Origin of the sequence: Pseudoalteromonas sp. S4492, from assembly GCF_005886115.1 — a bacterium.
Classification (GTDB): Bacteria; Pseudomonadota; Gammaproteobacteria; order Enterobacterales; family Alteromonadaceae; genus Pseudoalteromonas; species Pseudoalteromonas gelatinilytica.
The window spans coordinates 57672-109705 of record NZ_PNCP01000019.1 but is presented as its reverse complement, the minus strand read 5'-3'; the positions used below and the strand labels follow the sequence as shown (position 1 = coordinate 109705).

The window sequence follows — 52034 nt, the reverse complement described above, 5'->3', positions numbered from 1 at the left end:
CTATCAGCTATCAGCTATCAAAAACTTAAAAATCGAAAAATGAATGTAAAGCTACTTCAGTTCATTAACACAAATAACTAAACCACTATCTCGATCAGCTAAAAACTGACGGCTGAAGGCTGACAGCTCTACTACGCTAGATGCTCTTTTGCTAAATACTCTAGCGATTGCATTTCTTGTAGACGGCTAATACAACGCTTAAATTCAAAATTTAAGTTACCTTCGCTGTATAGCTCGGTTATTGGCTTTTCTGCAGAGATAATTAGCGTTACATGGCGCTCGTAGAATTCATCCACTAATGCGATAAAACGACGTGCCGCATCATCATTGGCTTGACCAAGTGCTTTTACATTCGACAAAATCACCGTGTTATAGAGTCGGCTTATTTCCATGTAATCAACTTGGCTGCGAGCTGTTTCGCACAATTCGCTAAAATCAAACATAGCAATACAGTCTGACACTTTACGGGTTTTGATCATACGCCCTTCAATTTCGATAGCCTTATCGAGCACACCTGGCTCTGGCGACAGCTTATCGAAATAATCAAATAAGTTATCATCAGCTTGCTTATCAAGCGGGCTATGGAAAATTTCTGCTTGCTCAAGGGTACGTAAGCGATAATCAACACCCGAATCCACATTAACAATCTCAGTGTTGGCTTTTACCAATTCAATCGCAGGTAAAAAGCGCGCCCGTTGTAAACCGTTTCGATACAGCTCATCAGGCACAATGTTTGATGTCGCAACCAGCACGATACCGCGCTCAAATAAGGCTTCCATCAAACCACCTAGCAGCATTGCATCTGTGATATCTTGCACAAAAAATTCATCAAAACAGATAATGTCTGTTTCAGATTTAAAGATATCTGCAACCACATTTAATGGGTTACTAGTATTTTTTAACTTTTTAAGCTCATCGTGCACGCGATGCATAAAACGGTGAAAGTGCACACGCATTTTACGGTCAGTGGGTAAAGCTTCGTAGAAAGTATCAACTAAATAGGTCTTACCTCTGCCTACTCCGCCCCAAAAATACAGCCCTTTTATACTCGGCGTGCTATCTTTAGAGAATAGTTTGGCAAACCATCCCTTCGCGGCGGGTTTGTCTGCCGTTAGGTCATCATAGAGTCTTTGCAAATGGCGCACTGCATTTTCTTGCGCTGCATCATGTACGAAGTCTTCACGTTGTAAATCTTGTTGGTATTTCTGCCAAGGAGTCATAGGTCGTTACAATAAAACACAGTTAAATTTGCACAGTATATTAACACGCATCGTATCTCAGGGTATATTAACCCGCAGTATGATTTCACAATCAAATTAAGCATATTTTAATAATGATTGGACTATAAAGTATTTGTTTTTGTTATTTTTCCCAAAGGGGTAGGTTTATGGGCACAATTACCTGGGTAGGTATTCTAATTATCGTTGCAATTTCAGCATTCTTCATTGGTGCTTTTGTAACCAAAAAACAATTTAAGCAAGACGAACTAGAACAACAAGTCGAGCAAGCAAACAATGCACTTGAGCAATACCGCCAAGATGTAGCTGATCACCTAGCAAGCACAGGTAAACTAGTATCTAAAATGAAAGATAACTACGACCAGCTGCTAAACCATGTAGAAGAAACAAACAAACTATTACTTGCTGATAAAAAACAGCACCCAAATGAGCCGTTCTTTTCTAAAGAAACGACTGAGCAACTACAAAACTCACTGCAAGACCGCAGAGGCGATCGTTCAAGCGCAGAAGCTCAACCTGCTGACTATGTTGTCGGTGAAACAGGCTTATTTACCGGTTCACAGAAAGTTTCAGAACATTCTAAAGCCTCTTGATGAACTTTTTTTTGACCCCATAGTCTTTAGATATAACAGCTTTATATCTAAACCAAGAAAAGGGCTGCTTATGCAGCCCTTTTTAGTTTTTGCTTTATCTCTGAAGTGGAGTAAACCCAGACTATGAAAATGAAATTATCTGTTATCAGTGCTGCTATTTTATCTTCAAGCTTATTATTAAGCCCTGCAATTTCAATGGCAAAACTTCCTGTTGCTGTTAATGGTCAACAATTGCCAACCCTCGCGCCTATGCTTGAGCAAATCACACCAGGTGTGGTGAGTATTCAAGTATCAGGTTCAAAAGAAGTCCGCCGCCGTGCGACACCATTTGATGATTTTTTTGGTGTTCCTCGTGGGGGCAGTCAAAAGCGTGAATTTAGTGGCCTAGGCTCAGGTGTGATCATTGATGCTAAAGAAGGTTACGTGGTAACTAATAACCATGTTATCGAAGATGCCGAAAAAATGGTGGTAACCTTAGAGGATGGCCGAGAATACGAAGCGACCAAAATTGGTAGCGATAAAGAATCAGACATTGCTTTACTACAAATTGACGCTGAAGATTTAACGGCCCTTAAAATTGCCGATTCAGATCAATTACGTGTAGGTGATTTTGCTGTGGCCATTGGTAACCCATTTGGTTTAAGTCACACAGTTACATCAGGTATCGTTAGTGCGCTTGGCCGCAGCGGTTTAAATATAGAAGGTTATGAAGACTTTATTCAAACCGATGCCGCTATCAACCAAGGTAACTCAGGCGGTGCGTTAGTAAATCTAAATGGTGAGCTTATCGGTATTAACACTGCTATTTTAGGCGCATCTGGCGGTAACGTGGGGATCGGCTTCGCTATTCCTTCTACCATGATGAAAAACCTAGTTGACCAAATTATCGAACACGGCGAGGTGCGTCGTGGCTCGTTAGGTATTTCGGGTCGCCCACTTGACGCTGGCCTTGCTAAAGCACAGCAGCTTGACGTAAAACAAGGCGCTTACGTTATGCAAGTAATGGATGATACTGCAGCAAGCAAAGCGGGTATCAAAGCCGGTGATGTAATTATTAGCGTCGATGGCACTGAAATTAGTGGCTTCCATGAACTGCGCAGCAAAATTGCCACCCTTGGTGAAGGCAAAAAAGTGAAACTTGGCCTTTATCGAGATGGTAAAGTGAAAACCGTTAGTGTCACGCTAGATGGTGCATCAGCAACCACTGCTGCTGGCGAAGAGACACACCCAGCATTCCAAGGTGCAACCCTTGAAAATACACAAAAGAGTGATGGTAAAGGTGTTGAAGTAACCGGTGTTGAAGCACGCTCTCCTGCTGCTCGTGTTGGCCTTGAAGAAGGTGACGTGATCATGCAAGTGAACCGTCAACGTGTTGAAACAATTCGCGACATGAACAAGATCATCGAAAATACCAAAGGTAACATAGTACTAGGTGTTAAACGTGGTAGAGAGCTTGTTTTCGTACTTATTCAGTAAACCTAGTTGATAAATCATGAAAAAATAACAGCGGTGCTTGCCGCTGTTATTTTTTTTGTGCCATCATTAAGGGATTGCTCATTGATAATAAGAATACCGTGCTAAAACTTTTTAAATTTATTCTTCCCCCGCTTTTCACTGGTTTAGGCATTGCCTTTTTAGTGGTGTTATTTAACCCAAGTCTTCGTAGCACGCTATTACCGAGTATGAATCTACCCGCAGCGATGTCTTCTGAGCATATGAGCTTTGCTGATGCGGTACAAAAAGCAGCGCCGTCAGTCGTTACTATTTTTTCAGAAAGCATTTCGAATCAACCTCGCTATAAACGTCAAAATACCGTTCAAGCCCTTGGTTCGGGCGTTATCATGACTCAAGACGGTTATATTCTGACTAACTACCATGTGATCAAAAATGCCGATCTCATTATTGTCACGCTGGCTGATGGTCGTCGTTTTTATGATGTACAAGTGATTGGCTTTGATACCCAAACAGATTTAGCACTTTTAAAAATCAGCGCAGAACATTTACCTAAAATTCCTGTTAACGATAGCTTCAAGCCCCGTGTTGGCGATGTTGTATTAGCGATTGGTAACCCACTTAATTTAGGTCAAACCATCACTCAAGGTATTATCAGTGCAACAGGGAAGCAAAACTTAATCGACAGCCCTTACAGTAGCCTTTTACAAATGGATGCTGCGATTAACGTAGGTAACTCAGGGGGGGCGCTTGTCAATTCACGAGGTGACTTAGTAGGTATCACTTCGGCACAATTTAAAACCCATGAGAACCTTGATATTCAAGGTATCTTCTTTGCAGTGCCTTACTCGATTGCCAAAGATGTGATGGATAAACTAATAAAGCATGGCCGTGTAGTCCGTGGCTATTTAGGCTTTAGTGGCACAGGCATTGATAGCACAGGTAAAGATGTTAGCGATAACTTTACGCCTGTCGCAGGTATGCGTATCTCGCAGCTTGATCCATTTGGCCCAGCTTGGAAAGCCGGTATTAGAGAAACCGACATTGTGATTAAAATTGGCGGTATTGCTGTTGCAAACCCACAACAAGTACTCGAAAAATTAGCGAATACTGAACCAGGTAAAGAACTCGAATTTGAGATTTACCGCGATGGCAAAATCTTAAAAGTAATGGTGACTGTTGCAGAACTCGAAGACGAGCAGTAGTTACTTAGGTAATACAGATACAAAAAAGGCCTAACAAATGTTAGGCCTTTTTTATAAGTCTTAGCGATTAGCTTGAACGGCGCTTGATATTAGCACCTAGCGCACTCAGCTTATCTTCAATACGTTGATAACCACGGTCTACGTGATAGATGCGGTCAACAATAGTCTCACCTTGAGCAACTATGCCAGTAAGAATTAGACTTGCAGACGCACGTAGATCTGTTGCCATTACTTGTGCGCCCGATAAGCGTTCTGTATCACCACAAATTGCCGTATTCCCTTCTAAGCGAATGTTAGCACCCATACGCTGTAATTCAGGCACGTGCATAAAACGGTTTTCGAAAATCGTTTCTGTGATGGTTGCACTGCCCTTCGCTACCACATTCAAAGCTGTAAATTGCGCTTGCATATCGGTAGGGAAACCTGGGTGTGGCATCGTTTTGATATTCACTGCCTTTAACTCACGGCCTCGCATATCAAGGTAAATGCTGTTATCTGTGACTTCAACCAAGGCATTGGTAGCGCGTAGCTTTTCAATCACAGGGTCAAGACTATGGTGGTCTGTATTTTTACAAAGCACTTCACCGCCTGCCATTGCCGCAGCAACCAAGAAAGTACCTGTCTCAATGCGATCTGGAAGAATGCTGTACTCACAACCCGATAGTGACTCAACCCCTTCGATTTCGATACGGCTAGTGCCAGCACCGTTGATCTTCGCACCCATCGCAATTAAGCAATTAGCAAGATCCGTAATTTCAGGTTCGCGAGCTGCATTTTCAAGAACCGTTTTACCGTCAGCTAGCGTTGCAGCCATAAGTAGATTTTCTGTTGCGCCAACACTGACCATCTCCATAAAGATTTCAGCGCCTTTTAAGCGACCATCAACCTTGGCATTGATATAACCATTTTCAACTTTGATGATAGCGCCCATGCGCTCAAGACCTTGAATATGGATATCAACCGGACGAGCACCAATCGCACAACCACCAGGCAGTGATACTTGTGCTTCACCAAAACGAGCAACCAAAGGACCTAAAGCAAGCACAGAGGCACGCATTTGCTTTACTAGCTCGTAAGGAGCAAGTGTTTTATCTACCGTCGCTCCATCAATAACGAGCTTGTCTTGCTGCCACTCGACATTCGCGCCCAGCGTTTTTAACAAGGCTTCGGTGGTACCGATATCACGCAAGCGAGGAACATTACTAAAAGTGCTTTTACCTTGCCCTAAAAGCGCAGCAAAAAGAATTGGAAGAGCGGCGTTTTTAGCGCCAGAAATAGTGACTTCACCTGCCAGCGAGGTGCCACCTTGAATAACAAATTGATCCATGAGGAGGCCCTGCGACTATTGAGGTAAAATGAATTTTTGTTCGCGTTTCCATTCAGTCGGTGTGAACGCTTTAATAGATACTGCGTGAATAGTACCGTCTGAGATTGTTGACATTAACGGACCATAAACCAACTGTTGCTTCTTCACGCGAGATAAACCATCAAAACACTCACCAACAGCAATCACTTCGTAGTGGCTACCATTTGCTTTAACAATCACTTCATCTAGTTTTAATTCGTCGCGCAATAACGTTTCGACTTGGCTTGTTTCCATAAATCTCACTCAAATAGGTTTGTGACCTGACCCAACTGCATTAAATTTTGCAATTGTTCAGGGCTATTTTGCAGTTCAAGGTGAATACCTTGCTGCTTTAATTCTGCGAAAGAGTGAATTAACCAAGCTAAGCCCGCTGTGTCAACCCTAGATAGCCCAGAAAGGTCAAAATACCATGTTTTATGTTTAGAATCTGGCTTGACGTTCAGAAGGCGTTCACGGCCAATTGAATTTCGAGTCAGTTCACCACTAACCCGAAACTGGTTATCTTCAAGTTGAGTAATGTCGATTTTACTCATCGCCACCATCGCCTCTAAATTGCACCGGAAGTTGACTCTTTTGCTCTAGTAAGTCACTTACATAATCTAGACCATGCTGACGTAAAATGCCCTGCAATTCACTTTGTTTAGCGTCAAGTAAGCTAATACCTTCTGCAATCATATCGTACGCACCCCAGTCACCACTGCGGTCTTCTCGTACTTTAAAGTCGATTCTAATATCAGGTTTACCTGCTTCAACTATCTTCGTTTTAACCACCACCACATCTTGACCTTTGAAAGGCTGCGCTGGAGCGAACTCAACGCTTTGGTTAGTGTATTGAGTAAATACACCTGCGTAAGTAGCAATTAAATACTTTTGGAAAACGTCAATGAAACGCTGAAGCTCTTTAATCGCTTTCGCTTTTTCGTCTTTGTCTTCGATTGCACGCACCTTTGATACATGATTACCAAGTACGCGCAGTGCTGCATATTTGTAATCAATGTACGGCATCAACTCTTCTTCTACGATAACACGTAAATGTTCTTTATCTTTTGCGATAAGAGGTTGGTCTTTAGTAATGCGCGCAAAGGTGTTATCAGACACTGTACGGACCATTTTGTACGGGTCTTTTAAGTCAACCTTAGGTTCTGCGGCATGTGCGTTTAGGCTAAACAGCACAGCAATACACAATATAAATTTCTTAAACATAATTATTCACCTCCCTGGTTGAATAAGAACTGACCGATTAACTCTTCAAGAACAAGTGCTGATTTGGTATCTGTGATGTAGTCACCATCTGCAAGTGCTTTACTCTCAACACCAAATAAATCATCAAGTCCCGCATCATCGGCACTGGCTGTAACATCTTCACCCATACAACGTTTTTCTGCAGAGTCTGGAGCGATTACTGGGTTAATACCTAAATACTGCTCACCTAAAATACCTGATGTTAAAATTGAGATTGATGTGGTGTCTGAAAATTTACACAGGTAGTTTGCATCTATCGCCATATTGACCACTGGCACAAACTCTTTCGGGTGAATAAAAATAGATTCAACTCGACCAACAACCACACCACCTACTTTAATCGGCGCTCGCGCTTTTAAAGAGCCAATGTTTTCAAACTTTGCGTTTAGCTGGTAGGTTTCGCCGCTACCACTGATGCCGGCATTCGCAACTTTAAATGCTAATAATGCAAATGCAGCAATACCAAGTGCTACAAAAAAGCCAACTAAAATTTCTAATTTCCGTGAATTCATCTTTATACCCTAATTAGCTGGTAAACATTACCGCTGTTAAAATAAAGTCAAAACCTAATACTGCCAATGACGAGTGCACAACGGTCTCTGTTGTCGCTTTACTGATCCCTTCTGAAGTTGGAACACAGTCGTAGCCTTTGTAAAGTGCAATCCACGTCACGATCATGGCAAATACAAAACTCTTAATCATGCCGTTCACAATATCTTGTTGAAACGACACTTGCGCTTGCATGATTGACCAGAAGCTTCCTGAATCAACACCAAGCCAATCAACCCCCACTAAATGAGCGCCGATAATAGCAACCGCAGAAAATATTAATGCAAGTAATGGCATACTGATAAAACCAGCCCAAAAACGCGGTGCAATAATGCGTTTAAGTGGATCAATCGCCATCATTTCTAAACTTGATAATTGCTCGGTTGCTTTCATTAAGCCGATTTCAGCGGTAAGCGCACTGCCTGCGCGGCCTGCAAACAGTAATGCGGTTACTACAGGGCCTAACTCACGTAACAAGCTCAATGCCACTAAGGGACCTAAGCTGTCTTCTGCACCATAACCGACCAGCACGGTATAACCTTGCAAGGCAAGCACCATCCCTATAAACAAGCCTGATACCATGATGATTAAAAGAGATTGTGAGCCCACCATATATAATTGGCGAATTAGTAAAGGTGTGCCTTTTTTGAAGTTTGGCATATTCACTAATGCACCAAACAACATTTGAGTAGACCGACCAAGCGCTGCAAAGCGCCCTAGTGTCTTGTGACCTAACTTCTGAAATAGATCAAGCATTGTGCACTCCTAGTAATTCATCATCGTACGCAGGAGCTGGGAAATGGAATGGTACAGGACCATCCGATAAACCATTTAAGAATTGTTGAACAAGTTCAGATTCATGGTTTTGCATTTGCTCTGGTGAACCTTCGCCAATCACCCCTTGATCAGCAATGATGATAACGTGATCAGCAATGCTCATCACCTCAGTAACATCATGGGTCACGATAAGTGATGATAAACCTAACACTTCATTCAGTGATTTAATCAGCTTAACCAGCACACCCATTGAGATAGGATCTTGGCCCGCAAAAGGTTCATCATACATGATAAGTTCTGGATCGAGGGCAATTGAACGTGCCAATGCTGCACGGCGAGCCATACCACCTGAAAGCTCAGATGGCATCAAATCTTGTGCGCCACGTAAACCGACGGCCTGTAATTTCATTAAAACGACAAGACGAATTAAATCTTCGCTAAGTTGAGTATGTTCGCGCAAAGGAAAAGCGATATTGTCAAACACTGACATATCGGTAAATAACGCGCCACTTTGAAACAGCATACTCATTTTCGTGCGGGCAGCATAAAGTTCCTTGCGAGTCATGCCAGGAATGCTGTTGCCTTCAAATAAAATGTCACCAGAATCAGGCTTAAGCTGACCGCCAATTAAGCGTAACATGGTGGTTTTACCAATGCCGCTCGGTCCCATGATAGCGGTAATCTTGCCTTTCGGAATGTTAAAACTCATATTTTTATATATGATTCTATCGCCCCGTGAAAAGGTTACATCCTTGATTTCTACTATTGATTGCGACAAGTCGCTCTCCATAACGTTTTTCACTAGTTTTGCCATTTTAAGGGTTTTTTAGTCAAGATGGAAAAAACAAATCGTAAAATTTTGTAATATTTCCTTTCAATAAATTCTAAAGCTAGCTGCAAAGAACTTAACCACCGCTGAAATTTAGTTTCCTCACGACACTGGCTTTATGCTCGCCAGCTCATTCTTTTACTTATACTTTCATGCTCGCTTTTGTTACTATTTGCAGTCATCTGTATAAGTAATGTTGGCGTATCACAATGGTGACTTCTTTTGTCATTTTAATTATTGGTTTTGCAGCGCTCGTTTGGAGTGCTGATCGGTTTGTATATGGGGCGGCTGCACTCGCAAAAAATATGGGGATCCCCACCCTAATCATTGGTTTAACCGTTGTTGCTATGGGTTCATCAGCCCCTGAAATGATGGTGTCTGCATCTGCGGCACTTGCCAATAAAACAGATACCGCTGTTGGTAATGCGGTTGGTTCTAACATTACTAATATCTTACTTGTGCTTGGCGTCACAGCCTTACTGCGTCCCCTTTCCGTGTCATCAATGACATTAAAACGCGAAATGCCATTAGTGCTGTTAATCTCAGTAGCCGCTTGGTATGTATTCTCAGACAACTACTTCTCATTCGCTGAGGGCGTCGCTTTAATGCTTGCGTTTGTGGTGTTTATAGCAGGCCTAGTTATTATCTCTCTGCGTGCCAAAAATCAAGATGACCCCTTTGTTAGCGAAGCATGTGAAGATGTGCCAGACAACGTGAGTACTAAATCTGCCGTGTTTTGGTTAGTCATCGGGATGATTTTATTGCCAATCAGTTCACATTTTTTAGTTGAATCAGCCGTTGATATCGCAAAATACTTTGGCTTATCAGACCTAGTCATTGGTTTAACCATTATTGCTATTGGTACCAGCTTACCAGAGCTGGCAGCCTGTATTGCAGGGGTATTAAAGAACGAAGACGATTTAGCGCTTGGCAACATCGTTGGCTCAAACATATTTAACTTACTCGCCGTATTACCTCTTGCGGGTATTATCAACCCATCAATTATTGACCCTTCTGCGGCAAACCGCGATGCACTTATCATGATTGCAGCAACGGTTGTATTGATTGCCATGTCATTGAACTTTAAAGGTGCTCGTCGTATCAATAGAGTAGAAGGTGGCTTATTGTTAGTCGCATTTATTGCATATCAGGGCTATATTTTTAGCCAAATAGGATAATCAATGACACAACAAAGCTTTATCGCGCAAGGCAAGCGCGTACTTGAAATTGAAGCACAAGCCTTACAAGAAATTGAGCAATACATTAACCAAGATTTCGATAACGCTTGCCAGCTAATGTACCAATGCACTGGTCGTACTATCGTTATAGGTATGGGTAAATCTGGCCATGTTGGTAATAAAATTGCTGCGACCCTTGCTAGCACCGGCACACCGGCGTTTTTTGTTCACCCAGGTGAAGCAAGCCACGGTGATTTAGGTATGATCACTCGCGATGATGTGGTGATGTGTATTTCAAACTCAGGTGAGACCAGCGAAGTACTTAGCATTATTCCTGTTATTAAGCGCATTGGCGCAAAGATGATTTCATTAACAGGCAACCCTGATTCAACTATGGCCAAACTGTCTGATGTACATGTATGCATCAAAGTTAGCCAAGAAGCGTGTCCATTAGGTCTAGCACCAACCGCAAGTACTACAGCAACGTTAGTAATGGGTGATGCAATGGCGGTTGCGCTACTTGAAACCCGTGGTTTCACTGCCGACGATTTTGCGCTTTCACACCCTGGTGGTAGCTTAGGTAAGCGTTTATTACTGACATTGAATGATGTCATGCACGCGGGCGATGCCACGCCGATTGTTAGCGAAACACAAAGCATTAAAGATGCACTCATTGAAATGTCTGCCAAAGGCCTTGGTATGACAGCGGTGATTGGTGCGGATGAAAAGTTAGCCGGATTATTCACTGATGGTGACTTACGCCGAATTTTAGAGCAACGTATTGATATTCATAGTACGGCAATTAGCCAAGTAATGACTCGTTCATGCACAACTGCGCGCCCAGATATGCTTGCAGCAGAGGCTTTAAACATTATGGAACGTAAGCGTATCAATGGTTTAATTGTGGTGGATCAAAGCAATACGCCAATTGGTGCCCTTAATATGCAAGACTTATTAAAAGCAGGAGTTCTTTAAGCAATGACATTCGCTGAGCTATACCAGCCACTTAGCCCTGATGTAAGTCAGCGCGCACAAAAAGTAAAATTGCTAATCTGCGATATAGATGGTGTGTTTTCTGATGGTCGCATTTATTTAGGCAATGATGGCGAAGAACTGAAAGCGTTCAATACAAAAGATGGCTTTGGCATCAAAGCGCTTATTAATAGTGGTTTTGACGTCGCGGTGATTACTGGCCGCCATTCACAAATAGTTCAGCAGCGAATGACTAGCCTAACAGTTCAGCACATTTATCAGGGACAAGAAGATAAGCTGATTGCTTATCAAGAGTTAAAAGATAAACTGGCGCTGACAGATGAACAAATTGCCTATATTGGTGATGATGGTCCAGACTTACCAGTAATGGAAAAAGTGGGGTTTGCTGTTGCTGTAAACGATGCACACCCGCTTATTAAAAAGCTGGCTCATTACACCACGTTATTACCGGGTGGCTTTGGAGCCGTGCGTGAATTAACTGATTTACTGATGTTAGAAAACGGCAAGCCGTTAACTAGCGATGGAACCAGCGCATGAATATAGCCCGTATTTTACTGAGTATTGTTTTTGTTTGTTGCATGGTGTGGTTATGGTACCCGTACTTTAATCAATCAACAGACGCAATAAGTAGTGAAGACGAGATCATAGCATCGCCTGATTATACAGCCGTTGCCTTAAAGCAAACTGCGTATGACGAACAAGGCAAAATTAGTCATAAGGTGGCGGCCGCCAAAATGGAGTTGTATCAACAATTAGGGTTTACCTTTTTTGAACAACCAATTTTTACGATTTATGGCGACCAGCAGGTATGGCAAGTAAAAGCCAAAGAAGCCACTTTATACGAAAACGATCAGCTGATTTTTGAAGGGGATGTGGTTGCTAAAAACTTAACCCACAACGGCATGATCGAAGATATTAAAGCTGAAAACATTAATGTCGACATTGATAAAATGACCATGTTTTCTAAGCAACCTGTGACGCTAACAGGACCGAATTTAAAGATTACCGGGAAAGGCTTAAAAGCCGATCTAAAAACCGAAATTGTTGAGTTAACTAACCATACACGAACCATATACTATGACCAATAAACTTAAGAAACTACTCCTGATCCCAAGCTTATTGATCGCGTTTTCAGGCGCGGCTGCTGAGCAAACTGGCGCACAAATTAGCATTAGCTCAGACCGCCAAGTTGGTAAACTAAAAGATGGCGTTGGCATATTCGAAGGTAACGTAGAGATCGTGCATGGTAATCGTCGTATTACAGCTGAGCGTCTTGAAGCACACGGTGGAGACACCGAAGGCACTGTCGAATTAATTATCGCGACAGGTAATCCTGCTTATTTCGAAGAAAAGCAAGCTGATGGCACCGTAATGAGCGCCAGTGCACAAGAAGTACGTTACGATGTTGCGAAACGCTTCTTAACACTCAATGGCGAAGCTGAAGTCACTCAATCGGGTCAAAAAGTAACGGCCAAAAGCATTACCTACGATATGGCTCAACAGCTGATCAGCGCAGAAAAAGACGAAAACTCAACAGATCGCGTACACACGATCCTCGTTCCAGTTGAAAACAAAAAAGATAACAAAGGCCAACCATGAGCACATTAAAAGCAGAGCTTTTAGCTAAGAGCTACAAAGGCCGCCAAGTGGTTAAAAATGTAGGCCTTGAAGTTGAAGCTGGCAGCATTGTTGGTTTACTTGGTCCAAATGGCGCAGGTAAAACGACAACCTTCTATATGATTGTAGGCTTAGTACCTAGCGACAAAGGTAAAATCAGCATTGATGATAACGACATTACGCTTTTACCAATGCATAGCCGCGCACGTTTAGGTATTGGTTATCTGCCGCAAGAGTCGTCAATTTTTAGAAAGTTGACGGTTTATCAAAACTTGATGGCAATTTTAGAAACCCGTAAAGATCTAAATAAAACCACCCGCGAAGAAACGCTAAACAGCTTACTCGACGAATTTAGCATTCAACATATCCGTGACAGCCAAGGTATGGCGCTGTCAGGTGGCGAACGTCGCCGCGTTGAAATTGCTCGCGCATTAGCCGCAAATCCTAAATTTATCCTTTTAGATGAGCCTTTTGCTGGTGTTGATCCAATTTCAGTGTTAGATATAAAGAAAATTATTGAGCACCTAAAAAACCGCGGTATTGGGGTACTCATTACTGACCATAATGTTAGAGAAACCCTTGATGTTTGTGAAAAAGCCTACATTGTTTCTCATGGGGAGCTAATTGCATCAGGCACACCTGAGCACGTATTAGCTGACCAAACTGTACGTGATGTATATCTAGGCGAGCAATTCAGGCTGTAACCATTACGCCACCGACTAGAGCATCTGCTAGACTTATAACAATGACAATAAATCGATAATTTTTTAACTGTCACAGCACAGTCATCGATAACTTAAAAAGGATTGTTAGGGATACATGAGGCAATCATTACAGCTGCGCATGGGCCAGCAACTTACAATGACTCCACAACTGCAACAAGCGATTCGTTTGTTGCAGCTCAGTACATTGGATCTCCAGCAAGAAATTCAAGAAGCGCTTGATAGTAATCCCCTACTTGAAGTGGAAGAGGCTGATTACAACGAAGAAAGTATCGGTAAGAATGAGCAAAAAGCTGAATCTGACGATATGCAACTAAGCGCGTCTGCAGAAGAAGCACCTAGCGAATACGAGCAAGAAAGCAGTGACGCCCTCAATAAAGACACCGTAAGTGATGACTTAGCAATGGACGTCACGTGGGACGAGTACATGAGTGCTGCCCCATCAACATCATCAGGACCTATGCCTGAAGATGAGTCTATTTACCAAGGCGCATCAACTGAAACCCTACAAGAATACCTAATGTGGCAATTACAGCTCACGCCATTTAGCCCAACTGACGAAGCGATTGCCGTAGCCATAGTAGAAGCCATAGACGACTCAGGTATTTTAACGATCAGCTGTGAAGATATTGTCGAAAGCTTTAATCAAAATAACGATGAAGAAGAAATCGAACTTGATGAAGTTGAAGCGGTCTTAAAAAGAATACAATTATTCGATCCTGTTGGTATTGGCGCGCGCAGTTTACAAGAATGCCTGTGTATTCAGCTTCGTCAATTTGACGCTAGCACACCATATTTAGCTGAAACTAAAATGGTTTTATCTGAGCATATCGAATTATTAGCGAGTCGCGACTATCGCACTTTGATGAAAAAGACTAAGCTTAAAGAAAATGAGCTTAAAGAAGTGATGACGCTTATTCACAGCTTAAATCCTAAGCCTGCGGATAGCATAGTACGCGAAGAGTCTGAGTACGTTATACCTGATGTATCAGTGAAAAAAGTAAAAGGTCGCTGGGTGGTTGAGTTAAACCCAGATTGTATGCCAAAGATTAGAGTAAACAGCCAATATGCGGCTATGTCTCGCTCAGTAAAATCGAGTAGCGACAGCCAATTTATTCGCTCTCACTTACAAGAAGCAAAGTGGTTTATTAAGAGCTTAGAAAGCCGTAACGATACGTTATTAAAAGTAACCAACTGTATCGTTCAACAACAACAAGCTTTCTTTGAGCACGGCCCTGAAGCGATGAAGCCGATGGTGCTAAATGATGTTGCTGAAATGGTCGAAATGCATGAATCGACAATTTCACGTGTAACAACGCAAAAATATATGCATACCCCGAGGGGTATTTTTGAGTTGAAATATTTCTTCTCAAGCCATGTCAGCACCGAAAATGGTGGTGAGTGTTCTTCTACGGCAATACGCGCTTTAATCAAGAAGTTAGTGGCCGCAGAAAACTCAGCTAAACCATTGAGTGATAGTAAAATTGCAGATATATTGGCTGAGCAAGGAATTAAAGTAGCTAGACGTACAATTGCAAAATATCGTGAGTCTCTAGCAATACCTCCGTCTAATCAGCGCAAGAGTTTGATTTAGACGTTTTACATAGAAGGAAAAATGCTTATGCAACTAAATTTAACTGGTCGTCATGTAGAAATCACTGATTCATTAAGAGACTATGTAAACACCAAGTTTGCGAAACTAGAAAGGCATTTTGACCATATAAATAATGTTCATGTCATTCTAGATGTAGAAAAATTAAGCCAAAAAGCAGAAGCAACTTTACATGTAAACGGAGGCGAATTGTTCGCTTCTACAGAACATCAAGATATGTACGCAGCCATTGACTCACTGATCGATAAGCTTGATCGCCAAGTCATTAAACACAAAGAGAAATTAGCTCGACATTAAATTATGAAACTAAGTTCACTTACTAACCAGGACTGCAGCAAAGCTGCGGTCCTTTTTAATAGCAAAAAAAGAATTCTTGAATATATCAGCGAACTGGCCCACCAGCAGCTTCCTCATTTATCGCAACAAGATATCCTAGATGCTTTGCTCAACCGAGAAAAACTAGGCAGCACCGGCATCGGTCGCGGTATTGCTATTCCCCATGGTCGAATGAGCGGTGCCGATGAACCCCATGCGTTTATCATAGTGAGTGAATCACCCATCAATTTTGATGCTATTGATAACCGCCCGGTTGATATATTTGTGGCACTCATCGTACCAGATGGTGACTGTCAGCTTCACCTAAAGACCTTATCAACAATTGCTGATAGACTTAAAGATAAAGAATTTTGTAAACAGTTACGCAGTGCTACAACCGATCAGCAACTGTTTCAGGTCATATCAGCAGAGGCATAAATGGAATTAATCATTATCAGCGGTCGCTCAGGCTCAGGTAAATCGGTCGCTTTACGAGTACTTGAAGACTTAGGCTATTATTGCGTTGATAATATTCCAGTGAATTTGCTGCCTTCACTCGTACGTAGCGTATCTGATAATTACGATAAAATAGCAGTCAGTATCGACGTACGTAACTTACCGAAAGAGCAGCAAGAATTTAATGATATTCTTGAATACCTACCAGGGTTTGCAAACCCAACGCTATTTTACTTAGATAGTGATGATCAAACCCTGATAAAGCGCTTTTCAGAAACACGCCGCTTACATCCATTATCGATTGATTCTTTGCCACTCGATCTTGCTATTAAACAAGAAAAAATATTGCTCGATGTGCTGATCACCCGCGCTGATTTTATGATTGACACCACCGATTTGAGTGTTCATCAGTTAGCTGAATCAATTCGCGAAAAGATCTTAGGTAAAAAAGATAAAAAGCTGATTATTACTTTTATGTCGTTTGGCTTTAAGCACGGTATACCAAAAGAAGCTGACTACGTATTTGATGCACGCTTTTTACCTAATCCACACTGGGAGCCAGATTTAAAGCCGCTAACAGGCCTTGATCAACCAGTAAAAGATTATCTTGCGAGCCACAGCATAGTGCAAAAGTTCACATGGCAAATACAGACCTTTGTGCAAACATGGTTGCCACATTTAGAGCGCAATAACCGCAGTTACCTAACTATTGCAATTGGTTGTACCGGTGGCCAACACCGCTCTGTTTATTTAGCGCAAACAATTGGTGAAAGCTTTGCGAAAAGCCATGCCAATGTAAAAATTCGTCACCGTGAACAAGACATTTAATTAGGCACCTAGAATGCACGCTGAAGATACTTTTTTAATTCAAAATAAACTTGGTTTACATGCTCGTGCTGCCACTGTTTTGGCGCAATTAGCGCTGCAATTTGATGCCAAAATTACCCTTTATCAAGACGATAAAGAAGCCGAAGGCGACAGCGTGTTAGCGTTAATGCTACTTGAAAGCAGCCAAGGTAAAGAAGTTCGCGTTGTATGCGAAGGCCCGGATGCTGATGCCGCATTAACGGCAATTGGCGAATTAATTGCGCAACGCTTTCACGAGCAAGAATAGCATTTGCTAAGCCTTCGGGGTTTACGGTAAACTTAATTCGGATATTTAAAATTCCCTTTAAATATCCTACTTTTATATCGCTCGCTTCTCTAAATTACAAAACTCTTAATAAATTTATCGCAGTGCGACGATATCTCTGCAAATACACCACAAAGCAACTATGCTGTATTTGCTTAGCCTATTTAAACTTTTTTCAGTTGTAAGGACGCCAATGCCAGAAGCCTTTGAACAAGATTACCCACTACAACAACTCAAACAAGTGACCAAGTCACTCAATAGTGGTCAATTTGTTCAAGTGCGCGGTATGTTAGCTAAAACGGCGCCTTGTGATACAGCCCTTTTACTTGAATCTTCTCCTCATAAAATTCGTCGTATGCTTTGGCAACTGGTTGACCCAGATGTCCGCGGTGATGTTCTAGAAGAACTGTCTGAAGATGTACGTCTTGGCATTATTGCCCAGATGGAGCCTGAGCACATCGCTGCAGCCACAGAAGACATGGACGACGATGACTTAGGTGAAGTCCTACGTAGTCTTCCTGATACCGTATATCAAGACGTTGTCAGTGCCATGGACTCGCAAGATAGAGAGAGAGCAACGCAAGCACTTTCTTATCAAGAGCGCTCAGCCGGTGCCTTGATGAACAGCGATACGGTAACCATTCGTCCAGATGTTACCCTCGATGTAGTATTACGCTATTTACGCTTAAGGGGCGAATTACCAGAGGGCACTGATGATCTGTACGTGGTAGATAAGCATAATTGCTTTTTAGGGGCGCTCTCGTTAACCACCCTACTCACTAATTCATCCGATAAAGTTGTCAGAGACTTAATGGATGAAGATTGTGAGTCAATTCCAATTTCGATGGATGAAAGTGATGTCGCGCAACTGTTCGAACGACACAACTGGATTTCAGCCCCTGTTGTTGATGATAACGCCCACTTGCTTGGTCGTATTACCATCGATGATATCGTTGACGTAATCCGTGAAGATGCAGAGCACAGTATGCTAAGCCTCGCGGGTCTAGACGATGAAGAAGATACCTTTGCGCCAGTACTAAAGAGTTCGCAGCGTCGCTCTATTTGGCTTGGGGTTAACTTATTAACCGCATTGCTAGCAGCCATTGTGGCAAGCTTTTTTGAAAACACCTTAGCAATTTTACCTATTTTGGCGGTGCTAAACGGTATCGTCCCTTCAATGGGAGGTGTTGCGGGCAGCCAAACCCTGACACTGGTTATTCGTGGTATAGCCGTAGGTCATATCAACCAAACTAACCAACGCTTCTTACTACTTAAAGAGTTAGCAATTGGTGCGCTTAATGGTGTTATTTGGTCAGTCTTAATTGCTGGCGTGGTTGCTCTATGGCAATGGGACTTTAAGCTCGGTGCGGTCTTAGCGTTTGCAATGTTTATGAACCTTGTCGCAGCCGGTATTGCAGGTGCGAGTATTCCGCTAATCCTCAAAAAAATGAAAATAGACCCAGCCCTTGCCGGGAGTGTAGTGCTGACAACCGTCACTGATATTGTTGGTATCTTTGCCTTTTTAGGCACCGCAACTTGGTTATTGATCTAATACCAATTCGCAATACTACTTAATTAAGCGAATTGGTATAAATAAAAACGGCCCTTAAAGGGCCGTATTTGTTTCTATTTACTTTGCACGCTGCTTATTTTTACCCACTCTAGGTTTCGTGTTGGCCTTTTTAAATTGGCTAAACCCGGTGTGACGCGTCAGTGCCGCACGGCCTTTTCCACCTTTACCCTGCGCCGCTTTTTCATTACGGCCTTCTTCAGGTACCAAGCAGTTTGGCCCTTTACCAATGAGGTTTGCTTTGCCCATCTTTTTCAGCGCTTCGCGGATCATCGGCCAGCCAGCTGGATCGTGGTAGCGTAAAATCGCTTTGTGTAAGCGACGCTGACGCGCACCTTTTGGTACTGGAACTTGTTCAGTATTGTTTTTAATATTGCGCAACGAGTTCATCTCTGTGTGATAAATCGTTGTTGCATTAGCCATCGGCGATGGATAAAAGTTTTGTACTTGATCAAGTTTAAAGTCATGAGCCTTTAGCCACAGCGCCATGTTCACCATGTCTTCGTCTTTTGTTCCTGGGTGAGCAGAAATAAAATACGGGATCAAATACTGCTTTTTACCCGCTTCTTTTGAGTATTTATCAAATAGCTCTTTAAACTTATCGTAAGCACCCATGCCCGGCTTCATCATCTTAGATAATGGTCCATCTTCAGTATGCTCAGGGGCAATTTTTAAGTACCCGCCTACGTGATGGGTAACCAACTCTTTAACGTAGCGTGGATCTTCAACGGCTAAGTCATAGCGTACGCCAGACGCGATCAAAATTTTCTTCACACCTTTTACATCACGGGCTTTTTTATAAAGCTCAATGGTTGGAGTGTGATCCGTGTCCATATGCTTACAGATATCAGGATAAACACATGATAAACGACGACACGTGCTCTCTGCCTTTTTGCTCTTACAGCGTAACTTATACATATTCGCTGTCGGTCCGCCTAAGTCAGAGATAACACCTGTAAATCCCGGCACCTTGTCACGAATTTGCTCAATTTCATCAATAATTGATTGCTCAGAACGGCTTTGAATAATGCGTCCTTCGTGTTCTGTAATCGAACAGAAAGAACAACCACCAAAGCAACCACGCATGATGTTCACCGAGGTTTTAATCATTTCATAGGCTGGGATTTTTTCATCACCGTAACTTGGGTGCGGAATGCGCTGATAAGGCAAACCAAATACGCCATCCATTTCTTCGGTTTCAAGTGGAAATGCTGGCGGGTTAACCCAAATAGAACGGTCGCCATGACGTTGAAATAACGCACGTGCACAACCTGGGTTTGTTTCTTGGTGCAAAATACGCGAGGCATGAGCATAAAGCGGTTTATTCACGCTTACTTGCTCATACGCTGGTAGCTTAACGTAGGTCTTTTCCCAAGGCTTTGGGCGCGCAGGCTGAATAGTGATTGGCTTAGCCGCCTCAGCACTTAAATCGATTCCCGCTTGTTTAAATTCAGACTTACTACAACCCACATCATCTGCGCCATATGGGTTTGGAATTGGATCAATTTTGCCGATTTTATCAATTGCAGTTGAGTCACTTCCACGCCAACCCGGTAATGGCTCCTTACGAATAACCGCGGTACCACGAATATCTTGGATTGTCTCAACCGACTCACCCGCAGCAATACGATGAGCGACTTCAACAAGTGGGCGCTCAGCGTTTCCGTAAATTAAAATGTCAGCTTTGGCATCAAACAACACACTTCGGCGTACTTTTTCTTGCCAATAATCATAATGAGCAATACGGCGTAAACTCGCCTCAATTCCACCAATAATCAGCGGCACATCTTTATAAGCTTCACGACAGCGTTGGCTATATACAACCACCGCACGGTCTGGACGTTTACCACCTATATTACCCGGTGTGTAAGCATCATCATGACGCATACGCTTTTCAGCAGTATAACGGTTGATCATCGAGTCCATATTACCCGCTGTAACACCAAAGAATAAGTTAGGCTTACCTAACGCCATAAAGGCATCTTTTGAGTTCCAATCAGGCTGCGCAATAATACCCACACGAAACCCCTGTGATTCAAGCATACGACCAATCACAGCCATACCGAAACTTGGGTGGTCAACATACGCATCACCACTAACAATGATCACGTCACAGCTATCCCAACCTAACGCGTCCATTTCTGCACGAGTGGTTGGTAAAAATGGCGCCGTGCCATAGCATTCAGCCCAATACTTAGGGTAAGAAAACAGGCCTCGCTCGGCTTTTAATGCGCTCATAAAGTGTACTCTGCTAACAAAAGGGGCGAATTATACCCCAGTCTTATGGATTATTATAGAAAACAAAACGCCCTTCACATGGAAGGGCGCGGTTTAATTCATATGCACTTACTGTAACTAGCTACTGCTTAGCTTGCAGGTAGGTAATTAACTCTTTTTCTGGCATAGGCTTAGCGTACATAAAGCCTTGCACTTCATCACAGCCAAGCTGAGCTAAATAATCTGCTTGCGCTTGGGTTTCGACTCCTTCAGCAATGGTTTTTAAACCTAACCTTGCACCAAGAGAAATAATTAATGCGGCAATCGCCTGACAATCTTGACCCGGTAAGTCTTTAATGAAGGCACGATCAATTTTGAGTCTGTCTAATGGCAGTTTTTGCAAGTAACTTAATGATGAGAAGCCGGTACCAAAGTCATCAATCGCAATCTCGATACCAAACTCTTTAAGTTCTTTTAAAGTTGTGATCACATTCGTGAGCTCATCCATAACCACGCTTTCGGTTACTTCAAGTTCAATATACTGCGGTTCTACATCGTATTTAATAAGCGTGTCTTTCACTTGCTGAGCATAGCCTTTAACTTTAAATTGTGGCACAGACACGTTTACTGCAATGCTAATTGCAAAACCCATCGCTTCTAGGCGTTTTTGCTGCATACATGCTTGCTCTAGCACCCATTGACCAATTTCAACAATTAAACCAGCATCTTCGGCCATAGGAACGAAAATCGCCGGCGATATATACTGACCATTTCCTGAGGGCCAACGCAGCAGCGCTTCACAGCCTATGATTTCGAGGGTATTTAAATCAAGTTGCGGTTGAAACCACACTTCTAATTTACGTTGCTCAAAATCTTGGCGAAGCTGCCTGATGATCCCCAAACGCCATGCCATCTGCTCTTCCATATCTGGGGTATATGTCACCACCATTTCAGAAGATTGTTTTTTAGCTTGGTTTAACGCAATGTAACCGAGTTTTAAGGTCTCGATCCCGGCTTGTTGGAAATCACCTTGGTAACATAAACCAATTTTAAAGTTGATTGGTAAAATGTGTTCACCAGCATTGAACGGCAAACTTAAATGCTCACGTAGTAACTCAACGTCACATTCGTGTACAGGTAACAACAACCCGAATACGTCGGCACCAATGCGCGAAAGCAGCTCTGCATTTGGGTACTCTTGTTGCAGCCTATCAACAATGGCATTAAGTAATAAGTTACCAATTTCTTGGCCTAAGCCATTGTTAATATCTGAGAATTGCGCAACATCAATTAGTAAAAATACAAAGTCGCTTTTACCCGGCTGATAGTAACGCTCTACTTTGTTCATAAAGTCATTACGATTTGATAAACCAGTTAAAATATCTTTATATGCAGCATCACGCAAACGGTTGAACAACCTAACATTATCAAGACCAACACTCACATTAGTTAAAAAGATTTCTGCAAATTGTAGTTGCGTAGGACTTGGCGTGTGCTCTGTTTCTATGTAAATCGCTGCTTGGCGATTTTTGCTTTTTAATAAATAGGTACTGTCTACATCAGTATGCTGATGATCGCCTTGGGCTAGGCAATTATTCACTTGCATGATGATACGACCATCATCAAGTTGCTCAATCCCTTGGCCTATAAACTCATTGTATTCAGCGCAGCCGCCTAATACATAAACTTGGTTGTCATCTTCGATTGAGCCACACAGTAACCCCTGCGGTTCGCAATCTAAAATAATTGAGAGCTGTTTAATAACCGCCATCGAAAAAGCTTTAATATCGGTAAAGCCGAGGATGGCTTTTGATGCATACAAAATATTATTTAAAGCACGGCTTTGAAATTCGAGCTGACAGACTTGCTCATAAGAGCGAATAGCAGTAACCAGTGCGGTAATAAGCTTACTACGTGTTAGTTCTGTTTTTGTTTTGTAGTCGTTGATATCGTATTCACGGATCACTTTTTCTTCAGGTGCATAACCGGGTTGTCCGGTACGTAAAATGATGCGCACATTGTGATTATTGAGGCACTCTCTAACCTGCTTAACAACTTGCAAGCCAGCATCATCAGACTCCATAACCACATCAAGTAGAATTACCGAAATCGAGTGGTCATTTTTAAGTAATTCGAGCGCTTCTGCGCCAGAGTAGGCATGGTGGAATCGCAGCCCTTTATCCCAGAATTCAACACCTGAAAGAGCAAGCTTAGTCACTGAATGTATTTCTGGATCATCATCGACAATTAATACGTCCCAAAAATCAGAGACAGTTTCATCCACTAACTGTTCGTCATCTTGGTCACTAAACAAAAAGTCGTTACTCTCTGATGCCATTAATAATTCCTTAGAGTGATCCCCGTAATACTGTAACGATGGTTCCACTCCATTTTACAGCGACGCTCAAAATTCTATCACTTATTTGACTATGATACATTAGTGATAGCTTATATAGTATCAAACAGATTATAGTCTATGTTACGTATAATGTTATGAAAGTTATAAAACAATTGCCTGAGGTGTGATTATTAAAATACTCATTTTTACCCTAAAAGCGATTTTTTTCAGTACGCTAATTGCGCTTGTGATAGGGCTGATGCTTTCACCACAGTATACCGTTCACAAATCAATTAAAGTGAATGCTAGTCGTGCAGAAATTGCGAGCCTTGTTGGTGACTTTAGCCAATGGCCAAAATGGCAACCTTGGCAAGCAGTTGATCCAAGTATTAAATTTACCATTGCAGAGCCTAGCCAAGGTGTGGGTGCGCATCAATTTTGGCAAAGTCGTTTTGGCGAAGGCGAGATGACCATCACGCAACTCGACAACACTCAGCTTTCGTTTAATATTCTATTTAACCAAGAACACATTGCTCAGGGCACAATCCGCTTTACAGGTGCGGGTAATGAGGTAACTATCGAGTGTTCGTTACAAGGAGAGGTAAACACCCCTATCATTGGTGGCTACCTTGCTTTATTAAGCCAATATATTCTCAATAACACGGTGACGTTGGCACTCAATAACATTAAAACCCATGCGCAGTTAGCAACAACAAACAAGGCCATTGTGAGCGATGACAGTGAAAGCGGCTCAAGCGAGAGTTAATCTTGCCAATATCATAGAAAACCAACTCGGCTACCCTATTCATAAAGCCTCATCGATCAGGATTAACCATGCTGGCGATGACAGCTATTCACCACAAGGTCAGCAGCAGCTTGCCTATCAAATTAAAGCGCAAGCGACTCTTTTAGAGCGTGCGCACACTCGTCAAGAAATTCAATTTATAAAACGCCAAGAAAATATCGAAACCATTATGGCGATGGCCATGGCTTTTTGCCCGGATGTTACAGGACAACAACAACCGGATTTTGATTGGATAGAGCGTTTTATTAGTTTGTGCGAAGACACAGCAAACTCTTCTATGCAAAAGCTATGGGCAAAAATACTCGCAGGTGAAACCGTGTCACCGGGTACCTTTTCAATTAAAAGCTTGCAAACACTTAAGCACATGACTCAGCGCGAAGCAGATGCCCTTCAGCGTTGTACATCACTGTGTGGCTTTAATGAAAAAGATAACAGCCACCTAATTTTACTCGGCTTTTACAAGAAACCATCGCTATTTGATTTGCTTAGAAAAGGTAACAAGGTGTCATTTAACCTAGGGAAAACCCCAGTGAGCTTTCCTGACATTCTTACCCTGATGGATATTAACTTGCTGTATCGAAAAGAAATCGAATCAGCAGTTTTAAAAGCAGGCCAAGAGCTGGTACTGAGCTTTATGAATCAACGCTTGGTTTTAAAAGCAAAAAGCAATGACTTAGTACTCAGTTATTATAAATTTACTCAAACGGGTGACGAGTTAAGAAAGCTAATCGCATCGCCCATAAATAAAGCTTATAAACAGATACTTTCAACATCATTAGAAGATGAATTTGAAGTTAGCTGGCAAACTCTAAAATAAAGCTGCCAGCTAAATATAAATCGAAAGACTCGATTAGAAGTGGATTTGAATACCCGCAAATGGGCCTGACGCATCTAAATCTGTGTAGATGTCATCAATATCATCAAGCTCTAAGGTCATTGAGCGGTAGCCCGCTTTAATGTCCATATCAATTGCTAAGTTATCAAGTAAAGCGTATGCGATACCTGCTTGGTAATCTTGAATTTTGCTATCATCGATAGCCAGTAAACTACCTTCAAAGAATACGCTTAAACCAGTAAATGGTAAGCCAACTTCAGCACGGCCATACACTAACGGTACAAAACCAGAAAAATCAACGCGCTCAGTGGTATTTTGGCCACCGTCTTGCGATGTACCAGTTACAACAATTTCACCATCAAATTGTTTAGCATTCACACCTAAATCAATAGAAACCAAATCATTATCAAAGATTTCGTAATATAGGATGTAGTCGATGTGTGATAAATCACTTACTGTGCCTACTTGTGTACCTACCACATAATCTGAACCGCCAAAGCTAAACGTTTCATCAAGTGTAGTGTCACCATTTAACTCAAGCTCAGTGTATTTTAGTTTAAGGTTTGGTACTAACGGCACTGGGTGCTCAAGTGCTGCGTAGTAGCTCGTAAACGTTTCATCATCAAATTTAAAGCTTTGTAGATTTCCGTCTTGAGCAAAACTACCGCTGTTATCTGATTGCCAGCCATCAACACCTAGGTATAAGCCTAATAATGTATCAGCTTGCGCTGTTGGAGCTAAACAGGCCATTGAAAGGGCAGCTGCTAAACAGTACTTTTTCATCATTTTATCCTTGCGCTAAAAGTTCGCTAAGTTCAATTAGAGCCGCATTGGCTCGAGAAATATAATTCGCCATGACCAATGAGTGGTTAGCTACAAAGCCAAAACCACTGCCATTTAAGATCATTGGGCTCCACACCGTTTCTTGCGTGGCCTCTAATTCACGAATAATTTGTTGCAGACTAACACGGGCGTTTTTCTTTTCTAAGACATCGGCAAAATCATATTCAACCGCTTGTAGAAAGTGCAGTAATGCCCACGTTGCACCACGCGATTCATAAAACACATCGTCAATTTGCCACCAAGATGTTTTCACTTGGTTTTGCAAAGGTGCATAAGTTGCTTGATGAGCCGCAGTATCACCTGCTAAATCAGTGTTTAAACGATCTTGACCAACACTTGCGCTTAAACGCTGGCTTAAACTACCAAGGCGTTTTTCTGCTTCTTTTAACCAGCCACGTAAGTTATCTGCGCGGGCATAAAATTGGCTATCACGATCGTTCTGATCAGCAATTTGAGTACGGTATACGATAAGTAAATCAATACCCTTTTGATACTCAGTTTCAGCGCTTGGCCACGCCCATGCTACCGAGCTAATATTAAATTGCGGCTGGGCTTTTTTAAGTGCTTCGTGCTCAGTTGATTGAGACTGTGAACGGCTGAAATCTTTACGCATCGACAACACCAAATCACGGGTCATCTCAAGCGCGCCATATTCCCATGCCGGCATGTTATCCATCATCACACTTGGTGGCATCATATCGTTAGATAAATAGCCGCCAGGTTTATTTAATAATGTACTTGCTACATTGATTAACGTCGTTGTTGTTGTGTAGCCGGTGACAAATTTTTCGCCGCGCATTTGCGCTTCTTGTTTTGCCTTGCCAACAACATCCATACGAGCTGGTTCACTACTCCAGTAAACAGCAATCGCGTAAAAAACAATTAGTATAATAAGTAATGCACTGGCTATTTTTCCTTTATGCTCAGACATGATACCTCCTAGTGATGTGAGTGCTCTTTACTTTTTTGTGATGCCTGTTCAGACATCTCTTGCAAAGACACAACCTTGGCTTGAGTAAAAACTCGATTGCCATCATTAAAATATAGCGTGAGTTTTCGTTCTTGCCCTGCTTTTAGTTGATCTTCAGGTTCAAACACCATCAAGTGATAACCACCGGGTTTAAACTCAACACTGCTATGACCATCAATCTTTAATGATAAAACCTGTTCCATTTTCATCATGCCATCTACATGAGTGTGCTGATGAATTTCAACGCGTCCTAAACCATCAAGCTCAGCTTTAGTTAATACTGTTGCCTGCTCACTCGGGTTGGTAATAGTTAAATAAGCCACGCTGGCTTTACTGGCTGGTAAAAACTCACGTACCTGCGCGTTGCTTACAGTGACTTCGGCAACATCGCTATGGTCATGACCACTATGGGCAGATGAAAAAGTACTAAAGAATAAACTTGCGGTAAGAAAAGAGAATGCGGGCCACAGTTTCATTATGTTTTAATCCTTGTTAAGACATTAACTTACCCGCTAAATTTAGCATATTTTATGTATTAAGGCAGTTTATTAGTACCTTAAGCTGGCGATTTTTTGTTATCAGCAATCAACCAACACAATGCTGCGATTAGTAATAGTGGCCATGCAATCATTATTGAGCCGAATAAAAACGCAAGCACAACACCAATCAGAGCAACAACACCTGCGCCAAGCAGCCCAATAGTGAATAGCGCAACACCCGCCACAACAGCAATCACAGCTACTATTGCTCCGATGACTTCAAGTCCAGCCCAACTCATATCAGCAATTGATAAAGGTAACTGCCATGAGTCGAACGAGACAAAAGAAACCGCATCAGTACACAGTAAAAGCATTGCCAAGACGATGATAGCTAACGTTTTCATAATCGACTCCTAGTAACCTTTCACTGGTAAAGTGCAATGAGCCACTAAATAACCCACGCCAATTAACAGTGGCATTTGAATAAGCAATATGATCATGACTAAACGTGTTGACCATACAGGGAAGCCCAAGCGCGCAGCCAATCCGCTACACACACCCGATATCTTTTTGTTACTTAGATCTCGGTACCAACGTGTTGATGTATGATAAGTATTCATCATTTACCTCCTAAGCCGACTGCTTCATCGTTGCTTTTAAATCAGCAAGCTCTTTATCGATTGCATCATTTTTCTCAAGAGCCGCAATTTGTGCTGCTGTTGAATTTGCTGCATCACTTTGCGTAAGCTCGTACGCTTCAACTTGTGATTCAATGTTTTCAACGCGCTGCTCTAAGTAGTCAAAACGCGCTAATGCATCTGCAACTTTGCTGCTATGTAGCTGCTCTTTTACTTTTAAACGTGCTGTAACAACGCGCTCTTTTTGCAAATAAGTCAGCTGTTTAGCTTTTGCATCAGCAAGCTTATTTTGTAAACGCTGACAATCTTCAGTCAATTTTGCGAGTGACTCTGCCACTTTATCCATTTCAGCTTGTTGCGCTTCGATTTCTGTCGTTATGCGCTGCTTTTCAATCAGTACAGCTTTAGCAAGATCATCACGATCTTTACTGAGTGCTTTTTCTGCTTTCGCTTGCCAGTCAGCTACTTTTGCTTGTTTGGCTGCAATTTCGCGCTTCATTTGCTTTTCTTGCGTTAAAAATGTCGCAGCGGTTGCACGGCATTCAGTCAGTGCATCCTGCATTTCTTGCACGAGTAGATTAAGTAACTTTTCAGGATCTTCAGCTTTGTCTAGTGCTGCAGAAAGGTTTGCCTGAATAATGTCATTTACGCGATTTAATACACCCATGTGACTCTCCTGTTGATTATTGGGTTAATACATCTAGGAGATTCCAATTCTTGTGCCAACTAACAAATAAAATAAATTTATTAATTAAATACAATAAGTTGAATGAATAGAATTAAAATTTTGACTGACTAATGGCTGAATGAGAAATAACTAATTTGACTAAAAAATTAACTTTTTCACCAAATTTTAGGATCAAAAAAAGCCACAAAATGTGGCTTTTTAATAGAGTAAATGATTAGGCTTCTGGGACAAAACTTAAAGCTTTATCCATAACAGCTAAGTCAGCCGTTTTACCATGACCTTTTTCTGAAAGATGGCGTCTAAAACCACGCGCGCCAGGTTGGCCTTGGAAAATCCCCAACATATGGCGAGCAATATGCCAAAAGTTAGCGCCTTTACTCATTTCATCTTCAATATAGTCATACATAGAGCGCACAACCTGATGGCGACTCAGCGTAAAGGCGTCATCACAATAAATGTTTTCGTCGACCTCAGACAAAATAAACGGATTACTATACGCCTCACGACCAATCATAATGCCATCAACATAATCAAGGTGAGCCACGCTATCAGCAATTGTTTTCACGCCACCATTTAAGCTTAGGTGCAGTTGCGGATAATCTTTTTTCAACTGGTAAACGCGCGGGTAATCAAGTGGTGGGATCTCACGATTTTCTTTCGGGCTTAAACCATTCAACCACGCTTTACGCGCATGAATAATAAAGTCATCACAACCAACATCGTGACTCGCTTCAATTAAAGCACATAAAAACTCATACGAGTCTTGCTCATCAATACCAATGCGCGTTTTAACTGTAACAGGAATAGTCACTTCGGCCTTCATTGCAGCAACGCAGTCAGCAACCAGCTTAGGTTCTGCCATTAAACAAGCACCAAAGCGGCCATTTTGTACGCGATCAGACGGACAGCCGACATTTAAATTTACTTCATGATAGCCGCGCTCTGCTGCTAATTTTGCACACTTAGCTAACGCTTCAGGATCTGAGCCACCAAGTTGCAATGCCACAGGGCCTTCATGCTCATTAAAGTGTAGGTAATCGCCTTTACCAAATAAAATAGCGCCGGTTGTCACCATCTCAGTGTACAGCACAGCATGCTTAGTCATTTTGCGATGAAAGGTTCGACAGTGACGATCAGTCCAATCTAACATGGGTGCCACTGAAAAACGGCGGTTTAATGTCGTCGTGCTCATAACATGGCCCCTTTAAAGATCAATGCGTTTACTTGCAACTTAAATTACCTAATACGATTAACGCTAATCAATAGCGCTGACACATCAAAAGTTAGCTATGTGTCGGAATGAAAAATTGGGCTTATTATACCACCGAAGCACGCTCACGGCATGGCTTAATCGAAGATCAAATGATGAAAAGAGGTGAAGAAGTGTACTGCAAACTCACTTCTGTGATTGATACGTTAAAAGTGAAAATACTAAATTTTCACTTCATTCAATAAATTTTCTAGATTTTGTCCTGTGAGTTCAAAAATAATTATTTCTAATTCTTTGAAATCTTTATCTTTTAAGTTAACTAATTTAGCACCTACTGCAATGCGGGCAACTTCTTCTACGGGGTCAATTTCAACAATTTCGACCGATACATGGGTGTCGTGATCTTTGGATTGCACATAATATTCACTAAAGAATGTCGCGTCAGCTCTCACATTAGGGTTACTGTCAGACACTGATTGCAATAACGTGCCCTTTTTAAGATCGCTTTTACGAATTGAAAAACTGTATTCAGCAACATGGCCTCGACCAATAATTAATGTTACGGCACTCTCACCGTTAATTTTAAACTCATGATCTGTGACTTCAATCACGCGAAGTTTACCGGTATCTTCCGGTGGTGGCTCCGTACAAGCGCCCAAACTAAAAATCAGAAATACTGATATAACTACATTTTTGATTAGCATTCTTTGTTCCTTAAATTTTATATTGCCTTCTTTTAAGTTAGATAAAAGAAGGCAATAATTCAAAGTTTAAATCACTGAAAATGCACTTTAAATTAAACTAAGCATCAACACTCAAACCAAAGTAGTGAGCAATACCACCTAAGATATTGTTAACCGCGACTGACGATAAAATTAAACCCATCACCCGACTAATAATACTCGCGCCACTATCACCAATTAACTTATGAACATGTGTCGCCAGTAGCAATAACAGCAATACAATCACTAATACTGAGAGCATGATTGATGAAGTGATAAGTTGCTCATACCACGTGTATTCAGTATTTCGGGTCATCAAAACTGCTGCAAGCATGGCACCGGGGCTGGCAATAGAAGGAATTGCTAATGGAAAAATTGCGGTTTCGGTACTGTTACGAACACTTTTAATCTCAGTTTCTGGCTTACTTTCACCGAAAATCATCGATAAAGCGAAAAGTAATAATACGATCCCCCCGGCAATTTGAAACGCAGAAAGCGGAATATTGATCGCGTTTAAAAGTACTTCACCCGCAAGCACAAAAAATAATAAAACTAATGCCGAAACGCCAACCGCTTTTAGCGCGACTTTACGTTTGAATTTGGCATCATCTCCGCGTGTAACGGCAATAAAGACAGGCACGGTACCGATAGGATCAATGACAGCGAAAAAGAAAATGAATGCAGCTAGCAATTCACTCATTAAGAAAACTCCCTTGAAAACGTGTTAGCGAATAAAAACACTGCAACTACAATACAGTATGTTAGTATATCACGGTAGCGTAAGGATAAGAGAAGATGAACATAGAATCACTCGTCAGTAAAGCAAAACAAGTATGCGATAATCGTGGTGCACGTTTCACACCTATCCGTGAAAAAGTATTCCGCCTGCTCGCTAGTGCGCAAGGTGGTGTAGGTGCTTATGACTTATTAGAACAACTCAAATTAACTGAGTCAGGCGCAAAACCAGCAACCATTTATCGCGCGCTCGATTTCTTATCGGAACTTGGCTTTATTCACAAAATTGAAAGCACCAACTCATTTATGTTGTGCCATCATTTTGATCACATTCACCCTGTACAATTATTAATTTGTGACAGCTGTGGTTATGTAAAAGAATTACATTCAACAGTAATTTCTCATGAACTTAATAACTTAGCTGCAGAAAGTGGATTTATTGTCTCTGGACAAACAATTGAAGCGCACGGCAAGTGCGAAAAATGCAAAGATTAAGTGCGGTGTTTGAAACAACCACTACACTTAAAGTATGATTAACGGCATTTCTGCAAACCTAAGGGAAAGAAAATAATGAATGTGGAGTTCATCAACCCTTTTTTATCATCATTATTAAATGTATTGAGCACGATGGCTCAAACAGAATTAAAACCGGGCAAACCTAGCTTAAAGAAAGACGAATTAGCCCGTGGCGATGTATCGGGTTTAATTGGTATGGTTGGCCCACAAACTAAAGGTTCACTTTCAATCTCATTCGATGAAAGCCTAGCACTGACTATTATGGAAAGAATGCTCGGTGAGCGTCCAGACTCAGTCAATGAAGAAGTCACTGACATGGTAGGCGAAATTACCAATATGGTAACAGGTGGTGCTAAAAACTTACTCGGCGAAAAAGGCTACGAGTTTGATATGGCAACGCCAGTTGTGGTGTCTGGTAAAGGACATACAATTGCCCATAAATGTGAAGGTGCCAAGGTGTTAATTCCATTCACGTCTGCTGATGGTAACGCCAATATTGAAGTTAGCTTTGATAAACTATGAGCTGGCAGCAAAAAACCATTCAATTAAAGCCTCGCTCGCGAGGCTTTCACATCATTGATGACGAGCTACTTCGTCAACTTCCAGAAATAACGCAATACAAAGTCGGTTTATTACACCTGTTCATTCAGCATACGTCTGCAAGTTTAACAATTAACGAAAATGCAGATCCCACTGTGCGAATGGATATGGAAAGTCACTTCAATCACTTCGTACCAGAACGACAAAGTTATTATCGTCATGATTATGAAGGTGATGACGACATGCCAGCCCACATAAAAAGCAGTACATTAGGTGCTGAACTCACCATACCTATTAACCAAGGCCGCTTAATGCTTGGCACATGGCAAGGCATCTATTTAGGTGAACACCGTGATCATGGTGGCGCTAGACGCATTGTCGCGACGATTCAAGGTCAGATCTAAAACTAACTTTAAGCTGTAAGCAAAACTTGGCTTTAACTAAATTATTTAAGAAAGTGTTTTTGGGATTTTTTAGAGATTGGAGCGGCACACGAGGCTCGAACTCGTGACCTCAACCTTGGCAAGGTTGCGCTCTACCAACTGAGCTAGTGCCGCACAATAAGTTACTAGTTTTAAGTTACAAGCTTCAAGTTAGTTACTTTCCCCTTGAAACTTATATCAATTTCTTTTGGTGAGAAATTGGAGCGGCACACGAGGCTCGAACTCGTGACCTCAACCTTGGCAAGGTTGCGCTCTACCAACTGAGCTAGTGCCGCATAAATAAGTTGTAAGCTGCAAGTTTCTAGTTTCAAGCTAATGCTTTCAACTTTTCCCTTGAAACTTAAGCCAATTTCTTTTGGTGAGAAATTGGAGCGGCACACGAGGCTCGAACTCGTGACCTCAACCTTGGCAAGGTTGCGCTCTACCAACTGAGCTAGTGCCGCATCAAATAGTTTCTAGTTACAAGATTCAAGTTACAAGTTTGAATAGCTTGGAGCTTTCAACTTTCCCCTTGAAACTTATATCAATTTCTTTTGGTGAAGAAATTGGAGCGGCACACGAGGCTCGAACTCGTGACCTCAACCTTGGCAAGGTTGCGCTCTACCAACTGAGCTAGTGCCGCATTCAAAAGTAGTCAGTAATTTGTCCGTTGGTGCACAACCTTGAAGGTTGCGGTAAAACGTTCTGGCAACTGAGCTAGTGCCGCAAATTTAAACTATAAAAGTTTAGCTAAAGACACACTAACCCCGCGGGGGTTAACGTCTTAAGCGGGGCAGGATTCTACAATAATCCGATGTGTTTGCAAATGTTTTTTACAAATTAAAGAATTTTTCTTGGTAAACCTTTAATTCCATGATCGAATCTTTGATATCGTCGAGGGCTAGATGCGAACCTTTTTTGTTCACTTGTGCTAACACGTCAGGTTTCCAGCGACGCGCAAGTTCTTTAACTGTGCTTACATCAAGGTTACGGTAGTGGAAGTAGTTTTCCAATTCAGGCATGTACTTATTCATAAAACGGCGGTCTTGGCCGATAGAATTACCACACATAGGCGATGTACCCGCTGGCACCCATTGCTTTAAAAATGCCAATGTTTGATCAATAGCATCTTGTTCAGTGAAAGTGCTTGCTTTACAGCGAGCTGTTAAACCAGATTGACCGTGCTGAGTTGTACACCACTCGTCCATGCCATCAAGCAATTCATCACTTTGATGAATAGCAATAACAGGGCCTTCAGCCAAGATGTTTAAATCACTGTCGGTGACAACAGTGGCAATTTCGAGTATTTTATCTGTTGCTGGTTCGAGGCCAGTCATTTCCAGGTCGAGCCAGATAAGATTTGATTTATGAAAAGACATAGTTACCTTAGCGGTGCTTTCCTTTAGATCCAACGCATTTAGATATATCATATTAGTATCATCAGTCGACCTAAAGCTTTTTTTTCAAAAAGCCCGACATTTACTCAAGTTATAGGCCAAAAGTGGCAAAACAAAAGAAATTAAGTAAAGGCCAATCGCGTCGAATTAAGGCCAATCATCAAAAACGCCTCTCTAATGCAGACAAAAAGCAAGAGAAAGGGGCAACTGTGCAATGGCAAAATGACAATTTAGGCCCTGCCGAAAATGCGGTTGTGATCAGTCGATTTGGCCAACACGCCGATATCGAAACCGAATCAGGCGAAGTACTACGATGTAATATACGCAGAACCGTATCGAGCCTTGTGTGTGGTGATGAAGTTATTTTTCGCCGAGCAAAAGTTAGCGAGGGCGACTTAGCTGGCGTTATTGAAGCAACCCATGAACGTCGCTCACAATTAACGCGCCCTGATTTTTATGACGGGGTAAAAGTCGTCGCTGCCAATATTGACCAAATTTTAATGGTTTCTGCGGTATTGCCTGAGTTTACACCAAACATTATCGACCGCTATTTAGTTGCCTGTGAAGACATGGGTATTGAGCCTATTTTAGTGCTTAACAAAATAGATTTAATTGACGATGAAGGCCTTGCTTTTATTGATGAAATTCTCGATATCTATCGTGAGCTAGGTTATCAAGTACTGTTAGTCAGTAATAAAACCGGTCAAGGCATTGATGAGCTTAAACAAAAACTGGTTGGTAAAAACAGCATTTTTGTTGGTCAAAGTGGTGTGGGTAAATCAACCTTAGTAAACACTGTACTGCCAGATGCAGACATCCTAACCCAAGAAGTCTCTGAGAATAGCGGCCTTGGTCAACACACAACAACCGTATCGCGATTACACCATTTACCAAGTGGTGGTAACCTAATCGACTCACCGGGAATTCGTGAGTTTGGCTTATGGCATTTAGAGGTTGAGCGCGTTACTTGGTGCTTTAAAGAGTTCCGTGATTTTATTGGTGGCTGTCGTTTTCGCGATTGTAAGCATTTAAACGATCCTGGCTGTATAATTCGCCAAGCTGTTGATGATGGTGAAATTTCAGAACTTCGCTTTGACAGTTACCACCGAATTTTAGAAACTATGGCCGACGGCCGTGCTGGTGCACGCGCTCCTCGCGTATAACTATTTAGGAAATAACAAGTGAGTTTAGATAAATTCAAAATTGCTATGCAATATGCCATGCCAAAACATTTCATTTCGCGCATGGTTGGCAAGTTAGCAGCAGCAAAAGCGGGTGGCTTAACAACGGCCTTAATTAAATTGTTTATCAAACAATACAAAATTGATATGAGTGAGGCTAAATACCCAGATCCAGCTCATTACAAAACTTTTAATGAGTTTTTCACTCGCCCATTAAAAGAAGGTATTCGTCCACTTGCTGAAGAAAGCGACATTATTGCTCACCCAGTTGATGGTGCAATTAGCCAATTAGGCGATGTAGTAGACGGTCAAATCATCCAAGCAAAAGGCCATGACTACAGCTTACAAGCACTCCTTGGTGGCAAAGAAGAAGACACTGCACCGTTTTTAGGCGGTAAGTTTGCAACGATTTATTTAGCGCCTAAAGATTATCACCGTATTCACATGCCTGTTGATGGCACGCTGAGCAAAATGATCTACGTACCGGGTGATTTATTTTCGGTAAACCCGTTAACAGCGCAAAATGTACCTAACCTATTTGCTCGTAACGAGCGTGTTGTAGCTATCTTTGAAACTGAAATTGGCCCGCTAGCCATGGTACTTGTTGGTGCAACAATTGTTGCTAGCATCGAGACTATTTGGGCAGGCACAGTAACGCCACCAGCAGGTAAAGATGTATTTAGTTGGAATTACCCAACTGAAGGTGACAATGCGATTACTCTGAAGAAGGGTGAAGAAATGGGTCGCTTTAAATTAGGCTCTACCGTTATTTTAGCCTGGGGTGCAAATCAAGCTGAGTTCTTGTCAGATCAACACCCAGAAACAGTGACCCGCATGGGCACACCATTTGCGAAAATTAACGACTAATAAGTTCAATTAAGCAAACCACTTGAGCAAAAGTGGTTTGCTTAAAATTCACTATAAATCGCGCCTACACCCCACGATTACACTCTGAGCACTCACTATCTTTTTGAATATTAAATCGCTGCTGCTGTAGTGTTAGCCCGTCAAATTGAATAAACTCGCTGCCCGTTTTATGGCCAAGCAATATATTGATAGCCAATAAACTTTGCATGCTCCCCATAACCCCCAGTAACGGGCTCAATACCCCAGCATTGTCACAATTAAGCGCTGTCTGCTCCTCCGTTTGCGGGAATATACAGCCATAGCAAGGGCTTTGTTCATCACGAAAATCAAAACTCATCACCTGCCCCTGCGTTGCAATAGCGGCAGCTGATACAAGTGGGATAGATTTAGCTAAACAATAGCGATTAACCAAATAGCGGGTAGCAAAGTTATCACTGCAATCGAGGATGATGTCAGCACCTTCAAGTAGCTCAGCACAGTTACTTTCATCAAGCTTTTGGCATAGAGGCTTAACCGTAATTTGATTATTTAAACTGCCTAACACCTTGGCAGCCGCCTGTGTTTTTGCCTGCCCCATGTGGTTTACTTTATAGAGTATTTGTCGCTGTAGATTTGAAAGCTCAACTTTATCGTCGTCAATCAAAGTGAGCGTCCCGATTCCTGCAGCCGCTAAATAAAACAATGCCGGTGAGCCAAGCCCACCCGCTCCGACAACCACAATATGTGCAGTTTTTAACTTTTGCTGCCCTGCATGCCCCACCTCTTTGAGTAGCAAGTGGCGGCTATAACGAATTTGCTCTTTGTCGCTTAACGCGCTCATATTATGACTGACCTTCGACCAGCTGTTTTAACTTGGCAATGGCTGCTTGGTAGTTTTCGGCTTCAGTAATCGCACGTACTACTGCAACACTGCCAACACCCGTGCTCGCAACTTGCTCAGCACGAGATATGTCAATTCCACCAATCGCGACCGTTGGATAATCGGCCATCAACGGCACAAATTTTTCGAGCTTTTCTAAGCCCTGAATTTGCCCAGTCATGTCTTTAGTGGTGGTTGGATAAATAGCACCAAACGCCATATAACTTGGTCTGTAATTATGTGCACGTAGCATTTCATAAAAGCCATGGGTCGACACACCTAAGCGTAACCCAGCCTCTTTTATGGCAATTAAATTAGCAGTTTGTAAGTCTTCTTGCCCTAAATGCACACCATAAGCTCCGTGCTTGATCGCCAATTGCCAATAATCATTGATATATACCTGCGCATCATACTTCTGCCCCAGCATAACCGCACTTGCAATCGACTCTTCAAGTGCTGCATCGTCTGCATTTTTCATTCTTAATTGAACGGTTTTAACTCCTTCGGCTAAACACTTCTCTAACCAATCAACCGTATCCACAACGGCATATAAACCTAGCTGTTTAGAGTCGCACTCGGCAAAACCTGCTGCCATGGTAAAATCAACCGGGCAATCAAAGTCGAGCTCATCACCCAGCCAACTTCCCGCTTCGATGACTTGTGGGTAATCTGCTAAATTTGTTGGAAAGCAAGTATGCGCAACGGGGCCAATCCCTTCACCATAACGAACGGCTGCTTTTAATCCTTGGTTGATATAGGCTTTCGCTAAAATAAAGGCATCTTTGAGTGGATACTGTTTGGCTAAACACGCAGCAATCACAGAGGCCATACTGCATCCAGTACCATGACAATGCGGAGTTTGAATTTTTTCGTTACCAAGCCAATATTCCTGCTCACCTTGCACGCAGTAATCAATGCAGTAGCCACTTGGGTAATCCCAATGACCTCCTTTGATGATCACCGCTTTTGCACCATAGCCTGTTAACTTCTCGGCGGCTTCTTTCACTGCGCTTGGGCCAATCAGGTAAACACCAGTTAATAACTGCGTTTCGTGGGTGTTCGGTGTTACAACATCGACTAATGGCAATAAACACTCTTTGATAGCACTAACAGTATCTTCTTCTGTTAATAAATCACCACTGGAGGCAATGGCAACCGGATCATAAACAACCAAAGGCGGCTCTGCCCAAGTTGCTTTGTAATGTTTTAAATGCTCACTAATAAGCTGTATTTGCTGCACATTGGCAAGCATGCCAATTTTAATCACGCTGGCAGGCATATCACTGGCTAAGGCTAATAGTTGCGACTCAATCATTTCTGTTGATATCGGGTTCAGCGCTTCTACACCTAAACTATTTTGTGCCGTTAAAGCAGTAATAACCGTACAGCCATGTACATTAAAACTTTGCATTGCCTTGATGTCGGCTTGAATTCCTGCACCGCCGCCCGAATCTGAGCCAGCTATGGTCCATACAACCTGATTCATGTTATTCCTCACATTTTATTCTTGATGCCAAAATGGCATTCCGAGCGTCGGCGTTGACGGGCTTGCGACGTCTTTTTCTGGCATCGCTTTAGCCACATAGCTATATCGCCCCGCCTCTACAGCACTCTTAAACGCTTTACTCATCGTCACTGGGCAACCTGCACCCGCAATTGCCGAATTTAATAATACGGCATCATACCCTAATTCAAGCGCTTGGCAGGCATGAGATGGTAAACCTAAGCCCGCATCAACAATTAACGTATGGTTTGGCAAGCGCTCACGGATCATTTTTAAGTTGTAAGGATTCAGCAAGCCTTTACCCGTGCCAATCGGTGCGCCCCAAGGCATTAGTACTTCGCAGCCTAAATCAGCGAGGTGCTGACACAGCACTAAATCATCTGTGCAATAAGGTAAAACTTTAAAGCCATCGGCCAATAAAATTTTAGTGGCTTCGAGCAGTGCGAATGGATCTGGCTGTAAATTATATTCATCACCAATCAACTCTAACTTGATCCAATCAGTGGCAAACACTTCGCGACACATTTGTGCCAACGTCACCGCTTCTTTCACGCTATGACAACCCGCCGTATTTGGCAGCACCTTTAGCCCGGTGTTTTTTATCAATTGCCAAAAATCATCACCCGCAGAAGCGCTTTGCTGACGTCTCAATGAAACAGTGACAATTTCAGCCTGTGAGGCCACTATCGACTGAGTCATAACACTTGGCGAAGGGTACAGTGCTGAGCCAATCAGTAAACGACTCGTAAATTGCTCACCATAAACCGAAAAACTATCCATCTTAGCCTCCTTGAATTGGCGACAATAGCTCAATGCTGTCGCCTTCGTTGAGGGGTTTAGCATCGCATTGGCTGCGAGGTACAAAGTCACCATTAACGGCAACGGCAAATGGAGGTCTTGCACCAAACTGGCTCAACGCCTGAGTAAGCGATATATTTTCGTTCACTGTAACTGACTGACCATTAATTAAAATATTCATTTTTATCCTTAAGCAATTAAGCTCACTGCATCATCAACCACCTGAGGCGCAAGTAGATAGCCATGACGATACAAGCCATTAATACTGATCACTCGACCTTGTTTTGTGACTTTCGGGCGGTTGTCTGCAAACGCTGGACGAAGCCCCGATTGCAAGCTCTCGATACGCCCTTCAGCAAAGCCGCTATGCACCGTATAAGCAGCAGACAATAACTCCAGCGCCGAGCGCACGGTGACTTTACCGCGGTCTTGCGATTCGATTTCAGTCGCACCAATCACAAATTGATGGTTTGGCTTAGGAGCAATATAAATTGGATAACGCGGATGCATCAGTCGTATCGGTCTGGTTAGGTTCACCTCTGGTGCATATAAACGCGCCACCTCCCCTCTTACTCCACGCAGTAAGGGTTCAGCCTGTTTTGCACCTAAACCGCGACAATCAAATACATAATCAAAGCTTTGGCCATTCACTTGATGAGCGTTCAATTCAACTTTACAGCCAAAGTTAAATTGCACTCCTTGCAAGGTAAGCTTTTTAAAACTAGCGCTATAAAATGCTTGGTTATCGAGTTGCCCTTCACAAGGTAAATACACACCTTGGTGGAACCGCCCAGCAAGTTCTGGCTCAAGGTTTGCGATTTGAGTGCCCACCAATGTCTGTGCCTGGTAGCTTTCAAGCGGTTTCAAGCGGCTCACAAAACTTTGCAAATCGCCCTTATCTTGCTGATGAGCAACCACTAAGCTGCCTGTTTGTTGAAAATACACAGCGTCATCGAGCTCACTTAGAATTTGCTGCCAACGCGTGATGCTATTAAGCCCTTGTAGGGCTAAATCCTGTTCACACAGGACTGATTCTGCAAGGGGGGCTAACATCGCTGCAGCAACGCTGCCGGCACTGTTGCTAGCATGTTCATCATCTTGCTCAAACACACTTAACTGATGCTCTTTAGCAAGTGCCAATGCAGTTAAACGGCCAGTTAAACCAAAACCCAGTATCGCTATCTTTAAAGACATAAACTTTCTAGGCGCTAGGCTCTAGGCCCTAGGTATAAACCCAGAGCCCATCGCTGATGCCTAGCTCCATCAATTAAACTGCTTTATGGTAAATCTCAGAGCCTGTTTTTTTGAACTCGTCTGATTTCGCTTTCATTTCGGCTTCAACATCAACCATTTTGATTTCGATAGCATCGCCTACGTTATTTGGATCGATACCTCTTGCTTCAAGATCTTTGGCGTAATCACGTACTTCTTGAGTGATCTTCATCGAGCAGAACTTAGGGCCACACATAGAGCAGAAATGTGCAATCTTGCCAGATTCTTGTGGCAGTGTTTCGTCGTGATATTCGCGGGCGCGTTCTGGGTCTAAACCTAGGTTAAATTGGTCGTGCCAACGGAACTCAAAGCGTGCTTTTGATAATGCGTTGTCACGCTCTTGCGCACCTGGGTGGCCTTTTGCTAAATCGGCAGCATGGGCAGCAATTTTGTAAGTGATTAAACCTTCTTTAACGTCTTCTTTGTTTGGTAAGCCTAAATGCTCTTTAGGGGTTACATAACAAAGCATAGCGCAGCCGTACCAAGCAATTTGCGCAGCGCCAATACCTGATGTGAAATGATCGTACCCCGGTGCAATATCCGTGGTTAATGGACCAAGCGTGTAAAACGGTGCTTCTTCACAGTGTTTAAGCTGCTCTTCCATGTTCTCTTTGATCATATGCATTGGCACATGGCCAGGGCCTTCAATGAACACTTGCACATCATGTTTCCAAGCAAGTTTTGTCAGCTCACCTAAAGTACGTAATTCGCTGAACTGGGCTTCGTCATTAGCATCGGCAATAGAGCCCGGACGCAAGCCATCACCTAATGAGAAACACACATCATACTGTTTTAAAATTTCACAGATTTCTTCAAAGTGCGTGTATAAGAAGTTTTCTTTATGGTGCGCTAAACACCATTTCGCCATGATAGAGCCACCACGCGAAACAATACCGGTAACACGCTTTGCCGTCATCGGCACGTAACGCAGTAATACCCCAGCGTGAATAGTAAAGTAATCAACACCTTGCTCTGCTTGTTCAATCAAGGTATCGCGGAAAATCTCCCACGTTAGGTCTTCAGCCACACCATTTACTTTTTCAAGCGCTTGGTAAATTGGTACGGTACCAATTGGCACTGGCGAATTACGTACCACCCATTCACGGGTTTCGTGAATATAGCGACCCGTTGATAAGTCCATTACCGTGTCGGCGCCCCAACGAGTCGACCACACCATTTTTTCTACTTCTTCTTCGATTGATGATGTGACCGACGAATTACCAATATTCGCGTTCACCTTAACTAAGAAGTTTCGGCCGATGATCATCGGCTCAGTTTCTGGATGGTTGATGTTGTTAGGAAGCACGGCGCGGCCACGGGCAATTTCATCACGCACAAATTCAGGGGTAATAAAATCAGGAATACTAGCGCCAAACGATTCGCCTTTGTGCTGGGCTGCTAGTAACTCTTCACGAATTTTAGCGCGTCCCATGTTTTCACGAATTGCCACATATTCCATTTCAGGCGTCACAATGCCTTGTCGCGCATAATGCATTTGCGTGACGTTTTTACCCGCTTTTGCACGGCGGATCTTTGGTAAATGTTCAAAGCGGATATGATCTAACCCTTCATCTGCCATTCGCTGTTGAGAAAATTGTGAAGTCACCGAGTCTAAAATTTCAGTATCGCCACGGCTTTCAATCCACTTTTCACGGTATTTTTCAAGACCCTTGCGCACATCAAGTTGAAAATCTGGGTCAGTGTATGGGCCCGAGGTATCGTAAACACGAATTGGCGCGTTAGGCTCAAATACTGGGTTTTCTTCTGTACCACCGATGAAGGTATCGCTGAGGGTGATTTCACGCATCCCTACTCGTACATTGTCTTGTGTACCTTCTACATAAACTTTATGAGAATTAGGAAACGGTTGCCCCGTTAAGTTATAAATATAATCTGATGCAGCCGCACGGACTTCGCGGCGAGATGGTTTAGTTGTTGTGTTTGACATGACTTACCTCATTGCTTTAAGGGTTGTCTTGTCAGATATTGCAAATGCAATAGAGAGTGGCAAACGCCATTGGATCGTCAATAAGCTAAGTGCTTACTAGTGCAGCCTGTACCGCTTATGCCCCAAAAATTTGGCGCACAAGCGCCCAGTGAGGCAGCTTGTTCCCTACGCAGGTGTTAGCCTGATCAGGTTCACGGATCCCGCTTTCGCGATCTCAGCCTTATTAAAGGCACTCCGACAAGTATAAATTCGTTTCTTTTAAAACGCCCTGAGTGTACGTCAGTTAAAAATTTGCTGCAAGCTCAGCTACTTTAGTTTTTTGCAATGAAGGTAAAGTGGTGCTCACCTTGCAAGGTCAGTTGCTCAGCAGTTAAAGTAATGGCCGCACCTTCTTTTAGCGTTGACAGTAATTGCTGCTCAAGCGCATCAACTTGCTCACCACAAGATTTACGCGTCATACCTAACTTATTTACTGTTAGCGTATCTTCGCTGAGCGCACCTTCACCAAAAAATTTATTACAGCCAGCAAAGCCGTTAACCTGCATCGCTTCGATAAAACGCAGCGAGGCTGTTTGGGATACAGGAATGGCTAAACCATTCACTTTTGATAGTTGCCACTGTGTATATTTTAATTGCTCACTAGTGACTGTCCCTGTCGATGAGCAGCCCATGCAAAATAATACTAAAAGGAGGGGCAAGGCTACTAACTTCATATTTTTTTACGATTCAAATTTCAATGTAGTAATAATAACAACATTTAACGCAATTGATCGTTAAAAAAACATGTTTTATCTGTAAAAAATTGTTCTAAGTTAGCTTATCAAGGAACAATGCAGACTATTTGAATAAGTTATCGACTTCTTCTGGTAAAAAAGGACGACCTTTTTCATTTACCGACGTGCCAATCACCAAAGCTTGCAGCATCACTTTATCGTCATGTTTGCGATACACTGTTTGCCTAAAAGCAAACTTTAAACGGCTGATACGCTCAGGCTCAACGGCAACGTAAAACTCATCGCCCGGCACAAGTGATGCCTTGTAATCCATTTCGCTTCGCAGCACGACCAGGTTTACTTTTTCTCTTGCTAGCTTTGCAAAGTCGATACCTTGAGCATGTAAAAACTCATGGCGAGCATGCTCTAGGTAATTAAAATAAACACTGTTATTAACAATGCCTTGTAAATCACACTCATAATCACGCACTTTAAAGTCTACTTTAAAGGTCATAGTCGTATTCCTAATCAATTTACGTATAATTGCCTGCGTTTATACCATAAAAATTGATTTTATAGCCATTTGGCTAGCTAGGTTGCTAGAATAGCAGTCCCGAAAATGGAGTTAAGAATCCGCATGAAACGACGTTTATCATTATTATCTGCTGCTATCCTGCCTTTATTCGCAGCATCTTCGATTGCTTACGCTGAAGACGGCGAGCTTGAAACGATTGAAGTTACCGGTGATTTCAAAAGAGAAAGCATTCAAACCCTTAGTGCCAGCGCAAGCTTATTTTCAGACCATGAAATCAATCAACGTGGTGCAAAATTTTTAGATGAGATGCTTGCTAGTGCAGCGAATGTTAACTTTACCTCAGGGGCATCTCGTGGTCGTTTCGTGCAAATTCGTGGTGTTGGTTTACGCTCACAGTTCGTTGACCCTATTAATCCTTCGGTTGGCTTAGTGATCGACGGCATTAACTACTCAGGTTTAGGCGGCAGTTCACTGTTATTTGACATCGACCAAGTTGAAATTTATCGCGGCCCACAAGGGACTCGCTTTGGCGCTGATGCCTTAGCAGGCATGATTCAAATGGAATCTGCTGCACCGACCCTTGACCCAAGTGTGAAAATACAATTAGGTGCGGGCAACTACAACAGCTACGAAGCTGGTGTTGCCGCAGGTACGGGTATTACTGACGACACGGCAGTACGCGCTAGCATTTATCAACGTGAGTCTGATGGTTATGTAGAAAACCGTTATTTAGGCGAAGATACCCAACAACAGGATGAGCTCGTTTCTCGCTTTAAATTACACAGTCAATTAACCGAGCATCTGCGTACTGAACTGAATGTACATTACATCGACATTAATAACGGCTATGACGCCTTCACATTAGATAACAGCCGCTACAGTGTTGCTGATGAACCAGGTCAAGACAACCAAGAAAGCATTGCGGTTGGCCTAGCAAATATTTATACCGGTTTTGACTTATTTGATGTCAGCTTAAACCTTTCTGGTATCGACAGCGAGCTGTTATACAGCTACGACGAAGACTGGGTGTGTAATGATGAAGCCCAACCTGAATTATGTGCCGCAGGCTTACATGATTGGGGCTATAGCTCAACAGATGCTTACTTTCGCGATCGTCAAGATCAGGCTGCAGAGCTGCAATTTAGCGGTAAATCAGGTGATTGGGTCGCTGGCATTTACTATCAAGGCCGCGAAGTTGATTTAGAGCGCCAATACACTTGGCTTGCACAGCCATTTACCTCAAATTATGAAACCAGCAATATTGCAGCGTATGGCCAACTAGCAACAGCTATTGGTCCAAAAACAACCTTAATTACGGGTCTGCGTGTTGAGCAGTATCAAGGCGACTACATCGACAATAACGGTTTTATTGAAGAAACGGATGATGTCATGGTGGGCGGTAAGCTTGCACTTGAATACCAAGTGATAGATCGCACTATGATCTACACCAGCATTACTCGTGGCTATAAGGCTGGCGGTATTAACTCTGAAGCTTTAGCAAAAGCTAAAGATGAGGGCTTAAATCTAGATGCTGATTTCTTCGCTAATCACACATCATTTGCCCCTGAATACCTTTGGAGCGGTGAGTTTGGTGTAAAAGGCAGCTCTTTGGATGATAAGTTTGTGTTACGTCTTGCCGCTTTCTACATGTACCGCGAAGATATGCAGCTAAAATCGTGGCAAGTTGAAGGCCAAAAATTCACAGGTTATATCGATAACGCCAGCTCTGGCGAAAACTATGGTTTAGAAGTTGAAGGCAGCTTCCAAGCTACTGACAATTTACTACTAACAGGTAGTGCAGGTTATCTACATACAGAAATCAATGACTTTGTTGCGCAATCAGGCCTAGATCAAGATGGTCGAGATCAAGCACAAGCTCCTAAATACCAATATGCATTCACTGCGCGTTATAACTTTACGCCAGCACTTTATGCATCAATTGGTGTAGAAGGCAAAGACGATTACTACTTCTCTGATAGCCATAACTCACAAGCACCAAGCACTAATTTAGTGAATGCTTCATTTGGTTATGAAAGTGATAATTGGAGCATTAATGCATGGGCACGTAACTTATTTGACGAAGACGTACCAACTCGTGGTTTTGAGTTTGGTAACGACCCATTAGACGGTTACACCACTCATACATACACACAACTTGGCGAACCTATGGTTGCCGGTGTGACATTTATTTACGAGCTATAAGCAATTGGGTGCTAGGTTTTCACCTAGCACCCAAACACCTAGAGCCTAGAGCCTAGAGCCAAATCAGTTAAGCCCTTTCAACATCAAAGGCAAGTACGTCTTTAATCTTTTGCTTATTCGTTGCCAGCATAATGAGTCGATCAATACCCAGTGCGACACCCGCACATTGTGGTAAACCATGTTCTAGTGCAGCTATTAAGCGCTCATCCATTGGCACTTGCTTTAATCCATTCGCTTCACGATATTGATTATCTTCACTAAAACGAGCTGCTTGCTCTTTACCATTGGTCAGTTCATTAAAGCCGTTTGCCAGTTCCATATTTTTAAAATATAACTCAAAGCGTCCTGCTACTCGCTCATCATGTTGGCAAATTTGGGCAAGAGCGGCTTGTGATGCAGGAAAATGATAAACAAAACAAGGCTTTTCTTGGCCAATCGTTGGTTCAACCTTCATACAAAATAATAGCTGCAACAAGGTATCGCGGTGCGTTTCATTCGCGGCAATATCGGCAAAGCCCTGCTCCGCTGCTAGTTGTTGTAATGTACCCACATCAGCAGTTAAAGGATCTACACCTAAGGCGTTAATGAAGGCTTGCTGATAAGTTAGTCGCTCTGCGCTATCTACGCCAAGCACTAATTGCATAAGCTCATCCATTTCATCCATAAGCGCAAACTCATCAAAGCCTGGGCGGTACCACTCAAGCATTGTAAATTCAGGATTATGATGACTACCCGCTTCTTCATTACGAAAGGCTTTGCACAGCTGGAAAATAGCCCCAGAGCCCGCTGCAAGTAAACGCTTCATGGCAAACTCAGGTGACGTTTGCAAATACAGTGGCAAGCCACCAGCATGACCTGGGCCAACAAACTCGGTACTAAAAGTCGCTAAATGCACATCGGTTACACTGGCAGCACTAAGACTCGGCGTTTCAACCTCCATTACATCCCGTGCATAAAAGAATTCGCGAATACGACGAATGATGGCGGCACGCTCTCGTAAAGTTTCAATATCGGCGCTTGGTTGCCAAAGGACATTAGACATAAAGTGTTTCCCAAAAAAAATCCCAGCAGAAGCTGGGATTTTACAATAATTTCATACCAACTCGCTTAATTAAGTGGTCTATTTTGAGGCAATAAAACCTTGTTGATAGCAAGGCAAAAATCTCTTATTTAGTTGTTCTAAATCAGAAGTTTTTAACGCAGCTAGCGACTGGTTTAATCCCTCAAAATGATTAAGTATTATTGCGAATTGCTATTATATAAGCCTATTACTTAACACGGCTCACGTATTCACCGCTACGTGTATCAACTTTGATCACTTCGCCGATTTGTACGAAAAGAGGAACACGAACAACAGCACCAGTGCTTAATGTTGCTGGTTTACCACCCGTACCCGCTGTATCACCTTTTAGACCTGGATCTGTTTCAGTGATTTCTAGTTCAACGAAGTTTGGTGGAGTAACTGCGATTGGGTTACCGTTCCAAAGCGTGATTGTACATACGTCATTTTCAACTAACCATTTTGCATTGTCGCCAAGTGCTTTTTCGTCAGCAGCGATTTGCTCAAATGTTTCGTTGTTCATGAAATGCCAGAACTCACCGTCAGTGTAAAGATACGCTAAATCTGTATCCATTACGTCTGCACCTTCAACGCTATCGCCTGATTTAAACGTTTTCTCAAGAACTTTGCCTGAAATTAGTTTACGAATACGAACACGGTTAAACGCTTGGCCTTTACCAGGTTTTACCATTTCATTTTCTAAGATGCTGCAAGGTTCGCCGTCTAACATAATTTTTAGGCCGCCCTTGAACTCATTGGTGCTATAATTCGCCATCGTTTCCTCTGTCTAAATAATTTCGAGTAATCTACGTGTCAATGATACAAAGAAATGAAGTAAATTTGCATAAAAACTGGCAAAAAGAATTGGCAAATGTTGTCACTTGTCCTGAACGCTTGCTAGAAATGCTAGGATTATCAAGCAAAGTAGACGAAAAAGACCTCAAAGCACGCAGTCTTTTTCCTGTCCGCGTGCCACTGCCTTTTATCAAAAAAATGCGTTATGGCGACATAAACGACCCTCTTTTGCTGCAAGTGATGCCAAGACACCAAGAGTTTTTAGCAAAAACAGGTTACGACAAAGATCCTCTAAAAGAGCAAGATAACAACCAACCTGGTTTGTTACACAAGTATCGCTCTCGGGTTTTAGTGATGTTTAAAACCGGCTGTGCTGTAAATTGCCGTTATTGTTTTAGACGCCATTTTCCTTATCAAGAAAACCAATTAAACAAACGCAGCTTGATTGACGCACTGGCTTACATAAAAGCCGACAGCAACATCAACGAAGTCATTTTAAGTGGTGGCGATCCATTGATGGCCAAAGACGATGCTGTTAGTTGGTTTATGGATGAGTTAGAGCAACTTCCGCAAATTAAACGCATGCGTATTCACAGCCGCTTACCTGTGGTGATCCCTGCAAGAATTACCGATGAGCTATGTGCACGCTTTGCTGCATCACCGTTAAAAGTAGTGTTTATAAACCATATCAATCACGCTAACGAAATTGATGATGACTTTAAAATGGCCATGCAAAAGTTAAAAGCTGCAGGGGTTACGTTATTAAATCAGGCGGTGTTACTAAAAGATGTGAATGATTCTGTCGAGTCGCAAGTTGCACTTAGTGAGGCTCTGTTTGAGGCAGATATACTTCCTTACTACTTACATCTACTCGATAAAGTTGAGGGTGCTAGCCATTTTGACATAGCTGAGAGTCAGGCACGGGAAATCGTAACGGCTATGCTGGCAGCATTGCCGGGGTTCTTAGTTCCTAAGCTGGTGCGCGAGATCGGCGGCGAAAAAAGTAAAACGCCTATCGATCTAAGGGCGTGTTGACCTTTGTTGATTGAAATTTGTTCACTCTAGGGGCGATTTAATCGCGGCGCGAGATTTGTAACCTAGTGGGCTAAGTAAAAACCGAGCAACAAAGAGTTAATCGCCCCTAGGAAGAACCCGAAGGGCAGCGCGTGTTTGGCATTGATGCTGCGTTATCGCCTATTTATGTGGAACAACCACACTACATAGGCTCTGCCTTGCCTAAATACCAAACACACTGCTGCAAAATTAATCATAAAGGGTCAACACGCCCTATCTAGTTTAACAACTAAACGTATACGTTTACGTTGTTACCTAGTGTCGCAGTTACCGACTTAGCAGGTGTTTGTGCAGCACTGGTATTCATTGCTGCGCCTTCGATAAGTGCAAGTGCCGCAGCACCATCAGCCTTTTGCTGTTTTTTAGCAAGCGATGCGCTGTAAACTTCTGCGCTTTCGCCACCGCCACTCATCGCTGGTAAGCTTGATCCTGATATATTCATAGTTCATTACCTGACTTTTTATGACAATCCACGTACTATATCGGCATTGCAGTCTAAAGCTTTAGGAAAAAAATGGATTCAATTATTGAACAACTCAATGCTAACCTAAAAATCGTTTATCGTCAGGCACTTGATGCTGATAAAAAATTAGATGATTTACAGCAGCAAGGCCATGGCAAATTCACAGCCTTATTTGCAAAAGATGCTGGCTTTGATTTTGAAGCAAAACGCTTTAAACCTTACGTTCTTGATGTTGCTGCTGATGTAGAAAGCTTAAGCAACGACGGTATGGACGAAGAAAAACTGAAAAAAACCGTTATTAAACTGCAGCAGTTACTACAACTGTTAGCGACGTTTAAGTAACGTAGAAGCCTCTATTTATTATAAATAGAGGCTATCGCGCGAAATAAATTTCACGCCTACATGTGGGAGCAGCTTTATCCGAGCATTGTTTTCGGCGTTAAAACGCCTCCCACGTTGCAGGTCTTTTACAAGACCCACAAACAACGCAGTTCAACTTAAAACTGACGGCTATCATTCACCCAGATTTAACGACGGCAATAACTCATCTTCAAACCAATCGGTGATTAAACGCTTGTCGTAGTAATAGGCTTCATCGCGACCCATTTTCATGCGATCCATAAAGCCCATGTCCTTAAGCTTTACATCATTAGCTTCGCTTATCACTTTACCGTCTTTATCGGTAATAGAATAATTTAGGTCGATACGTGGGAAATAAATTGGTTTGATGATGCGCAATTCATTCATCGTACCAAAACGCACATCACCCGCTAGGTCGAGCTCAGTCACTTCAACATTGAAGGTGTAGCCTTCAGGTAGTTTTTCAGCAAGCTTGTTAAAGTGTTTTTCAAAATTCTTCGCCACATTTTTATGAAATGAACCTTTCGGTGAGTTGTTACCAGGTTCTACATCGCGGTAATCGTTAAAGTCATGCCATTTAACTTTTGCCTCTCCTGCGTGAGCAAAAGCAGGTAGTGCAATGATCATTGCTAAGGCAATTTTTTTTACTGTATTCATCTGTTTCTCCACTTAACAGGTATAGCTAATGATTAAATTTTAGCTGCTGACAATTAACTATAGCTTAATATCTAAACACTTAGGTGTAACCAATATGGTGCAAAATGTAATCAAAAACAAGCGATTCATATTTTTGCTTTATCGCTATAAGTCACAATTTATTCATGTAATTTAGGCCGAAATGTGATGAAATAAGTCTAATTCAACCAGGTATAGTTCATGGATATTTTATGACCATTTTAGTCACCGGCGGAGCCGGATACATCGGTTCTCACACCGTATTAGAGTTATTACAACAAGGTACTGACGTTGTTGTACTCGATAACTTAAGCAATTCATCAAATGAGTCATTGGCTCGCGTAAAACAAATCACGGGTAAAGACGTCACATTTTATCAGGGTGACATTTTAGATAGAGCCTGCTTAGACAAAATCTTCAGTGAACACACAATTGATAGTGTTATTCACTTCGCAGGTTTAAAAGCGGTTGGCGAATCGGTTGTAAAACCTATCGAGTATTATCAAAACAACGTACAAGGTACGCTGACTCTGGTTGATGCTATGCGTGATGCTGGCGTGTTTAAGTTAGTATTTAGCTCATCAGCAACCGTATACGGTGACCCTGCAAGCCTGCCAATTCGTGAAGACTTCCCAGTTGGCGGCACGACTAACCCGTATGGCACATCAAAGCTTATGGTTGAAATGATGCTGCAAGATATCGCGAAATCAGATGAACGCTTTGCCTTTGTTATCTTACGTTACTTTAACCCTGTCGGCGCTCATGAATCTGGCCTTATCGGTGAAGACCCTAACGGTATTCCTAACAACTTATTACCTTATATTTCGCAAGTCGCTGTGGGTAAACTAGAAAAGCTAGGTGTATTTGGGGATGACTACGATACTGTAGATGGAACGGGTGTTCGTGACTATATCCATGTCGTCGATTTAGCATTAGGTCACTTAAAAGCACTGAACCGAATTGCAAGTGATACAGGTGCGCACGTATTTAACCTTGGCACAGGTAATGGTTACTCAGTACTACAAATGGTTACCGCTTTTGAGAAAGCCAGCGGTCAAGCTGTACCATACCAAATTTCGCCGCGTCGAGCGGGCGATATTGCAGCCTGCTACGCAGCTCCAGAAAAAGCGTTGAACGAGCTTGGCTGGCAAGCAGAGCGTGGTATCGATGAGATGATGCAAGATACATGGCGCTGGCAAAGCAATAACCCGAACGGTTACAAATAGTCAAAATCATTTTAAGGCCGATGTTCACACATCGGCTTTTTAATTTAATGAAGCTTTCTTAAGCTGCGCAATACCCCAGAAAAGTATCCCTGCCCCCGTGCACGATAAGAAAAAGAACAACCCTAAGCCGACAGGCGATCCCCAAAACAAAATACTGTATAAAACTTCCATCTCTATATCCTTTATTATTATTTGAATAGTAAGTTATATAAGTTTTAGGAACAGCTCGTCAAGTTATACCAATCCGCTTAATTAAGTAGTCTATTTTGAGACAATAAAACCTCATTGATAACAAGACAAA

58 protein-coding genes, 4 tRNA genes and 1 riboswitch are annotated in these 52034 nt (G+C 42.4%); of the genes, 26 read left to right on the top strand and 36 right to left on the bottom strand.

Annotated features, from left to right (window positions below):
* Positions 1-131 precede the first annotated feature (131 nt).
* Complete coding sequence (gene zapE / locus CWC28_RS06050) at positions 132-1220, bottom strand: cell division protein ZapE (RefSeq protein WP_105174487.1); 1089 nt, start codon at positions 1218-1220, stop codon at positions 132-134.
* Positions 1221-1387: 167 nt separating this feature from the next.
* Between zapE and CWC28_RS06045 the strand changes: the two genes are divergently transcribed.
* From CWC28_RS06045 to CWC28_RS06035, 3 genes are all read left to right on the top strand, one after another.
* On the top strand, positions 1388-1831 hold the full coding sequence (locus CWC28_RS06045; RefSeq protein WP_063702694.1) for a Z-ring associated ZapG family protein: 444 nt from the start codon (positions 1388-1390) through the stop codon (positions 1829-1831).
* 123 nt (positions 1832-1954) lie between these two features.
* Positions 1955-3307 carry a Do family serine endopeptidase gene (locus CWC28_RS06040; protein WP_063702696.1) on the top strand — a complete coding sequence of 451 codons (1353 nt, stop codon included), beginning with the start codon at positions 1955-1957 and terminating at the stop codon, positions 3305-3307.
* 98 nt (positions 3308-3405) lie between these two features.
* Positions 3406-4488, top strand: a complete 1083-nt coding sequence (locus tag CWC28_RS06035) for a trypsin-like peptidase domain-containing protein (RefSeq protein WP_063702698.1) — start codon at positions 3406-3408, stop codon at positions 4486-4488.
* 67 nt (positions 4489-4555) lie between these two features.
* Here the strand turns inward: CWC28_RS06035 and murA are convergent, their stop codons facing one another.
* From murA to CWC28_RS06000, 7 genes are read right to left on the bottom strand one after another with little or no spacing between them, the layout of a single operon-like run.
* A complete protein-coding gene (murA, locus tag CWC28_RS06030; RefSeq protein ID WP_105174485.1) occupies positions 4556-5815 on the bottom strand; it encodes a UDP-N-acetylglucosamine 1-carboxyvinyltransferase in 1260 nt (419 codons plus the stop codon).
* A 15-nt stretch (positions 5816-5830) separates the two neighbouring features.
* Positions 5831-6088, bottom strand: a complete 258-nt coding sequence (locus tag CWC28_RS06025; protein WP_063702702.1) for a BolA family protein — start codon at positions 6086-6088, stop codon at positions 5831-5833.
* A 5-nt stretch (positions 6089-6093) separates the two neighbouring features.
* Positions 6094-6387, bottom strand: a complete 294-nt coding sequence (locus CWC28_RS06020) for an STAS domain-containing protein (protein WP_063702704.1) — start codon at positions 6385-6387, stop codon at positions 6094-6096.
* Entirely contained in the window at positions 6380-7057 is a 678-nt protein-coding gene (locus tag CWC28_RS06015) for an MlaC/ttg2D family ABC transporter substrate-binding protein (RefSeq protein ID WP_063702706.1), read from the bottom strand. Before CWC28_RS06015 ends, CWC28_RS06020 begins: the two co-directional genes overlap by 8 nt.
* A gap of 2 nt (positions 7058-7059) precedes the next feature.
* A complete protein-coding gene (mlaD, locus tag CWC28_RS06010) occupies positions 7060-7608 on the bottom strand; it encodes an outer membrane lipid asymmetry maintenance protein MlaD (protein WP_063702708.1) in 549 nt (182 codons plus the stop codon).
* Between the two features lie 13 nt (positions 7609-7621).
* The gene (mlaE, locus tag CWC28_RS06005) at positions 7622-8401 is read right to left on the bottom strand and encodes a lipid asymmetry maintenance ABC transporter permease subunit MlaE (RefSeq protein ID WP_063702710.1); all 780 of its coding nucleotides are present in this window, start codon (positions 8399-8401) and stop codon (positions 7622-7624) included.
* Positions 8394-9212: an ATP-binding cassette domain-containing protein gene (locus CWC28_RS06000; RefSeq protein WP_082401555.1), complete on the bottom strand. Its 819-nt coding sequence runs from the start codon at positions 9210-9212 to the stop codon at positions 8394-8396. The genes mlaE and CWC28_RS06000 overlap by 8 nt, the downstream gene beginning before the upstream one ends.
* A gap of 248 nt (positions 9213-9460) precedes the next feature.
* Between CWC28_RS06000 and CWC28_RS05995 the strand changes: the two genes are divergently transcribed.
* The 12 genes from CWC28_RS05995 (at position 9461) to mgtE (ending at position 18828) form a co-directional block, all read left to right on the top strand.
* Positions 9461-10429: a calcium/sodium antiporter gene (locus tag CWC28_RS05995; protein ID WP_138624869.1), complete on the top strand. Its 969-nt coding sequence runs from the start codon at positions 9461-9463 to the stop codon at positions 10427-10429.
* Between the two features lie 3 nt (positions 10430-10432).
* Positions 10433-11404, top strand: coding sequence for a KpsF/GutQ family sugar-phosphate isomerase (locus tag CWC28_RS05990; RefSeq protein WP_063702714.1), 972 nt, complete (start codon positions 10433-10435; stop codon positions 11402-11404).
* A 3-nt stretch (positions 11405-11407) separates the two neighbouring features.
* Positions 11408-11959 (top strand): 3-deoxy-manno-octulosonate-8-phosphatase KdsC, encoded by a 552-nt coding sequence (gene kdsC / locus CWC28_RS05985; protein ID WP_063702715.1) that lies wholly within the window; start codon positions 11408-11410, stop codon positions 11957-11959.
* Positions 11956-12510, top strand: a complete 555-nt coding sequence (gene lptC, locus CWC28_RS05980) for an LPS export ABC transporter periplasmic protein LptC (protein WP_063702717.1) — start codon at positions 11956-11958, stop codon at positions 12508-12510. The genes kdsC and lptC overlap by 4 nt, the downstream gene beginning before the upstream one ends.
* Positions 12500-13021, top strand: coding sequence for a lipopolysaccharide transport periplasmic protein LptA (lptA, locus tag CWC28_RS05975; protein WP_063702719.1), 522 nt, complete (start codon positions 12500-12502; stop codon positions 13019-13021). Before lptC ends, lptA begins: the two co-directional genes overlap by 11 nt.
* Complete coding sequence (lptB, locus tag CWC28_RS05970; RefSeq protein WP_062566533.1) at positions 13018-13743, top strand: LPS export ABC transporter ATP-binding protein; 726 nt, start codon at positions 13018-13020, stop codon at positions 13741-13743. Before lptA ends, lptB begins: the two co-directional genes overlap by 4 nt.
* Positions 13744-13858: 115 nt before the next feature.
* Complete coding sequence (locus CWC28_RS05965; protein ID WP_063702721.1) at positions 13859-15355, top strand: RNA polymerase factor sigma-54; 1497 nt, start codon at positions 13859-13861, stop codon at positions 15353-15355.
* A gap of 27 nt (positions 15356-15382) precedes the next feature.
* Positions 15383-15670, top strand: coding sequence for a ribosome hibernation promoting factor (gene hpf / locus CWC28_RS05960; RefSeq protein WP_036971325.1), 288 nt, complete (start codon positions 15383-15385; stop codon positions 15668-15670).
* Positions 15671-15673: 3 nt separating this feature from the next.
* The gene (gene ptsN / locus CWC28_RS05955; RefSeq protein WP_063702723.1) at positions 15674-16126 is read left to right on the top strand and encodes a PTS IIA-like nitrogen regulatory protein PtsN; all 453 of its coding nucleotides are present in this window, start codon (positions 15674-15676) and stop codon (positions 16124-16126) included.
* Positions 16127-16972: an RNase adapter RapZ gene (rapZ, locus tag CWC28_RS05950; RefSeq protein ID WP_054561107.1), complete on the top strand. Its 846-nt coding sequence runs from the start codon at positions 16127-16129 to the stop codon at positions 16970-16972.
* A 13-nt stretch (positions 16973-16985) separates the two neighbouring features.
* Positions 16986-17258 (top strand): HPr family phosphocarrier protein, encoded by a 273-nt coding sequence (locus CWC28_RS05945; protein WP_054561108.1) that lies wholly within the window; start codon positions 16986-16988, stop codon positions 17256-17258.
* Between the two features lie 211 nt (positions 17259-17469).
* Complete coding sequence (gene mgtE / locus CWC28_RS05940) at positions 17470-18828, top strand: magnesium transporter (protein ID WP_063702725.1); 1359 nt, start codon at positions 17470-17472, stop codon at positions 18826-18828.
* Between the two features lie 78 nt (positions 18829-18906).
* Here mgtE and CWC28_RS05935 read toward each other — a convergent pair whose 3' ends face one another.
* Both CWC28_RS05935 and CWC28_RS05930 read right to left on the bottom strand, forming a co-directional pair.
* Positions 18907-21084 carry a YgiQ family radical SAM protein gene (locus CWC28_RS05935; protein ID WP_063702727.1) on the bottom strand — a complete coding sequence of 726 codons (2178 nt, stop codon included), beginning with the start codon at positions 21082-21084 and terminating at the stop codon, positions 18907-18909.
* Positions 21085-21205: 121 nt separating this feature from the next.
* Positions 21206-23401 carry a bifunctional diguanylate cyclase/phosphodiesterase gene (locus CWC28_RS05930; protein WP_105174482.1) on the bottom strand — a complete coding sequence of 732 codons (2196 nt, stop codon included), beginning with the start codon at positions 23399-23401 and terminating at the stop codon, positions 21206-21208.
* Positions 23402-23660: 259 nt separating this feature from the next.
* Here CWC28_RS05930 and CWC28_RS05925 point away from each other — a divergent pair, with 259 nt between their 5' ends.
* Both CWC28_RS05925 and CWC28_RS05920 read left to right on the top strand, forming a co-directional pair.
* Entirely contained in the window at positions 23661-24167 is a 507-nt protein-coding gene (locus CWC28_RS05925) for an SRPBCC family protein (protein ID WP_082874024.1), read from the top strand.
* Positions 24136-25023 carry a TIGR03899 family protein gene (locus tag CWC28_RS05920; protein WP_063702731.1) on the top strand — a complete coding sequence of 296 codons (888 nt, stop codon included), beginning with the start codon at positions 24136-24138 and terminating at the stop codon, positions 25021-25023. Before CWC28_RS05925 ends, CWC28_RS05920 begins: the two co-directional genes overlap by 32 nt.
* A gap of 33 nt (positions 25024-25056) precedes the next feature.
* Here CWC28_RS05920 and CWC28_RS05915 read toward each other — a convergent pair whose 3' ends face one another.
* The 9 genes from CWC28_RS05915 to CWC28_RS05875 all read right to left on the bottom strand — a co-directional run bounded on the left by CWC28_RS05915 (position 25057) and on the right by CWC28_RS05875 (position 31291).
* Positions 25057-25824 (bottom strand): TIGR04219 family outer membrane beta-barrel protein, encoded by a 768-nt coding sequence (locus CWC28_RS05915; RefSeq protein WP_063702733.1) that lies wholly within the window; start codon positions 25822-25824, stop codon positions 25057-25059.
* Between the two features lie 4 nt (positions 25825-25828).
* Positions 25829-26815 carry a DUF2333 family protein gene (locus CWC28_RS05910; protein WP_063702735.1) on the bottom strand — a complete coding sequence of 329 codons (987 nt, stop codon included), beginning with the start codon at positions 26813-26815 and terminating at the stop codon, positions 25829-25831.
* Positions 26816-26823: 8 nt separating this feature from the next.
* Positions 26824-27330 (bottom strand): copper chaperone PCu(A)C, encoded by a 507-nt coding sequence (locus CWC28_RS05905; RefSeq protein WP_063702737.1) that lies wholly within the window; start codon positions 27328-27330, stop codon positions 26824-26826.
* A gap of 80 nt (positions 27331-27410) precedes the next feature.
* Positions 27411-27737, bottom strand: a complete 327-nt coding sequence (locus CWC28_RS05900; protein WP_063702739.1) for a hypothetical protein — start codon at positions 27735-27737, stop codon at positions 27411-27413.
* A gap of 9 nt (positions 27738-27746) precedes the next feature.
* Positions 27747-27953, bottom strand: coding sequence for a PspC domain-containing protein (locus tag CWC28_RS05895; RefSeq protein WP_054554145.1), 207 nt, complete (start codon positions 27951-27953; stop codon positions 27747-27749).
* A gap of 10 nt (positions 27954-27963) precedes the next feature.
* Complete coding sequence (locus tag CWC28_RS05890) at positions 27964-28638, bottom strand: PspA/IM30 family protein (RefSeq protein WP_138624868.1); 675 nt, start codon at positions 28636-28638, stop codon at positions 27964-27966.
* Between the two features lie 235 nt (positions 28639-28873).
* Positions 28874-29851: a tRNA dihydrouridine(20/20a) synthase DusA gene (gene dusA, locus CWC28_RS05885; RefSeq protein WP_138624867.1), complete on the bottom strand. Its 978-nt coding sequence runs from the start codon at positions 29849-29851 to the stop codon at positions 28874-28876.
* Positions 29852-30090: 239 nt separating this feature from the next.
* Positions 30091-30573, bottom strand: coding sequence for a hypothetical protein (locus CWC28_RS05880; protein WP_063702743.1), 483 nt, complete (start codon positions 30571-30573; stop codon positions 30091-30093).
* A 97-nt stretch (positions 30574-30670) separates the two neighbouring features.
* Positions 30671-31291: a MarC family protein gene (locus CWC28_RS05875; protein ID WP_138624866.1), complete on the bottom strand. Its 621-nt coding sequence runs from the start codon at positions 31289-31291 to the stop codon at positions 30671-30673.
* Positions 31292-31386: 95 nt separating this feature from the next.
* Between CWC28_RS05875 and CWC28_RS05870 the strand changes: the two genes are divergently transcribed.
* From CWC28_RS05870 to CWC28_RS05860, 3 genes are all read left to right on the top strand, one after another.
* The gene (locus CWC28_RS05870) at positions 31387-31821 is read left to right on the top strand and encodes a transcriptional repressor (RefSeq protein WP_063702748.1); all 435 of its coding nucleotides are present in this window, start codon (positions 31387-31389) and stop codon (positions 31819-31821) included.
* A 75-nt stretch (positions 31822-31896) separates the two neighbouring features.
* The gene (locus tag CWC28_RS05865) at positions 31897-32364 is read left to right on the top strand and encodes a chemotaxis protein CheX (RefSeq protein ID WP_063702750.1); all 468 of its coding nucleotides are present in this window, start codon (positions 31897-31899) and stop codon (positions 32362-32364) included.
* Positions 32361-32786: a secondary thiamine-phosphate synthase enzyme YjbQ gene (locus CWC28_RS05860; protein WP_063702752.1), complete on the top strand. Its 426-nt coding sequence runs from the start codon at positions 32361-32363 to the stop codon at positions 32784-32786. Before CWC28_RS05865 ends, CWC28_RS05860 begins: the two co-directional genes overlap by 4 nt.
* Positions 32787-32863: 77 nt before the next feature.
* On the opposite strand, the gene CWC28_RS05855 is transcribed toward CWC28_RS05860, so the two are convergent.
* The 5 genes from CWC28_RS05855 to orn form a co-directional block, all read right to left on the bottom strand.
* A tRNA-Gly gene (locus CWC28_RS05855) sits at positions 32864-32939 on the bottom strand.
* A gap of 85 nt (positions 32940-33024) precedes the next feature.
* A tRNA-Gly gene (locus CWC28_RS05850) sits at positions 33025-33100 on the bottom strand.
* Positions 33101-33192: 92 nt separating this feature from the next.
* Positions 33193-33268, bottom strand: a tRNA-Gly gene (locus tag CWC28_RS05845).
* A 103-nt stretch (positions 33269-33371) separates the two neighbouring features.
* Positions 33372-33447: transfer RNA gene (locus CWC28_RS05840), tRNA-Gly, on the bottom strand.
* A gap of 190 nt (positions 33448-33637) precedes the next feature.
* Positions 33638-34183, bottom strand: a complete 546-nt coding sequence (gene orn, locus CWC28_RS05835) for an oligoribonuclease (RefSeq protein WP_063702754.1) — start codon at positions 34181-34183, stop codon at positions 33638-33640.
* Positions 34184-34305: 122 nt separating this feature from the next.
* Between orn and rsgA the strand changes: the two genes are divergently transcribed.
* Both rsgA and asd read left to right on the top strand, forming a co-directional pair.
* The gene (gene rsgA / locus CWC28_RS05830; protein ID WP_063702756.1) at positions 34306-35364 is read left to right on the top strand and encodes a small ribosomal subunit biogenesis GTPase RsgA; all 1059 of its coding nucleotides are present in this window, start codon (positions 34306-34308) and stop codon (positions 35362-35364) included.
* Between the two features lie 18 nt (positions 35365-35382).
* On the top strand, positions 35383-36249 hold the full coding sequence (gene asd, locus CWC28_RS05825; RefSeq protein WP_171038291.1) for an archaetidylserine decarboxylase: 867 nt from the start codon (positions 35383-35385) through the stop codon (positions 36247-36249).
* A 64-nt stretch (positions 36250-36313) separates the two neighbouring features.
* Here the strand turns inward: asd and CWC28_RS05820 are convergent, their stop codons facing one another.
* The 8 genes from CWC28_RS05820 to CWC28_RS05785 form a co-directional block, all read right to left on the bottom strand.
* Positions 36314-37069 (bottom strand): HesA/MoeB/ThiF family protein, encoded by a 756-nt coding sequence (locus CWC28_RS05820; protein WP_063702758.1) that lies wholly within the window; start codon positions 37067-37069, stop codon positions 36314-36316.
* A gap of 1 nt (position 37070) precedes the next feature.
* Positions 37071-38594, bottom strand: a complete 1524-nt coding sequence (gene thiE / locus CWC28_RS05815) for a thiamine phosphate synthase (protein WP_138624865.1) — start codon at positions 38592-38594, stop codon at positions 37071-37073.
* A 15-nt stretch (positions 38595-38609) separates the two neighbouring features.
* Complete coding sequence (locus tag CWC28_RS05810; protein ID WP_063702762.1) at positions 38610-39392, bottom strand: thiazole synthase; 783 nt, start codon at positions 39390-39392, stop codon at positions 38610-38612.
* 1 nt (position 39393) lies between these two features.
* Positions 39394-39591 (bottom strand): sulfur carrier protein ThiS, encoded by a 198-nt coding sequence (gene thiS, locus CWC28_RS05805; RefSeq protein ID WP_105180111.1) that lies wholly within the window; start codon positions 39589-39591, stop codon positions 39394-39396.
* Between the two features lie 8 nt (positions 39592-39599).
* Complete coding sequence (locus CWC28_RS05800; RefSeq protein WP_105180110.1) at positions 39600-40604, bottom strand: FAD-dependent oxidoreductase; 1005 nt, start codon at positions 40602-40604, stop codon at positions 39600-39602.
* Positions 40605-40677: 73 nt separating this feature from the next.
* On the bottom strand, positions 40678-42630 hold the full coding sequence (thiC, locus tag CWC28_RS05795; protein WP_054561127.1) for a phosphomethylpyrimidine synthase ThiC: 1953 nt from the start codon (positions 42628-42630) through the stop codon (positions 40678-40680).
* 145 nt (positions 42631-42775) lie between these two features.
* Positions 42776-42877, bottom strand: a riboswitch (TPP riboswitch).
* 64 nt (positions 42878-42941) lie between these two features.
* Positions 42942-43301, bottom strand: coding sequence for an META domain-containing protein (locus CWC28_RS05790; protein WP_283206515.1), 360 nt, complete (start codon positions 43299-43301; stop codon positions 42942-42944).
* Between the two features lie 166 nt (positions 43302-43467).
* Complete coding sequence (locus CWC28_RS05785; RefSeq protein ID WP_054561129.1) at positions 43468-43857, bottom strand: acyl-CoA thioesterase; 390 nt, start codon at positions 43855-43857, stop codon at positions 43468-43470.
* Positions 43858-43980: 123 nt separating this feature from the next.
* Here CWC28_RS05785 and CWC28_RS05780 point away from each other — a divergent pair, with 123 nt between their 5' ends.
* Complete coding sequence (locus tag CWC28_RS05780; protein ID WP_138624864.1) at positions 43981-46080, top strand: TonB-dependent receptor; 2100 nt, start codon at positions 43981-43983, stop codon at positions 46078-46080.
* A gap of 67 nt (positions 46081-46147) precedes the next feature.
* Here the strand turns inward: CWC28_RS05780 and epmA are convergent, their stop codons facing one another.
* Positions 46148-47122 (bottom strand): elongation factor P--(R)-beta-lysine ligase, encoded by a 975-nt coding sequence (gene epmA / locus CWC28_RS05775; RefSeq protein ID WP_063702770.1) that lies wholly within the window; start codon positions 47120-47122, stop codon positions 46148-46150.
* 226 nt (positions 47123-47348) lie between these two features.
* Positions 47349-47915, bottom strand: a complete 567-nt coding sequence (gene efp, locus CWC28_RS05770) for an elongation factor P (protein WP_063702772.1) — start codon at positions 47913-47915, stop codon at positions 47349-47351.
* A gap of 41 nt (positions 47916-47956) precedes the next feature.
* Here efp and epmB point away from each other — a divergent pair, with 41 nt between their 5' ends.
* On the top strand, positions 47957-48970 hold the full coding sequence (gene epmB, locus CWC28_RS05765) for an EF-P beta-lysylation protein EpmB (protein WP_063702774.1): 1014 nt from the start codon (positions 47957-47959) through the stop codon (positions 48968-48970).
* A 268-nt stretch (positions 48971-49238) separates the two neighbouring features.
* Here the strand turns inward: epmB and CWC28_RS05760 are convergent, their stop codons facing one another.
* Positions 49239-49451, bottom strand: coding sequence for a hypothetical protein (locus CWC28_RS05760; RefSeq protein WP_054554124.1), 213 nt, complete (start codon positions 49449-49451; stop codon positions 49239-49241).
* A gap of 72 nt (positions 49452-49523) precedes the next feature.
* Here CWC28_RS05760 and CWC28_RS05755 point away from each other — a divergent pair, with 72 nt between their 5' ends.
* Positions 49524-49814, top strand: coding sequence for a hypothetical protein (locus CWC28_RS05755; RefSeq protein WP_054561134.1), 291 nt, complete (start codon positions 49524-49526; stop codon positions 49812-49814).
* Between the two features lie 171 nt (positions 49815-49985).
* Here the strand turns inward: CWC28_RS05755 and CWC28_RS05750 are convergent, their stop codons facing one another.
* Complete coding sequence (locus tag CWC28_RS05750) at positions 49986-50489, bottom strand: DUF3016 domain-containing protein (protein WP_063702775.1); 504 nt, start codon at positions 50487-50489, stop codon at positions 49986-49988.
* Positions 50490-50719: 230 nt separating this feature from the next.
* Here CWC28_RS05750 and galE point away from each other — a divergent pair, with 230 nt between their 5' ends.
* Entirely contained in the window at positions 50720-51733 is a 1014-nt protein-coding gene (gene galE, locus CWC28_RS05745) for a UDP-glucose 4-epimerase GalE (RefSeq protein WP_105174456.1), read from the top strand.
* The last annotated feature ends 301 nt before the right edge of the window (positions 51734-52034 follow it).

Excerpts from the sequence above, each read along its gene's own strand:
- zapE (WP_105174487.1), bottom strand. The coding sequence starts at position 1,220 with ATGACTCCTTGGCAGAAATACCAACAAGATTTACAACGTGAAGACTTC.
- CWC28_RS06045 (WP_063702694.1), top strand. The coding sequence starts at position 1,388 with ATGGGCACAATTACCTGGGTAGGTATTCTAATTATCGTTGCAATTTCA.
- CWC28_RS06040 (WP_063702696.1), top strand. The coding sequence starts at position 1,955 with ATGAAAATGAAATTATCTGTTATCAGTGCTGCTATTTTATCTTCAAGC.
- murA (WP_105174485.1), bottom strand. The coding sequence starts at position 5,815 with ATGGATCAATTTGTTATTCAAGGTGGCACCTCGCTGGCAGGTGAAGTC.
- CWC28_RS06025 (WP_063702702.1), bottom strand. The coding sequence starts at position 6,088 with ATGGAAACAAGCCAAGTCGAAACGTTATTGCGCGACGAATTAAAACTA.
- CWC28_RS06020 (WP_063702704.1), bottom strand. The coding sequence starts at position 6,387 with ATGAGTAAAATCGACATTACTCAACTTGAAGATAACCAGTTTCGGGTT.
- CWC28_RS06015 (WP_063702706.1), bottom strand. The coding sequence starts at position 7,057 with ATGTTTAAGAAATTTATATTGTGTATTGCTGTGCTGTTTAGCCTAAAC.
- mlaD (WP_063702708.1), bottom strand. The coding sequence starts at position 7,608 with ATGAATTCACGGAAATTAGAAATTTTAGTTGGCTTTTTTGTAGCACTT.
- mlaE (WP_063702710.1), bottom strand. The coding sequence starts at position 8,401 with ATGCTTGATCTATTTCAGAAGTTAGGTCACAAGACACTAGGGCGCTTT.
- CWC28_RS06000 (WP_082401555.1), bottom strand. The coding sequence starts at position 9,212 with ATGGAGAGCGACTTGTCGCAATCAATAGTAGAAATCAAGGATGTAACC.
- CWC28_RS05995 (WP_138624869.1), top strand. The coding sequence starts at position 9,461 with ATGGTGACTTCTTTTGTCATTTTAATTATTGGTTTTGCAGCGCTCGTT.
- CWC28_RS05990 (WP_063702714.1), top strand. The coding sequence starts at position 10,433 with ATGACACAACAAAGCTTTATCGCGCAAGGCAAGCGCGTACTTGAAATT.
- kdsC (WP_063702715.1), top strand. The coding sequence starts at position 11,408 with ATGACATTCGCTGAGCTATACCAGCCACTTAGCCCTGATGTAAGTCAG.
- lptC (WP_063702717.1), top strand. The coding sequence starts at position 11,956 with ATGAATATAGCCCGTATTTTACTGAGTATTGTTTTTGTTTGTTGCATG.
- lptA (WP_063702719.1), top strand. The coding sequence starts at position 12,500 with ATGACCAATAAACTTAAGAAACTACTCCTGATCCCAAGCTTATTGATC.
- lptB (WP_062566533.1), top strand. The coding sequence starts at position 13,018 with ATGAGCACATTAAAAGCAGAGCTTTTAGCTAAGAGCTACAAAGGCCGC.
- CWC28_RS05965 (WP_063702721.1), top strand. The coding sequence starts at position 13,859 with ATGAGGCAATCATTACAGCTGCGCATGGGCCAGCAACTTACAATGACT.
- hpf (WP_036971325.1), top strand. The coding sequence starts at position 15,383 with ATGCAACTAAATTTAACTGGTCGTCATGTAGAAATCACTGATTCATTA.
- ptsN (WP_063702723.1), top strand. The coding sequence starts at position 15,674 with ATGAAACTAAGTTCACTTACTAACCAGGACTGCAGCAAAGCTGCGGTC.
- rapZ (WP_054561107.1), top strand. The coding sequence starts at position 16,127 with ATGGAATTAATCATTATCAGCGGTCGCTCAGGCTCAGGTAAATCGGTC.
- CWC28_RS05945 (WP_054561108.1), top strand. The coding sequence starts at position 16,986 with ATGCACGCTGAAGATACTTTTTTAATTCAAAATAAACTTGGTTTACAT.
- mgtE (WP_063702725.1), top strand. The coding sequence starts at position 17,470 with ATGCCAGAAGCCTTTGAACAAGATTACCCACTACAACAACTCAAACAA.
- CWC28_RS05935 (WP_063702727.1), bottom strand. The coding sequence starts at position 21,084 with ATGAGCGCATTAAAAGCCGAGCGAGGCCTGTTTTCTTACCCTAAGTAT.
- CWC28_RS05930 (WP_105174482.1), bottom strand. The coding sequence starts at position 23,401 with ATGGCATCAGAGAGTAACGACTTTTTGTTTAGTGACCAAGATGACGAA.
- CWC28_RS05925 (WP_082874024.1), top strand. The coding sequence starts at position 23,661 with ATGCTTTCACCACAGTATACCGTTCACAAATCAATTAAAGTGAATGCT.
- CWC28_RS05920 (WP_063702731.1), top strand. The coding sequence starts at position 24,136 with ATGACAGTGAAAGCGGCTCAAGCGAGAGTTAATCTTGCCAATATCATA.
- CWC28_RS05915 (WP_063702733.1), bottom strand. The coding sequence starts at position 25,824 with ATGAAAAAGTACTGTTTAGCAGCTGCCCTTTCAATGGCCTGTTTAGCT.
- CWC28_RS05910 (WP_063702735.1), bottom strand. The coding sequence starts at position 26,815 with ATGTCTGAGCATAAAGGAAAAATAGCCAGTGCATTACTTATTATACTA.
- CWC28_RS05905 (WP_063702737.1), bottom strand. The coding sequence starts at position 27,330 with ATGAAACTGTGGCCCGCATTCTCTTTTCTTACCGCAAGTTTATTCTTT.
- CWC28_RS05900 (WP_063702739.1), bottom strand. The coding sequence starts at position 27,737 with ATGAAAACGTTAGCTATCATCGTCTTGGCAATGCTTTTACTGTGTACT.
- CWC28_RS05895 (WP_054554145.1), bottom strand. The coding sequence starts at position 27,953 with ATGAATACTTATCATACATCAACACGTTGGTACCGAGATCTAAGTAAC.
- CWC28_RS05890 (WP_138624868.1), bottom strand. The coding sequence starts at position 28,638 with ATGGGTGTATTAAATCGCGTAAATGACATTATTCAGGCAAACCTTTCT.
- dusA (WP_138624867.1), bottom strand. The coding sequence starts at position 29,851 with ATGAGCACGACGACATTAAACCGCCGTTTTTCAGTGGCACCCATGTTA.
- CWC28_RS05880 (WP_063702743.1), bottom strand. The coding sequence starts at position 30,573 with ATGCTAATCAAAAATGTAGTTATATCAGTATTTCTGATTTTTAGTTTG.
- CWC28_RS05875 (WP_138624866.1), bottom strand. The coding sequence starts at position 31,291 with ATGAGTGAATTGCTAGCTGCATTCATTTTCTTTTTCGCTGTCATTGAT.
- CWC28_RS05870 (WP_063702748.1), top strand. The coding sequence starts at position 31,387 with ATGAACATAGAATCACTCGTCAGTAAAGCAAAACAAGTATGCGATAAT.
- CWC28_RS05865 (WP_063702750.1), top strand. The coding sequence starts at position 31,897 with ATGAATGTGGAGTTCATCAACCCTTTTTTATCATCATTATTAAATGTA.
- CWC28_RS05860 (WP_063702752.1), top strand. The coding sequence starts at position 32,361 with ATGAGCTGGCAGCAAAAAACCATTCAATTAAAGCCTCGCTCGCGAGGC.
- orn (WP_063702754.1), bottom strand. The coding sequence starts at position 34,183 with ATGTCTTTTCATAAATCAAATCTTATCTGGCTCGACCTGGAAATGACT.
- CWC28_RS05820 (WP_063702758.1), bottom strand. The coding sequence starts at position 37,069 with ATGAGCGCGTTAAGCGACAAAGAGCAAATTCGTTATAGCCGCCACTTG.
- thiE (WP_138624865.1), bottom strand. The coding sequence starts at position 38,594 with ATGAATCAGGTTGTATGGACCATAGCTGGCTCAGATTCGGGCGGCGGT.
- CWC28_RS05810 (WP_063702762.1), bottom strand. The coding sequence starts at position 39,392 with ATGGATAGTTTTTCGGTTTATGGTGAGCAATTTACGAGTCGTTTACTG.
- thiS (WP_105180111.1), bottom strand. The coding sequence starts at position 39,591 with ATGAATATTTTAATTAATGGTCAGTCAGTTACAGTGAACGAAAATATA.
- CWC28_RS05800 (WP_105180110.1), bottom strand. The coding sequence starts at position 40,604 with ATGTCTTTAAAGATAGCGATACTGGGTTTTGGTTTAACTGGCCGTTTA.
- thiC (WP_054561127.1), bottom strand. The coding sequence starts at position 42,630 with ATGTCAAACACAACAACTAAACCATCTCGCCGCGAAGTCCGTGCGGCT.
- CWC28_RS05790 (WP_283206515.1), bottom strand. The coding sequence starts at position 43,301 with ATGGGCTGCTCATCGACAGGGACAGTCACTAGTGAGCAATTAAAATAT.
- CWC28_RS05785 (WP_054561129.1), bottom strand. The coding sequence starts at position 43,857 with ATGACCTTTAAAGTAGACTTTAAAGTGCGTGATTATGAGTGTGATTTA.
- CWC28_RS05780 (WP_138624864.1), top strand. The coding sequence starts at position 43,981 with ATGAAACGACGTTTATCATTATTATCTGCTGCTATCCTGCCTTTATTC.
- epmA (WP_063702770.1), bottom strand. The coding sequence starts at position 47,122 with ATGTCTAATGTCCTTTGGCAACCAAGCGCCGATATTGAAACTTTACGA.
- efp (WP_063702772.1), bottom strand. The coding sequence starts at position 47,915 with ATGGCGAATTATAGCACCAATGAGTTCAAGGGCGGCCTAAAAATTATG.
- epmB (WP_063702774.1), top strand. The coding sequence starts at position 47,957 with ATGATACAAAGAAATGAAGTAAATTTGCATAAAAACTGGCAAAAAGAA.
- CWC28_RS05760 (WP_054554124.1), bottom strand. The coding sequence starts at position 49,451 with ATGAATATATCAGGATCAAGCTTACCAGCGATGAGTGGCGGTGGCGAA.
- CWC28_RS05755 (WP_054561134.1), top strand. The coding sequence starts at position 49,524 with ATGGATTCAATTATTGAACAACTCAATGCTAACCTAAAAATCGTTTAT.
- CWC28_RS05750 (WP_063702775.1), bottom strand. The coding sequence starts at position 50,489 with ATGAATACAGTAAAAAAAATTGCCTTAGCAATGATCATTGCACTACCT.
- galE (WP_105174456.1), top strand. The coding sequence starts at position 50,720 with ATGACCATTTTAGTCACCGGCGGAGCCGGATACATCGGTTCTCACACC.